The organism is Paraburkholderia acidipaludis NBRC 101816, assembly GCF_000684975.1.
GTDB lineage: Bacteria > Pseudomonadota > Gammaproteobacteria > Burkholderiales > Burkholderiaceae > Paraburkholderia > Paraburkholderia acidipaludis.
Genome location: NZ_BAXZ01000004.1, coordinates 340299 through 397969 on the forward strand (window position 1 = coordinate 340299; position 57671 = coordinate 397969).

General features: G+C 66.3%; 48 protein-coding genes and 1 pseudogene (1 of these 49 only partly in view). 31 read left to right on the forward strand and 18 right to left on the reverse strand.

What is annotated here, in order from left to right:
* From BAC01S_RS06725 to BAC01S_RS06745, 5 genes are all read right to left on the reverse strand, one after another.
* Nucleotides 1-31, reverse strand: the 5' end (the start) of a protein-coding gene (locus BAC01S_RS06725) for a DUF1800 domain-containing protein (protein ID WP_027794063.1). 1460 nt of this gene lie to the left of the window's left edge; the window shows 31 of its 1491 coding nt (coding positions 1-31); its start codon is at nt 29-31; the stop codon falls past the left edge of the window.
* 116 nt (nt 32-147) lie between these two features.
* On the reverse strand, nt 148-651 hold the full coding sequence (locus BAC01S_RS06730) for a periplasmic heavy metal sensor (RefSeq protein ID WP_027794064.1): 504 nt from the start codon (nt 649-651) through the stop codon (nt 148-150).
* Nucleotides 648-1094 carry a hypothetical protein gene (locus tag BAC01S_RS06735; protein ID WP_027794065.1) on the reverse strand — a complete coding sequence of 149 codons (447 nt, stop codon included), beginning with the start codon at nt 1092-1094 and terminating at the stop codon, nt 648-650. Before BAC01S_RS06735 ends, BAC01S_RS06730 begins: the two co-directional genes overlap by 4 nt.
* Nucleotides 1091-1816, reverse strand: coding sequence for an RNA polymerase sigma factor (locus BAC01S_RS06740; protein WP_407667911.1), 726 nt, complete (start codon nt 1814-1816; stop codon nt 1091-1093). Before BAC01S_RS06740 ends, BAC01S_RS06735 begins: the two co-directional genes overlap by 4 nt.
* A 231-nt stretch (nt 1817-2047) precedes the next feature.
* Nucleotides 2048-2338, reverse strand: coding sequence for a YXWGXW repeat-containing protein (locus BAC01S_RS06745; protein ID WP_027794067.1), 291 nt, complete (start codon nt 2336-2338; stop codon nt 2048-2050).
* 152 nt (nt 2339-2490) lie between these two features.
* Here BAC01S_RS06745 and BAC01S_RS06750 point away from each other — a divergent pair, with 152 nt between their 5' ends.
* From BAC01S_RS06750 to BAC01S_RS06765, 4 genes are all read left to right on the forward strand, one after another.
* A complete protein-coding gene (locus BAC01S_RS06750; protein ID WP_027794068.1) occupies nt 2491-3270 on the forward strand; it encodes a DeoR/GlpR family DNA-binding transcription regulator in 780 nt (259 codons plus the stop codon).
* A gap of 364 nt (nt 3271-3634) precedes the next feature.
* Nucleotides 3635-5215 carry a glycerol-3-phosphate dehydrogenase gene (gene glpD, locus BAC01S_RS06755; protein WP_027794069.1) on the forward strand — a complete coding sequence of 527 codons (1581 nt, stop codon included), beginning with the start codon at nt 3635-3637 and terminating at the stop codon, nt 5213-5215.
* Between the two features lie 119 nt (nt 5216-5334).
* Nucleotides 5335-6837, forward strand: coding sequence for a glycerol kinase GlpK (glpK, locus tag BAC01S_RS06760; protein WP_027794070.1), 1503 nt, complete (start codon nt 5335-5337; stop codon nt 6835-6837).
* Nucleotides 6838-6936: 99 nt separating this feature from the next.
* Entirely contained in the window at nt 6937-7656 is a 720-nt protein-coding gene (locus BAC01S_RS06765; protein WP_027794071.1) for an MIP/aquaporin family protein, read from the forward strand.
* 299 nt (nt 7657-7955) lie between these two features.
* On the opposite strand, the pseudogene BAC01S_RS30565 reads toward BAC01S_RS06765, so the two are convergent.
* Together BAC01S_RS30565 and BAC01S_RS06780 are read right to left on the reverse strand one after the other, a co-directional pair.
* A pseudogene (locus tag BAC01S_RS30565) lies at nt 7956-9122 on the reverse strand (cysteine desulfurase family protein); the annotation flags it as partial.
* A gap of 152 nt (nt 9123-9274) precedes the next feature.
* Nucleotides 9275-10495 (reverse strand): NnrS family protein, encoded by a 1221-nt coding sequence (locus BAC01S_RS06780; RefSeq protein ID WP_043201390.1) that lies wholly within the window; start codon nt 10493-10495, stop codon nt 9275-9277.
* 605 nt (nt 10496-11100) lie between these two features.
* On the opposite strand from BAC01S_RS06780, the gene BAC01S_RS30570 reads away from it, so the two are divergent.
* The 7 genes from BAC01S_RS30570 to BAC01S_RS30575 all read left to right on the forward strand — a co-directional run bounded on the left by BAC01S_RS30570 (nt 11101) and on the right by BAC01S_RS30575 (nt 21882).
* Nucleotides 11101-14880, forward strand: coding sequence for a nitrate reductase subunit alpha (locus BAC01S_RS30570; RefSeq protein WP_043201484.1), 3780 nt, complete (start codon nt 11101-11103; stop codon nt 14878-14880).
* Nucleotides 14877-16403: a nitrate reductase subunit beta gene (gene narH / locus BAC01S_RS06790; protein WP_027794073.1), complete on the forward strand. Its 1527-nt coding sequence runs from the start codon at nt 14877-14879 to the stop codon at nt 16401-16403. Before BAC01S_RS30570 ends, narH begins: the two co-directional genes overlap by 4 nt.
* A 1-nt stretch (nt 16404) precedes the next feature.
* On the forward strand, nt 16405-17109 hold the full coding sequence (narJ, locus tag BAC01S_RS06795) for a nitrate reductase molybdenum cofactor assembly chaperone (protein ID WP_043201392.1): 705 nt from the start codon (nt 16405-16407) through the stop codon (nt 17107-17109).
* A gap of 58 nt (nt 17110-17167) precedes the next feature.
* The gene (narI, locus tag BAC01S_RS06800) at nt 17168-17851 is read left to right on the forward strand and encodes a respiratory nitrate reductase subunit gamma (RefSeq protein WP_027794075.1); all 684 of its coding nucleotides are present in this window, start codon (nt 17168-17170) and stop codon (nt 17849-17851) included.
* Between the two features lie 11 nt (nt 17852-17862).
* Nucleotides 17863-18660, forward strand: coding sequence for a peptidylprolyl isomerase (locus tag BAC01S_RS06805; RefSeq protein WP_027794076.1), 798 nt, complete (start codon nt 17863-17865; stop codon nt 18658-18660).
* Nucleotides 18661-18673: 13 nt separating this feature from the next.
* Complete coding sequence (locus BAC01S_RS06810) at nt 18674-19942, forward strand: MFS transporter (RefSeq protein WP_043201395.1); 1269 nt, start codon at nt 18674-18676, stop codon at nt 19940-19942.
* A 500-nt stretch (nt 19943-20442) separates the two neighbouring features.
* Nucleotides 20443-21882, forward strand: coding sequence for an MFS transporter (locus BAC01S_RS30575; RefSeq protein ID WP_043201398.1), 1440 nt, complete (start codon nt 20443-20445; stop codon nt 21880-21882).
* On the opposite strand, the gene BAC01S_RS06820 is transcribed toward BAC01S_RS30575, so the two are convergent.
* Complete coding sequence (locus BAC01S_RS06820) at nt 21848-22606, reverse strand: SDR family NAD(P)-dependent oxidoreductase (RefSeq protein WP_027794078.1); 759 nt, start codon at nt 22604-22606, stop codon at nt 21848-21850. The genes BAC01S_RS30575 and BAC01S_RS06820 overlap by 35 nt on opposite strands.
* A gap of 64 nt (nt 22607-22670) precedes the next feature.
* Nucleotides 22671-23420, reverse strand: coding sequence for an SDR family oxidoreductase (locus tag BAC01S_RS06825; protein WP_027794079.1), 750 nt, complete (start codon nt 23418-23420; stop codon nt 22671-22673).
* A gap of 102 nt (nt 23421-23522) precedes the next feature.
* On the opposite strand from BAC01S_RS06825, the gene BAC01S_RS06830 reads away from it, so the two are divergent.
* Complete coding sequence (locus tag BAC01S_RS06830; RefSeq protein WP_027794080.1) at nt 23523-24440, forward strand: AraC family transcriptional regulator; 918 nt, start codon at nt 23523-23525, stop codon at nt 24438-24440.
* Nucleotides 24441-24460: 20 nt separating this feature from the next.
* On the opposite strand, the gene BAC01S_RS06835 is transcribed toward BAC01S_RS06830, so the two are convergent.
* The 3 genes from BAC01S_RS06835 to BAC01S_RS06845 form a co-directional block, all read right to left on the reverse strand.
* Entirely contained in the window at nt 24461-25675 is a 1215-nt protein-coding gene (locus tag BAC01S_RS06835) for a mechanosensitive ion channel family protein (RefSeq protein WP_027794081.1), read from the reverse strand.
* A 137-nt stretch (nt 25676-25812) separates the two neighbouring features.
* On the reverse strand, nt 25813-27003 hold the full coding sequence (locus tag BAC01S_RS06840) for an MFS transporter (protein ID WP_027794082.1): 1191 nt from the start codon (nt 27001-27003) through the stop codon (nt 25813-25815).
* On the reverse strand, nt 27000-27533 hold the full coding sequence (locus BAC01S_RS06845) for a MarR family winged helix-turn-helix transcriptional regulator (protein WP_027794083.1): 534 nt from the start codon (nt 27531-27533) through the stop codon (nt 27000-27002). Before BAC01S_RS06845 ends, BAC01S_RS06840 begins: the two co-directional genes overlap by 4 nt.
* A gap of 155 nt (nt 27534-27688) precedes the next feature.
* On the opposite strand from BAC01S_RS06845, the gene BAC01S_RS06850 reads away from it, so the two are divergent.
* The 3 genes from BAC01S_RS06850 to BAC01S_RS06870 all read left to right on the forward strand — a co-directional run bounded on the left by BAC01S_RS06850 (nt 27689) and on the right by BAC01S_RS06870 (nt 31457).
* Nucleotides 27689-29566, forward strand: coding sequence for a 5'-nucleotidase C-terminal domain-containing protein (locus BAC01S_RS06850; RefSeq protein ID WP_169740104.1), 1878 nt, complete (start codon nt 27689-27691; stop codon nt 29564-29566).
* Between the two features lie 456 nt (nt 29567-30022).
* The gene (locus tag BAC01S_RS35915; protein ID WP_174442437.1) at nt 30023-30946 is read left to right on the forward strand and encodes a hypothetical protein; all 924 of its coding nucleotides are present in this window, start codon (nt 30023-30025) and stop codon (nt 30944-30946) included.
* Nucleotides 30947-31055: 109 nt separating this feature from the next.
* Nucleotides 31056-31457, forward strand: a complete 402-nt coding sequence (locus BAC01S_RS06870; RefSeq protein WP_027794086.1) for a hypothetical protein — start codon at nt 31056-31058, stop codon at nt 31455-31457.
* A 69-nt stretch (nt 31458-31526) separates the two neighbouring features.
* Here the strand turns inward: BAC01S_RS06870 and mqo are convergent, their stop codons facing one another.
* The 3 genes from mqo to BAC01S_RS06885 all read right to left on the reverse strand — a co-directional run bounded on the left by mqo (nt 31527) and on the right by BAC01S_RS06885 (nt 34136).
* The gene (gene mqo / locus BAC01S_RS30585; protein ID WP_084168289.1) at nt 31527-33098 is read right to left on the reverse strand and encodes a malate dehydrogenase (quinone); all 1572 of its coding nucleotides are present in this window, start codon (nt 33096-33098) and stop codon (nt 31527-31529) included.
* Nucleotides 33099-33177: 79 nt separating this feature from the next.
* The gene (locus tag BAC01S_RS06880; RefSeq protein WP_084168291.1) at nt 33178-33465 is read right to left on the reverse strand and encodes a BBE domain-containing protein; all 288 of its coding nucleotides are present in this window, start codon (nt 33463-33465) and stop codon (nt 33178-33180) included.
* A 149-nt stretch (nt 33466-33614) separates the two neighbouring features.
* Nucleotides 33615-34136 carry a hypothetical protein gene (locus BAC01S_RS06885; protein ID WP_027794088.1) on the reverse strand — a complete coding sequence of 174 codons (522 nt, stop codon included), beginning with the start codon at nt 34134-34136 and terminating at the stop codon, nt 33615-33617.
* A gap of 119 nt (nt 34137-34255) precedes the next feature.
* On the opposite strand from BAC01S_RS06885, the gene BAC01S_RS06890 reads away from it, so the two are divergent.
* Nucleotides 34256-35200, forward strand: coding sequence for a LysR family transcriptional regulator (locus BAC01S_RS06890; protein ID WP_027794089.1), 945 nt, complete (start codon nt 34256-34258; stop codon nt 35198-35200).
* An 8-nt stretch (nt 35201-35208) separates the two neighbouring features.
* Here BAC01S_RS06890 and BAC01S_RS33675 read toward each other — a convergent pair whose 3' ends face one another.
* The gene (locus BAC01S_RS33675; RefSeq protein WP_169740105.1) at nt 35209-35556 is read right to left on the reverse strand and encodes a BON domain-containing protein; all 348 of its coding nucleotides are present in this window, start codon (nt 35554-35556) and stop codon (nt 35209-35211) included.
* 63 nt (nt 35557-35619) lie between these two features.
* Here BAC01S_RS33675 and BAC01S_RS06900 point away from each other — a divergent pair, with 63 nt between their 5' ends.
* From BAC01S_RS06900 to BAC01S_RS06920, 5 genes are all read left to right on the forward strand, one after another.
* The gene (locus BAC01S_RS06900; protein ID WP_245616521.1) at nt 35620-36762 is read left to right on the forward strand and encodes a questin oxidase family protein; all 1143 of its coding nucleotides are present in this window, start codon (nt 35620-35622) and stop codon (nt 36760-36762) included.
* 420 nt (nt 36763-37182) lie between these two features.
* On the forward strand, nt 37183-39747 hold the full coding sequence (gene nirB / locus BAC01S_RS06905) for a nitrite reductase large subunit NirB (RefSeq protein ID WP_027794091.1): 2565 nt from the start codon (nt 37183-37185) through the stop codon (nt 39745-39747).
* A 28-nt stretch (nt 39748-39775) separates the two neighbouring features.
* Nucleotides 39776-40123 (forward strand): nitrite reductase small subunit NirD, encoded by a 348-nt coding sequence (gene nirD / locus BAC01S_RS06910; RefSeq protein WP_027794092.1) that lies wholly within the window; start codon nt 39776-39778, stop codon nt 40121-40123.
* Between the two features lie 44 nt (nt 40124-40167).
* Nucleotides 40168-44307 carry a bifunctional nitrate reductase/sulfite reductase flavoprotein subunit alpha gene (locus BAC01S_RS06915; RefSeq protein ID WP_027794093.1) on the forward strand — a complete coding sequence of 1380 codons (4140 nt, stop codon included), beginning with the start codon at nt 40168-40170 and terminating at the stop codon, nt 44305-44307.
* Between the two features lie 164 nt (nt 44308-44471).
* Nucleotides 44472-44939, forward strand: coding sequence for a universal stress protein (locus BAC01S_RS06920; RefSeq protein ID WP_027794094.1), 468 nt, complete (start codon nt 44472-44474; stop codon nt 44937-44939).
* A gap of 51 nt (nt 44940-44990) precedes the next feature.
* On the opposite strand, the gene BAC01S_RS30595 is transcribed toward BAC01S_RS06920, so the two are convergent.
* The gene (locus BAC01S_RS30595) at nt 44991-46172 is read right to left on the reverse strand and encodes an MFS transporter (RefSeq protein WP_052408707.1); all 1182 of its coding nucleotides are present in this window, start codon (nt 46170-46172) and stop codon (nt 44991-44993) included.
* The gene (locus BAC01S_RS06930; protein WP_027794095.1) at nt 46169-46963 is read right to left on the reverse strand and encodes a DeoR/GlpR family DNA-binding transcription regulator; all 795 of its coding nucleotides are present in this window, start codon (nt 46961-46963) and stop codon (nt 46169-46171) included. The genes BAC01S_RS30595 and BAC01S_RS06930 overlap by 4 nt, the downstream gene beginning before the upstream one ends.
* Before the next feature lie 401 nt (nt 46964-47364).
* Here BAC01S_RS06930 and BAC01S_RS06935 point away from each other — a divergent pair, with 401 nt between their 5' ends.
* The 10 genes from BAC01S_RS06935 to BAC01S_RS06980 all read left to right on the forward strand — a co-directional run bounded on the left by BAC01S_RS06935 (nt 47365) and on the right by BAC01S_RS06980 (nt 57564).
* Nucleotides 47365-48492 (forward strand): malate/lactate/ureidoglycolate dehydrogenase, encoded by a 1128-nt coding sequence (locus BAC01S_RS06935; protein WP_027794096.1) that lies wholly within the window; start codon nt 47365-47367, stop codon nt 48490-48492.
* 305 nt (nt 48493-48797) lie between these two features.
* Complete coding sequence (locus BAC01S_RS06940; RefSeq protein ID WP_027794097.1) at nt 48798-50063, forward strand: MFS transporter; 1266 nt, start codon at nt 48798-48800, stop codon at nt 50061-50063.
* 121 nt (nt 50064-50184) lie between these two features.
* A complete protein-coding gene (locus tag BAC01S_RS06945) occupies nt 50185-51114 on the forward strand; it encodes a LysR family transcriptional regulator (protein WP_027794098.1) in 930 nt (309 codons plus the stop codon).
* Nucleotides 51115-51234: 120 nt separating this feature from the next.
* Complete coding sequence (locus tag BAC01S_RS06950; RefSeq protein WP_027794099.1) at nt 51235-51729, forward strand: cupin domain-containing protein; 495 nt, start codon at nt 51235-51237, stop codon at nt 51727-51729.
* Between the two features lie 45 nt (nt 51730-51774).
* Complete coding sequence (locus BAC01S_RS06955) at nt 51775-52794, forward strand: hydroxyquinol 1,2-dioxygenase (RefSeq protein WP_027794100.1); 1020 nt, start codon at nt 51775-51777, stop codon at nt 52792-52794.
* A 37-nt stretch (nt 52795-52831) separates the two neighbouring features.
* Nucleotides 52832-54298: an aldehyde dehydrogenase family protein gene (locus BAC01S_RS06960; RefSeq protein ID WP_027794101.1), complete on the forward strand. Its 1467-nt coding sequence runs from the start codon at nt 52832-52834 to the stop codon at nt 54296-54298.
* Between the two features lie 7 nt (nt 54299-54305).
* Nucleotides 54306-55382 carry a maleylacetate reductase gene (locus BAC01S_RS06965; RefSeq protein ID WP_027794102.1) on the forward strand — a complete coding sequence of 359 codons (1077 nt, stop codon included), beginning with the start codon at nt 54306-54308 and terminating at the stop codon, nt 55380-55382.
* A 58-nt stretch (nt 55383-55440) separates the two neighbouring features.
* Complete coding sequence (locus BAC01S_RS06970; protein ID WP_027794103.1) at nt 55441-55752, forward strand: YciI family protein; 312 nt, start codon at nt 55441-55443, stop codon at nt 55750-55752.
* 3 nt (nt 55753-55755) lie between these two features.
* Nucleotides 55756-56088 (forward strand): Rieske (2Fe-2S) protein, encoded by a 333-nt coding sequence (locus BAC01S_RS06975; protein WP_027794104.1) that lies wholly within the window; start codon nt 55756-55758, stop codon nt 56086-56088.
* Between the two features lie 216 nt (nt 56089-56304).
* On the forward strand, nt 56305-57564 hold the full coding sequence (locus BAC01S_RS06980; RefSeq protein WP_043201406.1) for an MFS transporter: 1260 nt from the start codon (nt 56305-56307) through the stop codon (nt 57562-57564).
* Nucleotides 57565-57671 lie beyond the last annotated feature (107 nt).

The following is a 57671-nucleotide window of genomic DNA, read 5'->3' on the forward strand; positions in this document are numbered from 1 at the left end:
CCGCGGTGCTGATGATCGGCTGGGTTTCCATACGGAGTCCTTCAGAGTGCGTCAGCGTTCTTTGTGCAGTGCGTACCGTCGTTAAACGGACGCACTGCGCAAATCCGTCGCTCGTCCCCGAAGTTTTTTAGAAGCGCGGCCCCGGCATCATGGCGTGCCGCTCGCCGCCTTCGGCGCTTTCGCCATCTTCGCGGCAGGCAGCCGCCACTGGCCGCGCTGCCTCAGGCCCTCGGCGAACTTCACGCGCTCTTCGGGCGTGAGCGTGGCGGCGAAGTCGGCAATGCCGCTTTCCACCTGCGCGCGCAGCGCGGAGTCGGCGGTGCGCGTGCGCGCGAGGGCGTCGTCCAGCGCGGCGCGATCCAGCTGCGGCGCGGCGAGCAGATCGAGCACCACGCGGCGATCGTCGCGGCCTTCGCGCGCATAGGGCCGGCCCTCGCGGCGCGCGTTCTTCAGCGCCGCCACGAACTGGGCCTGCCGCTCGGGCGAAAGATCGTCGGCGGCGAAGCGCAGGGCCGTGCGCTGCGCGGGCTGCACCTCGCGCGCGCCTTGCGTGGCGAACCAGCGCCACGCGCCGCCCGCGATCGCGCCGAGCAGAAAGACGTTGAGCAGTACCGATCCTGCGATCAGCACCTTCCAGCCGCGGCCGTTCATTCGTCGCTCCAGTCGGCGCTGGACCCGCCGAAGCCCGTGCCCAGATAGCTGCTGTCGTGCGCATCGTACGCGTCGTACGATGCGTGCGGCGCACTGCCGAGCACGAAGAAGGACATCACGAGCGCGCCGGCCAGTGCGCCCGCGAGGCCGGCGCCCGCGAACGCCGCGCCGGACCACCAGAGCCGCCGCTTCGGCACCGCGGCGCGCGCGGGGGCGAGCCCGGGCGCCGTGGCGGCGATCTGCTCGACGAACGCGCGCGTGGGCGGCGCGATCGTGTCGCGCGCGAGCCAGGCATCCAGTTCGAGGGCCTCTTCCAGCGCCGCCTGGGCCTCGGCCCGGTGCGAGCGCGCCCACGCGAGCGCATCCTCGCGTTCGTGCGGCGGCCAGCGGCGCGGATCGGCGCCATAGGCGCCTACGAGTGTGTGGAAGCGTTCGGGTGTCATGCTGTGTCCTTGCTTGCGCCGTCGCCGGCCAGTTGCGCGCGCAACGAGCGCCTCGCTCGCGCGAGCAGGCTCTCCAGTGCGTCGACGGATATATCCATCAGTGCCGCGGCCTCGATGTTCGACAACTCCTGATAGTAGGTGAGCACCAGCGCTTCGCGCTGGCGCACGGGCAGCGTGGCAAGCGCCTCGCGCACGCGTTCGTCGCGCACGCGGGCGGCAAGCCGCGTTTCGGGCGCGGCATCCGGATCCGGCTCGTCCGGCAGGTCGTCCACGGGCTCTTCGCGCCGGCCGCGCAGGCGGTCGTAACAGAGGTTCAGCGCCACGCGGTGCAGCCAGGTGTCGAACTTCGCTTCGCCGGAGCGCCACTGCGGCGCCTGCTTCCAGATGCGCATGAAGGCCTCCTGGGCGACGTCTTCGGCTTCCATGCGGTCGCCCAGCATGCGCGTGGCAAGCGCGAGCAGCCGCGGCAGCTTGTGCGTGACTAGCGTGCGGACGGCGCCCGGATCGCGCGCGCCCACCCGGGCGACGAGTTCCGCGTCGGGATCGCGCTCGCTCAAGGCACACCGGGGCGGTTCGGGCGTGGCGCGCCGGGCGTGAGCCGGGTGCGCCATCTCGTTCGGACAGGTCGTCGGGCCTGCCGCGCGTATTTCATCGTTGTCCACTCCCAGACTGAGCAGCGGCCCGGCGGCTTCGGCCCAGGCGCCTGGGCCGCGCGCGGCCATGACCCGGCCGGGCCACCGGCTCTGCTTGTGTAGGTGCCACGCGAGCCCGCCAGGCGGATCGCCACGCGTGGCGGGATCGACGGGGTCGCGAGCGTTCAGGTTCAATATACGACGACCGCCGGATGGTAGTAGGCGGGCCTTGCAGGGACCACGATGCAGCCGGACAGCAGGGCAGCGGTCAAGACGAGCAGCAGGAATGTTTTCATGTTCGTAGTCAGCAGCACCGCGGGCTTACGCCCAGTGACCCTCTACCCAGCGCCAGTTCGGGCCGCGCTGGTCCCAGTGGCCCGGTACCCAGTGGTAGCCCGGGCGCACGCGCCGCCAGTGCCCGCCGATCCAGATGTAACGCCCGTGGTCCCAGCGCCAGTGGCCCGGATCCCAGGCAAAGCCCGCGCGCGGCGGCGGCACGACTTCGGCGCGCGGCGGCGGCGGGGCGGTGACGATGACCTGGGCGACCGCGGCCGAGGTGGCGAGCGCTGCGATGGCGGCGACCGCGAGGCGCTTGAGACGGATGGTTTGCATGACTTTTTCTCCGGGTGGGGACGGGGGACAGTGTTCCGTTTTTGCTTTAACGGCCCGGCGCGCGGAATCCGTCGCGCGCCACGCAAAATTTTTTAGTCACGCGACTCCCCTTACAATAGGGACAGCTTTTTCACGGCCGGCCAGCCCAGATCATGACCCGAGACCTACGCCTCACCCTCAATGCGCGCCAGCAGGAGTTGCTCGACTGGGTGCAGCGCGACGGCTTCGTCACGGTGGACGATCTCGCGGCGCACTTCAGCGTGACGCCGCAGACGATCCGCCGCGACGTGAACTGGCTCGCCGACATGAACCTCCTGCGCCGCTACCACGGCGGCGCGAGTCTGCCGACGAGTTCGGAGAACCTCTCGTACAGCGCGCGCCAGGGCATGTTCCATGACGAGAAGCGGCGTATCGCGGCGCTCGCGGCGAAGCACATTCCCGATCAGGCCTCGCTCTTCATCAACCTCGGCACGACCACGGAGGAAGTGGCGCGCGCGCTGAATCACCATCGCGGCTTGCACGTCATCACGAACAATCTGAACGTGGCGAGCATGATGAGCGGCTACCCCGAATGCGAGGTGCTGATCACGGGCGGCATCGTGCGGCCGTGGGACAAGGGCATCGTGGGCGAGCTGACCATCGACTTCATCCGCCAGTTCAAGGTGGACTACGCGATCATCGGCACCTCGGCCATCGAAACGGACGGCACGCTGCGCGACTTCGACACGCGCGAGGTGCGCGTGGCGGAGGCCATCATGCAGCACGCGCGGACCGTTTATCTGGTGACGGATCATTCGAAAATCGGCCGGCCGGCGCTCGTGCGCCAGGGGCACCTGAGCCAGGTTCACGCGCTTTTCACCGACAAACCGCTGCCGCCCGACATGAACGAGACCATCGCAGCGGCGGGCACGCAGGTGTTCGTGGCCGAGTAGAGGCTCATTAAGGGGCTGGAACGCGCCGGATGCGCGTTTCGTGTTCATTCGAACATCGAGGCGTCGCCATTCGAACATCGACGCCGCCTGGGCCCCACGCCAACGCGGCACGCGGCATGCTCTTTTCCAGACTCGAACGGCGTTCCGCTGGGTCGGGTCAGAGCTTGATTCCTGCAGTCTTTTCCCGCTCAAAGACCCGCCGGCATGGGCTTGTCGCCGTTGCGCCAGGGCGGGCTTGCTGCTACCGCCGTGGGCCGAATACCTCAGGCAAACCCTAAGCAAGAACGAACTTTACTTTTTCGAATTTGTTCGTTAGATTTCGTATTCGAACATTTCGGGTTCGTCTTATTTTCAGGGACAGCAGGTGAGTCAACAGAATCGGTACGATCTGCTCGTGGTTGGCGGAGGGATCAACGGCGCGGGCATCGCGCGCGACGCGGCCGGGCGCGGCCTGTCCGTGCTTCTTTGCGAGCAGGACGATCTCGCTTCGCATACCTCTTCGGCCAGCACGAAGCTGATTCACGGCGGCCTGCGCTATCTCGAGTACAAGGAGTTCGGTCTCGTGCGCAAGGCGCTGCAGGAGCGCGAAACGCTGCTGCGGGCGGCGCCGCACATCATGTGGCCGCTGCGCTTCGTGATGCCGCACGTGCCGAACCTGCGCCCCGCCTGGCTGATCCGCGTCGGCCTCTTTCTCTACGACCACCTCGCGAAGCGCGAACTGCTGCCGGGCTCGCGCGGCATCGACATGCGCCGGCATCCGGCCGGGGCGCCGCTCGTCGATTCGATCCGCCGCGGCTTCGTCTATTCGGACGGCTGGGTGAACGACGCGCGCCTCGTCGTGCTCAACGCGATGGATGCGAAAGAGCGCGGCGCCGAGATTCTTACGCGCACGAAGCTCGTTTCGGCACGTCGCACGCATGGAGCGAATGGTGCCGGCGGCGCAGAATGGCAGGCACGCCTGCAGCGCGCGGACGGCTCGATCCTGGACGTGCGCGCCCGCGCGATCGCCAACGCGGCGGGGCCGTGGGTGGGCGAGGTGCTGCACGGCGCGCTCGGCCGCGGCGCGCAGCACAGCGTGCGGCTCGTGAAGGGCAGCCATATCGTGACGAAGCGTCTGTTCGAGCACGATCATGCGTACATCTTCCAGAACCCGGACAAGCGCATTATCTTTGCGATTCCTTACGAACACGACTTCACGCTGATCGGCACGACCGACGTGGAGTATCACAACGATCCCGCGCAGGTCGCCATCGACGGCGACGAAACGCGCTATCTGTGCGACTCGATCAACCGCTACTTCAAACGCAAGATCTCGCCCGCCGACGTTTACTGGACCTATTCGGGCGTGCGTCCGCTGCTCGAGGATGAGGGGGCCGACAACCCGGCCGCCGTCACGCGCGACTACAAGCTGGAGCTGGACGAAAGCGAAGGCGCGCCGCTCCTCTCCGTGTTCGGCGGCAAGATCACGACGTTCCGCAAGCTTGCCGAAGAGGCGTCCGACCTGTTGTGCCGCGCGCTCGGCTCGCATGCCGGCGCCTGGACGGCGGGTGCGCCGCTGCCGGGCGGCGACATGGCCAATGCGCGCTTCGAACCGTTCGAGCAGGCCTTCGCGAAACGTCACGCGTGGCTGCCCGCGCCGCTCGTGCACCGCTATGCGCGCGCCTACGGCACGCGCGCGAGCCGCGTGGTGGGCGACGCGGTCTCGCTGGCAGGGCTCGGCGAGGAGATCGCACCGGGGATCTACGAAGCGGAATTGCGTTACCTGCGCGACGCCGAATGGGCGACCTGCGCGCAGGACGTCCTGTGGCGCCGTTCGAAGCTCGGCCTGCACGTTGCGCCCGAGACGCTCGGCGACGTGACGGCCGCCATCGACGCCTGGTTCGGCGCCGCGTGCGCGGCGTCGGCTCCGGCAGCCCGGAGCGCGGCGCATCAGGCGATGCACTAAAGCCCGGCATCGAAGATCGGCAATTAGTCGGGCAAAAAGTCGGGCAAACAGCCGGGCAATCAAAACGTGCCGCCTCGCGCGGCGCGAATCACAACTACCAACGGAAGGAGATAAGAGACATGCAGGATCAATACATTCTCGCGCTCGACCAGGGCACGACGAGTTCGCGCGCGATGCTGTTCGACCGGCAAGGCAACATCGTTTCGATGGCGCAGAAGGAGTTCGAACAGATCTACCCGCAGCCGGGCTGGGTCGAGCACGACCCGCAGGAGATCTGGTCCACCCAGGCCGGCGTGGCCGCCGAGGCCGTTACGCGCGCAGGCATGAACGGCACCAATATCGCCGCCATCGGCATCACGAACCAGCGCGAGACGACCATCGTATGGGACCGCGAGACGGGCCAGCCGATCTATAACGCGATCGTCTGGCAGGACCGCCGCACGGCCGACTTCTGCGACAAGCTCAAGGCCCAGGGCCTCGAAGCGAAGGTGCGCGCGAAGACCGGCCTGCCGATCGACTCGTACTTCTCGGGCACGAAGATCCGCTGGATTCTCGACAACGTGGAAGGCGCGCGCGAAAAGGCGCGCCAGGGGAAGCTCGCGTTCGGCACGGTCGACAGCTGGCTCATCTGGAACTTCACGAAGCACGAACTGCACGTGACCGACGTGACGAACGCGTCGCGCACGATGCTCTTCAACATCCATACGCGCGAGTGGGACAACGACCTGCTCGAGGCGCTCGACATTCCGCGCAGCATGCTGCCCGAAGTCCGTTCGTCATCCGAAGTTTATGGGCCGACGAAGACCACGGTGTTCGCCTCGAAGATTCCGATTGCCGGCATCGCGGGCGACCAGCAGGCGGCACTCTTCGGCCAGATGTGCACGACCTCGGGCATGGTGAAGAACACCTACGGCACGGGCTGCTTCCTGATGATGAACACGGGCACGAAGCCGATCGAGTCGAAGAACAATCTCGTCACGACGATTGCCTGGCAGATCGGCAAGGAAGTGCACTACGCGCTCGAAGGCAGCATCTTCATTGCGGGCGCCGTGGTGCAGTGGCTGCGTGACGGCATGGGCGTCATCAAGAGCGCGGCCGAGATCGAGGCGCTCGCCGGCAGTGTTGCGCATACGGACGGCGTGTATCTCGTGCCCGCGTTCGCCGGTCTCGGCGCGCCGCACTGGAACGCGCATGCGCGCGGCTCGCTCTTCGGCGTGACGCGCGGCACGACCTCGGCGCACCTTGCGCGCGCGGCGCTCGATTCGATCGCTTATCAGTCGCTCGACGTGCTTTCGGCCATGGAAGCCGACTCGGGCATCAGCATCGGCGAGCTGCGCGTGGACGGCGGCGCGAGCGCGAACAATCTGCTCATGCAGTTCCAGGCCGACATGCTGGGCGTGGACGTGGTGCGCCCGCAGATCACCGAGACCACGGCGCTGGGCGCCGCGTACCTCGCGGGCCTCGCGACGGGCTACTGGAAGAGCATTGACGAAGTGCAGAGCCAGTGGCAGCTCGACCGCCGCTTCGGTCCCACGATGGCGGCCGATCAGGTGGACAAGTGCCGCGCCGGCTGGCAGCGTGCGGTACGCGCGGCCAAGGCATGGGCGGACGACACGCACTGAGCCGCTTTCCGGATCAATCAGGCATACGAACAAAAAACATTTTTCATGCAGCAGGGCGCGCATGAGCGCGTGCCTGCCGCATGGCTAGAGAGACACATCATGTCACCATACATTGCAGAATTCATCGGCACAGCGATTCTCGTGCTGCTCGGCAACGGCGCGGTCGCCAACGTGCTGCTCGCCAAGACGAAAGGCAACGGCGCCGATCTCATCGTCATCGTGTTCGGCTGGGCCATGGCCGTGTTCGTCGCGGTCTATGTCACGGCGTCGTTCAGCGGCGCGCACCTGAATCCCATCGTCACGATCAGCCTCGCGCTGGCGGGCAAGTTCGCGTGGTCGAAGGTGGGCGGCTACGTGGCCGCGCAGATGCTGGGCGGCATGGCCGGCGCGCTGATCGTGTGGCTCGCGTATCGCCAGCACTTCGCGCGCGAAGCGGACGCCGACCTCAAGCTCGCCGTGTTCTGCACGGCGCCCGCGATCCGCAGCGTGAAGCACAACGTGCTGACCGAGGCCATCTGTACGTTCATCCTGATTCTGGGCGTGTTGTATCTCGCGTCGCCGCAGGTGGGGCTCGGCGCGCTCGATGCGCTGCCGGTGGGCCTGCTCGTGCTCGGCATCGGCATTTCGCTGGGGGGGCCCACGGGCTATGCGATGAGCCCGGCGCGCGATCTGTCGCCGCGCATCATGCACGCGCTGCTGCCGATTCCGGGCAAGCGCGACAGCGACTGGCGCTATGCGTGGATTCCGGTGATCGGGCCGCTCGTGGGCGGGGCCGCGGCAGCCGGACTCTATAACTACCTGCACCTGCACACGGTCTGACCGGCCGCCGCTGGTCGGACACTTCCTGTGTCATCGTTCACGCCCCGGGCTTTCGCGGCCTCGGGGCGTTGTCGCTTGTACGGCGTCAGGCGGGGCGCTCAGGGTAAGCGTGGATACGCTTTCTGACAATTGCTAACATCCTCATGGCTCACGAGGCGGTAACGTACCGGCCTGAACAAGGATCGAGCATGAAACTCCCGAACAACACTGCCATCGCCGTTGCGCTCGCCGCGATTGCGCTCTCTGTCTCGGCGCTCATCATCGCGGTCGCACAGCACGTTTGAACGGGCGCATCAAGCGCCCTGGACCGCCGCCGGGCTCACCGACTCGATCACTTCGCGCAAGCGGCCAATCGCGAAGTCGACATCTTCCTGCTTCGTAAACCGGCCGAGGCTCAGCCGGATCGTGCGCGACGCCGCTTCGGCGGCAAGACCGATTCCCATCAGCACATGCGAAGGCGTGCCGGCCGCCGAGCTGCAGGCCGACGTCGAAGACACCGCGAAGTCCGACCCGAGCAGAAACGGGAAAAAGCCCGCGTGATCCACGAGCAAGCTCATCGTGTGCGCAATGCGCCGCGCCTCGCGCGCGTTGAGCGAGACCCCTGCGAGACCGGCGATGCCGTCCAGCAACCGTGCGCCCAGTTGCGCGATGCGGGCGTTGTCGGCTTCGCCATCGGCGGCGGCGATGGCGCACGCCGTGCCCATGCCCACGATCTGATGCGTGGCCAGCGTGCCCGAGCGCAGGCCGCGCTCGTGGCCGCCGCCGTGCATCTGCGGAGCGAGGCGCGCGGCAATGCCTTCGCGCACATACAGCGCGCCGATGCCCTTGGGCCCGTAGACCTTGTGCGCGGACATCGACATGAGGTCGATGCCGAGCGCCTTCACGTCGATAGGCGTCTTGCCGAGGGCCTGTGCCGCATCGACGTGCAGCAGCGCGCCGGCCGCGTGCACGATCGGTGCGATCGCGGCGATGTCGGTGAGCGTGCCGATTTCGTTGTTCACCAGCATCAGCGAGACGAGGCCGGTGTCCTCGCGCAGCGCGGCGGCAACGGCCGCGGGCGAAATCGAGCCGTCGGGCGCGGGGCGCAGCCACGTAACGGGCGTGCCGCGCTTTTCCAGGCTGGCGGCCGTATCGAGAATGGCTTTGTGCTCGAGGATGCTCGTGACGAGGTGCGGCCGCGCCGTGGCGGCTTCGGCATAGCCCTTGAGCGCGAGATTGTTCGATTCGGTCGCGCCCGAGGTCCACACGATCTCGGCGGCTTCGGCGCCGATCAGCGCCGCGACCTGTTGCCGGGCGCGCTCCACGAGCGCGCGGGCGCGGGTGCCCGCGTCGTGCGAGCTCGACGCGGGGTTGCCGAAAACGCCGTCCATGCCGAGGCAATCGCTCATGGCCGCGATGACGCGCGGGTCGGCCGGCGTGGTCGCCGCGTAGTCGAAGTAATGCAGGTGTCCAGGGTTCGTCGTCATAAGGCCTCCGCCAATCGAAGGAGAAAATCCTACCGACCTGGAGCGAGAAAATGCTTCCAAATTGGCGGCGCGTGACGGGGGCGACGTAGATAAAAATTCTATCGTGCGACATGCCGGCGATGAAGCCGCGAGGGTCGCCGGGCGGCCTTGCGCTAACCCTCCTTGCCGTCCAGCCGCGGACGGCAAAGCCATCCCGCGTAACGCACGCAATACGCGGCGAACGCCGCGATCCAGCAGACCGCCGATACGTCGATGGCCGCAAGCGTCCACGCCGGCACCAGCGCGGGCACGACCACGCGCATCACGGCGGCCAGCATCAGCAGTCCATAGCAGGCGATCTCGATGCGCCCCGCGACGAGCGGCCGGCCCGTATGCCCCCGCGCCGTGCGCGTGATCATGGCGATGATCGCGCAGCCGATCGCGCCCACCGTGAACGCGTGCATCGCGAGCGAATGGGCGACGTAGCCGCACGATGCGAGCGCAAGCATCGCGAAGCCGAGCGGAATCCACGCATAGGCAACATGCAGGATCGCGAGGATGGGGCGATTGCCGACGCGCCATGAGCGCCAGCCGAACCACCGCCAACCCTGCACGAGAGCGGCGGCGAGGCTCGCGGCGGCTACCGCGGGGCGGGGCGCGCCGAATCCGTCCATGACAAAGGCGAGTGCGGTGAGCGGCATCACCGCGGCTTCGACAAAACGCCAGCGCAGGAATGCATAGCCCGGAACCGCATTGGCGGTGAAGGACGGAATGATGCGTCCGCCGATGACGGTCACGAACAGCACAAGCAGGCCGACCGCGAGCCAGGCGCTACGCAGCGCCCAGTCCGCGTGTCCGCTGCCGGCCGCCAGATGGAACGCGAGGTTGGCGGCCGCGAGCAGCCCGAGCGCAACGGGCAGGAAAACGTTGTGGCGGTTCTGCGCGCGGACGAGCACGCGCAGCAACACGAATGCACAGACAGGCAGGAACGCGACATCGACCGTGGCGGCGAGCGCGGCGGGAGCCCAGGCCACGGCCGCGCGCCCGGCCAGCCAGAGCAGCCACAGCGCGGCGAGCGAGCGGCCCTGTGCGGGCGTCACGGAGGTCCACGCGCGTACGGCGGTAAGCAGGAAGCCCACCACGATGGCCGCGGCAAAGCCGAAGATCATTTCGTGGACATGCCAGAGGACGCCGGGCAGGGAGGACTGAAGACCCGGCAGGGGATGACCGTCTATCGCGGCCAGCCACGCGAGCATCGCGGCGCTGCCGAACAGCGCGCCGCCCAGGTAGAACGGGCGAAAGCCGAGCGCCCAGAGTGCGAAGCGGCGGCGCGGCGCGGCGCGGCCGGCGGTTCGGCGATGCTGTGGAGATTCATGCTTTGCGCTCCCGCTAATAGATGTATTTGATATACATCATATATGCCGCGGATCGGATCCGTAGAATCCGCAGATGTGGCATTTGCTCGCAGCCCGAACCGAAGGGCGGGGCATAAGATCGTGCCGGCTTTACAACTCGTTTTGCTGCGAGGCAAATCTGAATCGACGTTCGCACTGGTCGTTAGTGAACGTCGTGCAGCTCGATGCTCCGGCCTTCTATTCAGCTTGACCGTCGTTCGAGTCTGAGTAAAGATGCACAACGCGTGCCTGATTAGCGGGCACGCATCGCCGATGCATCAATAAAGCTGAGTAGTGCTGTCGTTCGTGTCATTTGAATGACGGCTTCGCAGTGTGTTGAAAGAACCGTCTCTACCCGGATTTCGACCGCTTTATGACATGCCGGTAACACTCACACAACCACGTTGTCTCCCCCCAAAGGCCGTGCGGTCACAGCGGCCGTGCGACAGCGGCTACAGCCATGCGAAACGCATGGTCGCACCGTGTCTACTATGGGTAATGCGGACTCCGATGTATTCCGTCATGCCTATCCGTATCTCCCCGCGTGACGCATCACCCGCGTGGCGCTCCGGCCACGCTTCGATTTCCACTTTCTCGAGATCGCCATGAGTCATTTTCTCGACAGGCTGCGCTATTTCACGACCACCCGCCCGACCTTCTCCGACGGTCACGGCGCTGTCACGGACGAGGACCGCAAGTGGGAGGACGCCTACCGCCAGCGCTGGCAGCACGACAAGATCGTGCGCTCGACGCATGGCGTGAACTGCACCGGCTCGTGCTCGTGGAAGATCTACGTGAAGGGCGGCATCGTCACATGGGAGACGCAGCAGACCGACTATCCGCGCACGCGGCCCGACATGCCGAACCACGAGCCGCGCGGCTGCTCGCGCGGTGCGTCTTACTCGTGGTACCTCTATAGCGCGAACCGCCTCAAGTATCCGATGGTGCGCAGCGCGCTGCTCACGCTCTGGCGCGAGCGGCGCCGCACGCTCGAGCCCGTCGAGGCGTGGCGCTCGATCGTCGCCGACGAAGCGGCGCGCCGCAGCTATCAGCAGCGCCGCGGGCTGGGCGGCTTCGTGCGGTCGAGCTGGGATGAAGTCAACGAAATCGTTGCGGCCGCCAACATCCACACGATACGCGAGCACGGGCCCGACCGCGTGGTGGGCTTCTCGCCGATTCCGGCGATGTCGATGGTCTCGTATGCGGCGGGCTCGCGCTATCTGTCGCTGATCGGCGGCGTGTGCCTGAGCTTCTACGACTGGTACTGCGATCTGCCGCCGGCCTCGCCGCAAACCTGGGGCGAACAGACGGACGTGCCCGAATCCGCGGACTGGTACAACTCCACGTTCATCATGCTGTGGGGTTCTAACGTTCCGCAGACGCGCACGCCGGACGCGCATTTCATGGCCGAGGTGCGCTACAAGGGCACGAAGATCGTCTCGGTGTTTCCCGACTACGCGGAGGGCGCGAAGTTCGGCGACATCTGGCTGCATCCGAAGCAGGGCACCGACGCGGCGCTCGCGCTCGCAATGGGGCACGTGATCCTCAAGGAGTTTCATCTGGCGGGCAAGAGCGATTACTTCGCCGACTACTGCCGCCGCTATACCGACATGCCCTGCCTCGTGCGTCTCGTGCCGCACGGCGACGGCTACGTGCCCGAGCGGCTCGTGCGCGCCTCCGACTTCGACGGGGCGCTTGGCGAAACGAATCACGCGGAGTGGAAGACCGTGGCGATCGACGAGGCGAGCAACGACTTCGTCGTGCCGCTGGGGTCGGTGGGCTTTCGCTGGAACCAGAAGGAGGGCGGCGACAAGGGCAAGTGGAATCTGCGCGCCGAGGCCTCGAACGGTGCCGCGCTCAAGCCGAGGCTATCGCTCGTGGGCGCGCACGACGATGTCGTGGACGTGAAGTTTCCTTACTTCGGCAATCAGCCGCATGCGCATTTCGCATCGACCTCGCATGCGTCCACGCTCACGCGCCGCATTGGCGTGCGCCGCGTGAGCACGCAGAACGGCACGATGCTCGTCGCGTCCGTCTACGATCTTTTCGTCGCGAACTACGGGCTCGATCAGGGCCTGGGCGGCGCGGACATTGCCGCCGGCTACGACGACGACGTGCCTTATACGCCGGCCTGGCAGGAGGCGATCACCGGCGTGAAGCGCGCCGACGTGATCGCGGTGGCGCGGCAGTTCGCGGAGAACGCCCACAAGACCGAGGGCAAGTCGATGGTGATCATCGGCGCCGGGATCAACCACTGGTTCCATATGGACATGGCGTACCGCGCGATCATCAACATGCTGATCATGTGCGGCTGCATCGGCAAGTCCGGCGGGGGCTGGTCGCACTATGTGGGCCAGGAGAAGCTGCGTCCTCAAACGGGCTGGACCGCGCTCGCGTTCGCGCTCGACTGGCACCGCCCGCCGCGCCAGATGAACGCAACGTCGTTTTTCTACGCGCACACCGACCAGTGGCGCTACGATCCGATGAATCCCACGGCGCTGCTGTCGCCGCTGGCCGATACGACCCACTTTCACGGCGCGCCGATTGACTACAACGTGCGCGCCGAGCGCATGGGCTGGCTGCCCAGCGCGCCGCAATTCAAGCGCAATCCGCTCAACCTCGGGCGCGAGCTGGCCGGGCACGAGGCCGTGCCGGCCGAGGTCGCGGCGCGTTTGAAGGCCGGCAGCCTGAAGCTCGCCTGCGAGGATCCCGACGATCCCGACAACTTCCCGCGCAACCTGTTCGTATGGCGCTCGAACCTGCTCGGTTCCTCGGGCAAGGGGCACGAATATTTCCTCAAGCATTTGCTTGGCACGACGAACGGCGTGCAGGGCGAGGAAATAGGCAAGGACGGCGGCGTGCGGCCCGAGGAGGTCGCATGGCGCGAGGAGGCGCCGCGCGGCAAGCTCGATCTGCTCGTGACGCTGGACTTCCGCATGTCCACCACCTGCATGTATTCGGACATCGTGCTGCCCACCGCGACGTGGTACGAGAAGGACGACATGAACACGTCCGACATGCATCCGTTCATCCATCCGCTTTCGGCCGCGGTCGATCCCGCCTGGCAATCGAAGAGCGACTGGGAAATCTTCAAGGGGATCGCCAGGCGTTTTTCGGAGTTGAGCGTAGGTCATCTCGGCGTGGAGTGCGACGTCGTGCTCGCGCCGATCGCGCACGACAGCCCGGCCGAACTCGCCCAGCCTTTCGACGTGCTCGACTGGAAGCGCGGCGAATGTGAACCGGTGCCCGGCAAGACCATGCCGTCGGTGATAACCGTTCAGCGCGATTATCCCGCCACGTATCGTCAGTTCACTTCGTTAGGCCCACTGATGGATACGCTGGGCAACGGCGGCAAGGGTATCAACTGGGATACGCGCGAGGAGGTGGCATTGCTCGGCGAACTCAACTATCGGGTGGGCGGCGAGAGTTCAGCCGAGGGCCGGCCGCGCATCGAGTCTGCCATCGACGCCGCCGAGACGATTCTCTCGCTCGCGCCCGAGACCAACGGCGCGGTGGCGGTCAAGGCGTGGGATGCGCTTTCTTCGATCACCGGCATCGAGCACGCGCATCTGGCCGAGGCCCGCGCCGACGAGAAAATCCGCTTTCGCGACATCCAGGCCCAGCCGCGCAAGATCATTTCGTCGCCCACCTGGAGCGGCATCGAATCGGAGCATGTCTCGTACAACGCGGGCTACACCAACGTCCACGAGCTGATTCCATGGCGCACGCTCACGGGCCGCCAGCAGCTCTATCAGGACCATGCGTGGATGCGCGCTTTCGGCGAGTCGCTCTGCGTCTACAAGCCGCCCATCGACACCGGCAGCTATGCGCACATGGTCGGCAAGCACTCGAACGGCAACCCGGAAATGGTGCTCAACTTCATCACGCCGCACCAGAAGTGGGGCATTCACAGCACCTATACCGACAATCTGCTGATGCTCACGCTCTCGCGCGGCGGCCCGATCGTGTGGATCTCGGAGCGCGACGCGGCGCAGATCGGCGTGGCCGACAACGACTGGATCGAGTGCTACAACTCGAACGGCGCGCTGTGCGCGCGCGCCGTGGTGAGCCAGCGCATTCCGCGCGGCATGGTGATGATGTACCACGCGCAGGAGAAGATCGTGAACACGCCGGGCTCGCAAGTCACGGGCACGCGCGGCGGCATTCACAACTCGGTCACGCGCATCGCGCTCAAGCCCACCCACATGATAGGCGGCTATGCGCAGCTCTCCTACGGGTTCAATTACTACGGCACCGTGGGCTCGAACCGCGACGAGTTTCTCGTCGTGCGCAAGATGAGTACCGTCGACTGGCTCGACGACACGCCGCCTCAGCAGATGGCTCCAGCAGTCGAACGCAAGGTCCGTGAAGGAGAAACCTCATGAAAGTGCGTGCCCAGATTGCAATGGTGCTCAACCTCGACAAGTGCATTGGCTGCCATACCTGTTCGGTGACCTGCAAGAACGTCTGGACGAGCCGCGAAGGCATGGAGTATGCCTGGTTCAACAACGTCGAAACGAAGCCCGGCATCGGCTATCCGAAGGAGTGGGAGAACCAGGACCGCTGGCACGGCGGCTGGACGCGCAAGGCCGACGGCAAGATCGAGCCGCGCCTTGGCGGCAAGTGGCGCCTGCTTGCGCAGATCTTCGCGAATCCGCGGCTGCCGCAGATCGACGACTACTACGAGCCCTTTACGTTCGACTACGCGCACCTGCAGGAGGCGGGCAACACGCGCGCGATGCCGGTGGCGCGGCCGCGCTCGCTCATCAGCGGCGAGCGGCTCGAGAAAATCGAGTGGGGCCCGAACTGGGAGGAGATACTGGGCGGCGAGTTCGAGAAGCGCGCGAAGGACTATAACTTCGAGAACGTGCAGAAGGACATCTACGGGCAGTTCGAGAACACCTTCATGATGTATCTGCCGCGCTTGTGCGAGCACTGCCTCAATCCGGCCTGCGTCGCGGCCTGTCCCTCGGGGTCGATCTACAAGCGCGAGGAGGACGGCATCGTGCTGATCGACCAGGACAAGTGCCGCGGCTGGCGCATGTGCGTTTCCGGTTGCCCGTACAAGAAGATCTATTACAACTGGCACAGCGGCAAGGCCGAGAAGTGCATCTTCTGCTATCCGCGCATCGAGGTGGGGCAGCCTACCGTGTGCTCGGAAACTTGCGTCGGGCGCATTCGCTATCTCGGCGTGCTGCTTTACGACGCCGATCGCATCGGCGAAGCCGCGAGCGTCGAGCGCGAGACCGATCTGTACGAAGCGCAGCTTTCGGTATTCCTCGACCCGCACGACCCGGCCGTGATCGCGCAGGCCGAACGCGACGGCGTACCCCACGCCTGGATCGAGAGCGCGCAACGCTCGCCCACCTGGAAGATGGCGATCGACTGGAAGATCGCGTTTCCGCTGCATCCCGAATACCGCACACTGCCGATGGTCTGGTACGTGCCGCCGCTTTCGCCGATCAACTCCGCGGCCAATAGCGGCGATCTCGGCATGAACGGCTATTTGCCCGACGTCGAATCGCTGCGCATCCCGCTGCGCTACCTCGCCAACCTGCTCACGGCCGGCGACGAGGCGCCCGTGAAGCGCGCGCTGGAGCGCATGCTGGCCATGCGCGCGTTCATGCGCGCGCGGCATGTGGACGGCGTGGACGTGCCGGGCGTGCTCGCGCAGGCGGGCTTGTCGGTCGCGCAGGTGGAGGACATGTACCGCTATCTCGCGATCGCCAACTACGAGGATCGCTTCGTGATCCCGACCACCCACCGCGAGTATGCGGAAGATGCCTTCGATCTGCGCTCGTCCTGCGGTTTCTCGTTCGGCAACGGCTGTTCGGACGGCCGCTCGGAGGCGAGTTTGTTCAGCACGCGCAAGGGCGGACGCACGATTCCGATCCGCGAGGAGTCCTGACATGATTCAAGCGCTTCAACGCGAGCAGCAGGGCATGGTGTACACCGTGCTCGCGGCGCTGCTCGACTACCCCGACGCCGCCCTGGTGCAGGCCTTGCCGGAAGCGCGCGAACTGCTGATGGCGGAGCGTGCGCTGCCGCGCGAGGCGCGCGCGGGCCTCGCGCGCTTCTTCGACTACTGCGCCGAACGCGAACTCGTCACGCTGCAGGAGAACTACGTCGCCTTGTTCGATCGCGGGCGCGCGACGTCGCTCTATCTGTTCGAGCACGTGCACGGCGAATCGCGCGATCGCGGGCAGGCCATGATCGATCTGCTGCAGACCTATGCGCGCCACGGGCTCTACCTGGCCGCCAATGAGCTGCCCGATTATCTGCCGGTGTTCCTCGAATACCTTTCGCGTCTGCCGGCGAAGGAGGCGCGGGCGCTGCTCGCCGAGACCGTCGAGATCCTGCAGTCGCTGGCGGATGCGCTGGGCCAGCGGGCGAGCCACTACGGCTTCGTGATCGGCGCGCTGCTGGCGCTGGCGGGCGGCGCGGCGATGCCCGCCGACGCCGAAGCCGAGGACGACGCACATCGGCCGCCATCCGCTGCCGACTATCGCGCGCTCGACGCCGCCTACACCGACGAGCCCGTGCGTTTCGTCGGCGCGGCGGCACCGGCCGCGGAGCCCGTGCGCTTCTACGACCAGCGGCCGGCGCGCAGGTGACGGCCCGCACACCGCGCCCAGACAACGGGCGCGGCCACCCAGCTCGAGGAGAATCGCCATGAGCGGCTACTTCCATCAGTTTGTGTTCGGCATCTATCCGTATATCTGCCTGGCGGTACTGTTGCTGGGCAGTCTCATCCGCTTCGACCGTGAGCAGTACACATGGAAAAGCGACTCGTCTCAACTGCTGCGGCACGGCGCGCTGCGTCTTGGCAGCAACCTGTTCCATTGGGGCGTGCTCGTGGTCGTACTCGGACATTTCGCGGGCTTTCTCGCGCCGCACTGGCTCGTTTCGCCGTTTCTCTCGGCCTCGGGGCACCAGCTCGTCGCGATGATCGCGGGTGGGGCGTCGGGCGCCGTGGCGATCATCGGCCTGACGATCCTGATCTGGCGGCGCCTGTCCGACGCGCGCATCCGCCATAACAGCCGCGTCTGGGACATCGTGATCGTGCTGATGCTATGGGCGCAGCTCGCGCTCGGCCTTGGCACCGTATGGCTCTCGCTGCATCACATGGACGGCGTTCTGTTCGAACAGCTTACCGATTACGTGAAGGGCGTCGTCACGTTCCGGCCCGGCATCGCGGGGCTTCTCGACGGCGTGCCGCTCACGTACCAGCTTCATATCGCGCTCGGCTTCACGATTTTCCTCGTTTCGCCGTTCACGCGGATGGTGCATATCTGGAGCGGCCTGGCTTCGGTCGCATATCTGATCCGGCCGTATCAGCTCGTGCGTCGGCGTTGAGAGGAGGCGACATGGACAACAGCGAAGCCTGCGTGACGGAACCGCAAGCGGCGGCGATACTGCGCGTGAACGACGTCGTGATCGACATGGCCGAGATTGCGGCCGAGCAGCGCCATCACGAAGACGAACCCGACCCGGACGGCGCGGCGCGATGCGCGCTGGCGATTCGCGAGCTGCTGCGCCAGCGCGCCGTCGCGCTCGGCTTGCTGGGCCAGGATGGCGCGCTCGACGACGAAGCGCTCGACGCCTTGCTCGCGCGCGAGCTTCGCGTCCCGCAGCCCACGCGCGCCGAGTGCGAACACTATTACGCCGGCCATACGGCAAGGTTCAGGCGCAACGACATCGTCTACGCGAGCCATATCCTCTTCGCCGTGACCGAGCGCTCGCCGCTGGCACGCGTGCGAGCCACGGCCGAAGAGACATTGCATGAGGTGCGCGAGGCACCGCAGAACTTCGAGGCGGCGGCGCGCGAGCGCTCGAATTGTCCGTCCGGCGCGGTGGGCGGCAGCCTGGGACAGCTGTTGCGCGGCGACAGCGTGCCCGAATTCGAGCGCGCGCTGTTCGGGACGGAAGCGCTCGGCATCCTGCCGCATCTTATCAATACGCGCTTCGGCTTTCACGTCGTGCGCATCGACCGCCGCGTCGAGGGCGAGGCCCTGCCGTTCGCGGCAGTCGAGGCCGATATCGCCGCCTTCCTCGAAACGCGTGTGCGCCACAAGGCCATGCAGCAGTACGTGTCCGTGCTGGCCGGCGAGGCGCGGGTCGAAGGCGCGGTGCTGGCCGGCGCCGCCGGGCCGCTCGTCCAATAATGAGGAATCCAACATGAGTTCATCTGATATTCCCGCGCGGCCCGTACCCGACGCGTCCGTTTCTCGCCGGGCGTGGTCGGTCCTGTTCGCGAGCACCTTCGCGTTCATGATCTGTTTTGTCGTGTGGATGATGTTCGGCGTGCTGGGCGTTCAGCTGCGCGAGGACCTGCACCTGAACAGCACGGAGTTCGGCCTGCTGACCTCCACGCCCGTGCTGACCGGCGCGCTCATGCGTCTGCCGCTCGGCGCCTGGACCGACCGCTTCGGCGGGCGCATCGTGATGACGATCCTGCTCGTGGTGTGCGCCGTGCCGGTGTTCGTGGTGAGCTATGCGACCGCGCTTTGGCAGTTCCTGCTGATCGGGCTCTTTCTCGGTTGCGTGGGCGCATCGTTCGCCGTGGGAACCCCTTACGTCGCGCGTTTCTTTCCGCCGGCCCGCCGCGGCTTCGCGATGGGCTTCTTCGGCGCGGGCACCGTAGGCGCCGCCGTCAACCTGTTCGTCACGCCCGCGCTGGAGGCCGCGTATGGCTGGCGCTTCGTGCCGCGCGTCTACGCGGTGGCGCTGCTCGTGACCGCGGCGATCTTCTGGCTCGCGTCGGCGCCGGATCCGGGCGCGGGCAAGGGCGGCGGGTCGTGGCTCGATTCGTTCCGGGTGCTGCGCAATCCGAACGTCTGGCGGCTTTGCCAGTACTATTCGATCACCTTCGGCGGCTTCACGGCGCTTTCGTTGTGGATTCCGCAGTATCTGAAGGCGGAGTACGGCATGTCGCTCGTCGCCGCTTCCGCATTCGCCGCCGGCTTTTCGCTGCCGGGTTCGGTGCTGCGCGCGGTGGGCGGCGCGCTCGCCGACCGCCTCGGAGCCCACTCCGTCACCTGGTGGGGCCTGTGGGTCGCCTGGATCTGCCTGTTCCTGCTCTCGTATCCGCCAACCGACTTCGTGATCCATACGCTCGACGGCGACGTGACGCTGCAACTGCATACGCCCATTGCGGTATTCGTCGCCCTGACGTTCGTGCTGGGCGCCGTCCTGGCGTTCGGCATGGCCTCGACGTTCAAGTACGTGGCCGACGACTTTCCCGAAAGCATGGGGGTCGTGAGCGGCGTCGTGGGCCTCGCGGGCGGGCTGGGCGGCTTCCTGCTGCCGATCATCTTCGGCTCGCTGCTCGACGTGTTCCGGGTGCGCTCGACGTGTTTCATGTTTCTCTACGGCGTGGTCTGGGTTTCGCTGATCCTCATCTACCTTGCCGAAGTGCGTCGGACGCCCGTCCTGAGAACGCGGTGAGGGTTCCCGCAGCGTGCCCGCGCGCGGTGCGCGGGCACGCTGCGGTGCACCAACAGCAGTCGCATCCGGCACATGAATGGTGGCCGCGCCCCGCGGTCTATGCGTGTGTGGCCCGTTCCTGCGCCTCCGGCCAGCTTGCCTCGCAGCGGCCGGATTCCCGCCTGACAAGCATTTCACGACCCTCCAGGCTCTCGCGTAGCGTCGTAGGCACGCGTATTGCTTGGTAAGCCTCGGACCAACGACGGTCTGGAGAATGGCAAATCCCGCATGCTGCGGGGACAGCGGATAAAGCGGGGCAACGGCGTCCCGAAGCGACACCTCGAGCATGCATGGCATGCCCGGTGCGCTTCGGGACGTTTTTTTTCGGGTCAGCCCGAAGGCGGCGCATTGCCGGCCGCCGTGCGTGGCGGATCATTCGCGGAATCATGTGTACTGCTTACGATGAGCAAGCCAAAGCCCGCCGTCGCGCGGGTTGAAGTTCATTTAGCCTGGAGAGTTTCGTGAAAGAACTGATGCACTCGCTGAAGAGCGGCAACTGGCGCGCGCTCGTCGCGTGCTTCCTTTACTTCGACACCGGATTCACGGTCTGGGTGATGTTCGGCCCGCTCGCGCCGTTCATCCAGAAAGACGTGCCGATGTCGCCCGCGGAACTCGGCCTGCTCGTGGCCGTGCCGGTGCTGGGCGCGGCGATCCTGCGCGTCACGCTGGGCAATCTGTACCAGGCCTGCGACGGGCGGCGTATCGCGCTGCTCGGCATGGCGCTCTCGGCCATCCCCTCCATCGTTCTCCTGACGATGCCGGGCACGCCGTCCTATACGCTGCTGCTCGTGCTCGGCGTGCTGCTGGGGGTGGGCGGGGCGAGCTTTGCCGTCGCGCTGCCGATGGCGGGCAGCAACTATCCGCCCAGGGTGCAGGGGCTCGTGCTCGGCCTCGCCGCGGCCGGCAACATCGGCGCGGTGCTCGACGGCTTCCTCTTTCCCGGCGTGGCGGCGCACTTCGGCTGGGCGCGCGCGACGGGCGCGGCGCTGCCGCTGCTCGCGCTGGCGGCGACCGCGGTCTGCTTCTGGGCGCGCGATCTCGGCCAGAAGTCGGGCAGTGCCTATAAAGCGCTGCGCGCGTTCTGCATGACGCTGGCGGGGCTGATCGCGCTCGTTCTTGCCGTGCATGCGGGCGTGTTCGGCGCGGGCAGGACCGGCGTGCTGCTGCTGCCCGTGTTCGGCGCGCTGCTGGCGATCGCGGTGCTGCCGGCGCATTACCGCCGCGTGCTGGCCGAGGGCGACACGTGGGTCGTCATGCTTGTCTACAGCATCACGTTTGGCGGGTTCGTCGGCATGTCTTCGTATGTCTCGACGCTGCTTATTTCGCTCTACCAGGTTCCCAAGCTGGAGGCGGGCATGATCATGTCGCTGCTCGCGCTGACCGGCGCGATGGTGCGGCCGGTGGGCGGTCTGATCGCCGACCGCATCTCCGGCGTGCGTGCGCTCGTGCTCCTGCTCGCGGCCATCTCGCTTGCCGATTTCGTTTTTGCCGCGCTCATGCCCACGTTCGCGGCGGGCATCGTATTGCTCGCGTTTACCTACGTGTGCTTCGGCCTCGGCAACGGCGCCACGTTCCAGCTCGTGCCGCGCCGCTGGCCCGGCCGCACGGGGCTGATGTCGGGCATCGTCGGCGCGGCAGGGGGCATTGGCGGGTTCTATCTGCCCGTTGTCATGGGCATGGCGAAGGAAAGCACCGGCAGCTATCAGATGGGCTTTGCGACCTTCGGTGTGATCGCGGCACTGGCCTTCGCGCTCGTGGTCGCGTTGCGCACGCGCTGGCTCGAATGGGCGCTGCCGCGCGAAGCGGCGCTCGCAACGGTCGCGAAGGCCGCGGCGTCGGCGGGCGAGCTGGCCGCGAGCCGCTTCGTCACCACGGGATCGTCTGGTTCTCCCAGCGCGTGAACGTGGCCGTCGGGCTGTCCGGGCCCAGCAACGCGACCCGTACCGCCTCGCGGGCGCCGTCCTCGACGGTGTCCGTGCCCGTATAGCCATTGAGGTTGGTTTTTGTGTAGCCCGGCGAAACGGCATGGACCTTGATCCCCTCCGGCTCCAGCTCGATCGCCATGGCGACGGTCAGCGCGTTGAGCGCGGTCTTGGAGGCCGGGTAGACGGGGCCGAAGATCGCGCGCCAGGGGAAGGCCGGGTCCGCGTTCGACGTCAGCGACCCGACGCCGCTCGACACATTCACGATGCGGGCCGCCGGCGCCTTGCGCAGAAGCGGAAGCATGGCCTGGTACACGGCGAGAACGCCGAAGACGTTGGTGTTCCACACCGCGCGCATTTCATCGAGCGACACGTTGCTCGGGCGGGTCGTCTTTGCGTATGCCTCGACGGACTGGCCGGGCTGCCGGCTCGTGTTCGAGATGGCCGCGTTCTGGATCAGCACGTCGATGCGGCCGAACTCGCTGCCAACCCGCCGTGCCGCGGCGGCGATCGAGGCCTGATCCGTCACGTCGATCTGAAGCGCGTGGGCGTTTGGCCCGATCTCGCGAGCCGCCGCCTCGCCGCGCCCGGCATCGCGCGATCCGACCAGCACGATGAAGCCGTGGGCCACGAGATCCCTGGCGATCTGAAGGCCGATTCCCTGGTTGGCGCCGGTGACGAGGGCAACAGGTTTGTCCTGCATAACAATCTCCTTCCTGTATTGCTGAGTGTTTAGAGGTACTGCGCAAAGCGATGGCGCCGCTTTTTCAGCGCGCCTCGGCCGCCCAGGCTTCGGCGTCCGCGCCGGCCGGAAGGCGCATCGGGCAAGACGGATCGGTGGCCGCGCGCCACACGGCTGCGGCGACGTCTTGTGACTCAGTGATCGGCGCGGACTGATCGCCCAGCCGCGCGAGCATCTGGCTGACGAGCTCGGCATAGGCTTCGTGTTCGAAGCCGTGAATATGGGCGCGCGCGTTCTCGCCGAAGCGGGTTCCCGGCGCACGGCCCGGCAGCACGAGGCGCACGCGCACGCCGAACGGCTCGAGCTCGATGGCCATCGACTCGGTGAAGGCGTTTACGGCCGCCTTGCTTGCGCGATAGGCCGCGATGAGCGGCAGCGCCTTCAGTGTCACGCTCGACGTGACGTTCACGATCACGCCGGCCTTGCGCTGCCGGAACTGGGGCAGTACCGCTTGCGTCACGGCAATCGTGCCGATGGTGTTGGTCTCGAACACCGAACGCACCGATTCGAGCGGGACCAGTTCGGCGGGCGAAGCGGCGCCGAAGCCCGCGTTGTTGACGAGGACGTCGATCGGGCCCGCGGCCTCGATGGCGAGGCGAATGCTTTCGGGGCGGGTGACGTCGAGCGCGAGCACGCGCAGACGGTCCGAGGGCGGCAGCACATCGGCCCGCGGCGTGCGCATCGTGGCGACGACGCGCCAGTCGCGCTCAAGAAAGTAACGCGCGATTTCGAGGCCGAAGCCAGAAGAGCAGCCGGTGATCAGCACGGTTTTCACGAAAACTCCTGCGAGAGCGGTTGAGGTAGGCTCCTACGATAGATCGCCGAGGCCGTACTTGCTACAATCGATCATCCGAATTTCATTTGCAGGAGTCCGGTCATGATCGACCCATTGGCTGAAGTGGTGATGCTGCTGCAGCCCAGCGCCCGGTTCTCCAAGCTGGTTCACGGCGCGAGCCCCTGGCGCATCAGCCGGTCGGATGCCGGCGAGCCGTTCTACTGCGTCATCCTGGAGGGCGGGTGCCGCATCGCGATCGACGGGCACGAGCCGATCGAATTGCTCTCGGGCGACTTCGTGCTCATTCCCGCGGCCTACGGCGTCGCCATGTCCAGCCTCGAAGCGCCGCCGCCGGGTGTCGAGACCCTGGCGCCGGTCGCGCTGGGCAACGGGGAATACCGGCTGGGCGCCGGGAATAGCCCGATCGACACGCGCATGATGGCCGGCCACTGCAGTTTCGGTTCGCCGGATGCGCTCCTGCTGGTCTCGCTGCTGCCGCAGATCGTGCATGTGCGCGGCGAGCAGCGGCTGGCCACGCTCGTGCAACTCGTGCGCGAGGAGTCACGCGATCAGCGGCCCGCGCGCGAAGTGGTGCTCTCGCGGCTGCTGGAGGTGCTGCTCATCGAAGCGCTGCGATCGGCCGCCGGCACTGGCGCGTCGCCAGGCCTCGTGCGCGGGCTCGCCGACGGCCGCCTTGCTGCCGCGATTCGCGGGATGCACGAGCATCCCGCGCACGCGTGGACGGTTGCCGAACTCGCGAAAGAGACCGCGCTCTCCCGCTCGACCTTTTTCGAGCGTTTCAACCGCTCAGTGGGTGTGGCGCCCATGGAATATCTGCTGACCTGGCGCATGGCGCTTGCCAAGGACTGGCTGCGCCGTCGTGAAGGCCGTATCGCCGAGATCGCGGAGCGCGTGGGCTATAGCTCGGCCAGCACCTTCAGCGTGGCCTTTACGCGGCACGTCGGCAGACCGCCTGCGCAGTACGCGCGCGAGGAGAGGGCGGCGACGAACGGCGCTTGAGTGCCCGTTTTCGCCCGCGGCTAGGGCTGCCGTGCCGACGGGCAACGCTCTTGCCAGCAGCGCAAGCCGAACAGCGGTGCGAGCCCATAAGCATGGTCGAGCATGTCCGACTGCAGGCGTTCGTACGGCTCCCAGTGCGTTTCGTCGAGGTAGAGAAAAATCTCCAGCGCGATGCCAGGCTGGTTCGACTGCAGCACGCGAATCACGAGCGGCCGGTCGCGGCGAACCGCCGGATGATCGCGAAGATGCGCGCCCAGATAGAGACGATACAGGCCGAGGTTCGTGCGGCGCTGGCCGTCCTCGGGCGCAAACGCCGCGAGGGGCCGGTCGATGTCGTTGCGTAGCCGCTGGAGCAGCGCCTCGTCGGGAAAGCAGACCGTGTCGGTGTCGAAATGAATCGCATGCCTGACGCGCCGGTTGCCCGCCTCGACCATGCCGCGCCAGTTCTTCATGCTGTTCGTTAGCAGGACATAGCTTGGCAGCATGACGATCGAGTTGTCGAAGTTCTGCACCTTGATGGTGTTCAGCGCAATGTCGATCACGGTGCCGTCCGCCACGAAACCTGGCACTTCTATCCAGTCGCCCACCCGCACCATGTCGTAGACGGTGAGCTGAATGCTGGCCACGAAGCCGAGCAGCGAGTCGCGGAAGATGATGATCAGCAGCGCCGTCATCGCGCTCACGCCGGTAAGGAAGTAGGCGGGCGAGCGTTCGAGCAGCACGGAGACCGCGGCGATCAGCGCGATCACGTAAAGCACGATGGTGGCGATCTGCAGGAAGCTCTTGATCGGCCGCTCGCTCGCGGAAGGAAAGTGGCTGTAACGTTCGCCGACACTGTCGAGGAGCGCGAGCGCGGCGCGCAGGAGCGTGTACACCATGTAGCAGGCCGCGAGCAGGGCCAGGGGATGCCCGAGCGCCGCGATCAGCGGGAACGTGAGGCCCGAAAGCATGGGTGCCGCCGCGTAGACGATCATGGCGGGCACGAGCGGCGCGAGCCGATGGAACACCTTGTAGCGCTCGGCGGCGCGCAGCCACTTGCGCCTGGGCTGGCGCGCGAGACGGCCGACGATCATCAGCATGATCGCGCGCGTGGCGTAGTAGCAGATCGCGCTCGCCAGCAGAATCGCGAGCAGGAGCGCCGCGACGAGCAGAACCGCAACCCACGTGCTGTCGGTATAAACGTGGAAGTGATGCCAGTCCGGCCCGCCCTCGATGCGTAGCGACCTGTCGAACATAGATCCTCCCCATGCCAGCGAACCCGCGAACCCATTTTGCCGGGCATGTCCGGTTCGGCCATTATGCTAACCCCCAGGCGACTCGACAAGTCGAGCGTCGTTTATATTCGGGAGGGCTTATGGTTGTCCGGATGAGATCAGTTCGCGGGCGAAGGGCGGCGGCTTTGACGCTTTCCTTCGCAGATGCCGAGTGTAAAGACGGCCAGCGCGCCGCTCGCGATTGCGAGCGGCCACATCAGGGTGTCGTTTCCGAATGCCTTCATCGCCGCGCCCGCGACGAGCGGCCCGACGATCGAACTGGACGTGAACGCCAGCGACACGAGGCGCATGTTCCGGATGAGCGCTGCTTTCTCGCTGCACGCCGCGGCGTACATGCCAAGTGTGATGAATGCGCTATTCATGCCTCCGACTACGAGGCCGCTCGCGGGAACCCACCACGTCATGGGCGTGGCGAGCGTGAAAGCGAGCAGCGCCAGCGTGCTCGCCGTCGCGCACACGATCACCGTCGATCCCAAACCCGCACGGTCGGCAAGCCAGCCCACCGGAAATTGCAGCGCCATCCCGCCCAGGCCGAGGCACGACAGCAGCAGGGCCGTTTGCGCGGCGCTCATTCCGCGCGCACCGGCATAGAGCGGGAAGAGGCCATATAACGCGCCGTCGCTGATGCCGCCCACGGCTACCACGATCATGCCGAGGCACACCAGCGAGCTGACCGGCGTGTTCCGGGCGCTTTCGTGAGCGTGCGCCTCACGGGCAACGGGACCTGGCGGATGCGCCGATGCGCTCAACCAGAGCGGGATTGCTGCGACGCAGGTAAACGACAGGCCGGCGGCCATCGTGACGGGCCCGTCCGGACCGCACCATGCGGCGAGTGCCGGCGCAATGACGCCGGCACTCGCGATCAGCGTTTCATGCACGCCGACCACGCGGCCGCTCCATGCTTCGGGAACCAGACTATACAGCCACGATTCGTTGGCGATCCAGCGCAGGCCAATGCCCAGCCCGGTCAGAATGCCGGGCACGATCCAGAGCGGCCACGACAGCCAGCTGATGGCCGAAAACGCGACGACACTGGCCGCGAGCCCGAGCGATACCGTTCTCCGCGCGCCGATTCGCGCCACGAGAGCCGGGGCTGCCACGAGGCCCGCGAGCATGCCAGTCCATTGCGAGGCGGCGAAGAGGCCGGCTCGCGGCGCGTCGAGGCCTTGATGCGCGAGCCAGACCGGCAGCACGATGAAGCCGATGCCGAACTGGCCGATTTGCGCGAGCGTCGACACGGCGGTCAGTGCGGCGATGACCGGCCAGCGCACCGGCGCCGGCGATTTCACGACCCGCCCCGGGCCGGCATGGGTAAGCCCGCTTCACGGCATTCGATCGGGCAGCCCGCCTCGAGGCACGGCCCTTCGTCGCAAAAGCGGCAGAGCTGCATCGCATGCGCAGGGTCGCGCGTTTCGTGCCAGAGCATCTTGATCAGCAAGTTTTCGAGCGCCTTACGCTCAGCACTGTCGAGATGGCCCACGATGCGTGTGAGCAGGTTTTCGCGCGCGCTCTGCAGGCGCTTCACTTCGCGTCGGCCGGCGCCGGTCAGCGCGAGCGCAACGGAACGTTTGTCGAGACCGGTGCGTTTCTCGACGAGACCGGCGCCGGCCAGGCCGGCTACGGCGCGCACGGCCGCCGGATGCGACAGCGCGACGGCATCGCGCAGCAGTTCGATCGACGCGTCCGGATACTGGCCGATTGCGTTGAGCAGCGCCCGCGCGGTGGGTCCGGCGAGGGCGGGAAGGGTGTTCAGCGCATCCATCTCGTCCGTGACCAGCAGGGCAAGCGCACCGAGCAGATTTTCCGGACGCAGCGTCATTGGAGCCCCCAAATATATGCATCGCACACATATGCAGTTTGCACATATTTGGCGGGAAGCGCAAGAACGCCGTATGGCACTCGCCCGGTGAGGATGGACTAGACTGATCCGGATTGAGCCGTGCGGTTGCCCGCCCTGCCGCGATGGAGGAAGACGTGAACAACAGTATCCGCTACGCCCGCCGGATGGCGATCTTCCCGCAGATCAACGACTTCTATCATATCGACTCGTGCGCGGACCCAACCGACCCCGCGTCGATGCTTTTGCCGCGCGTTGCCGAAGTCGTGCGCCGCCTGCGTGTGCACTACGACGACGCACGGGTCATCTTCTGCCTGCCAGGCGATTTTCTCCATCCCTCGTGGCTGAGCCGGATTCATCACGGGGCGCAGATGGTCGACGTGCTGATGGAGGCGGGCGTCGACGTGGTGACGTTAGGAAACCATGAGTTCGATTTCGATCCGCACTTTACGCCGGCTCACCTGATAGAGGCGATCACCCGCAGCGGGCGCATGACTTCAAACCGGTTCGCGCCGGGCGGAAGGAAGATCACGTGGATGGCTTCGAACCGGCTGCCGTGGGAGTCGTCGCGGGTGCAACCGCCGCCGGAAACGAGAGAGGCGATCGACCGGCTGGTCCTGCCCGACGCGCTTTATATCAGAGTTGCGAACGATCACGTTATCGCGTTGTTCGGGCTGATGAAAGACGGCTGCTATGAAGGCTTTTTCGAAGCGGGCGACTCGCTTTATCGTTGCGCGGATTTGATCAGGCTTGCGAAGAACGAACATATCGACGGACATGGATGGGTCCGCCCAAGCGACTTTTCATTCGTCGCGATGACACATCAGGATCTGGATGTCGATCGGCAAATGGTGGACCGGTGCCCGCAAGTGCGGCTCGTCATAGGCGGGCACGATCACGAGGTCGAGGAGCCCGAAAACCGCCCGACCCTCTGGAACGGCGAGCCGTCGAGGTCGTTGATCGTCAAAGCGAAGTCCAATGCAAGAACGATGTGTGTCAGCTTCGTCAACTGGTTTCCGGCATCTGAAGCGTCGGAACTGTTCGAGCGCTACGGCGGCATGGAAGGCGCCGTGAAAATGGTGGGCAAGTTCAATCTGGACCAGATGCTGCGAACGATGTTGCTCAACAGTCCAGACCGGCTGAAACAAGGCGGCGCGGTCTTTCGCGATCTCCAGGACGATGTGCTGCGGGACGTGCGAAAGACGCTGAATGCCCATGTGTTCGACAACAAGAGCGGCGGGCTTGCCGGCTTCACGCTGGACGGCTCCTGGACGCTCGACATGCAGGATGCTCGCCTGCAAAAACTCGTTGTGGCGCACGCGCCGACGAAGCGGCGCATCGAACACTGGCTCGCGCTGACGAAGCCTTATGTGACCGATCTCGTCGAAGCGCCATGCACGCTGGTCATTGAAGACTCGGTCGTCAGGCGCCGCAGCAGCAACTTTGGGAATTTCGTCGCGGACGTGGTCAGCGGGCGCCAGCTGGCGCGCGGGGGAAATCGGCAGATCGTGGATATCGGACTCGTCAATGCGGGGAGTTTCCGCATCCAGCGGAATATCGCCAAAGGAGAAATGATGACCACCCGAACGCTGGGTGACATCTTTCTTCACGACAACCGTATCGTCGTTTTTCCGCAGGTTCCCGGGGAGACGGTACGCAAGATGATCGAATTGACGCTGACGCGTCTGGGCGCCAGGCGCGAGGAGGGGGATGGGCATTTCCTGCAGATCTCCGGCCTGGCGGTACGCAATCGCGCGGGCGGATCGCCGGAGATCTTTGTCCAGGACGGGAGCGGTGCGCGCGTCGCTCTGCAGAACGAACAAACATACCGGGTAGCGACCACCGCCTACCTGGCGACCAACGCCGCGAGTCCCTTCAAGATGTATTTCGATGACCTTATGGGTGCCGACGCGGAGCCTTGCATTCGCACGGCTGTCGAGCGGGAACTGCTTGCGTTGGGGCGTGACTTGCGGCTGGCGGATGAGGATCGCTGGCTGGAACCGGATCGCCCGTGACGACGGGGGCGAGGGTAGCGGCGAGGCCGGCCGCAAGCCCGGTATGGCGTTCGAAAAGCGCCTTGAGTTCAGGACGCAGTCCATCGCCGCGTTGTGCGGCAAGCGCATGGAGCGAGAGAAAAGGCAGCATGATTGGACTCCAGGCAATGAAGGCCAGGTCAGCGCTACGCCAATGGCCCGATCTATCGTGCGATCGCATGGAGAAGATAGGGCTGAGGGTTGGCGCAGGCACTCCGATTCTTGCTGTCTGATTACTACGGACACCAGCTTAAGCGGGTGACTGTTATCGGTCTGCCCAGCCGGTCTCGTCGAAGGAGAGCGCCGTTTCGCCCTGGGACGGCAGGCCGCCGACGGCGCGCAGCATGTCTGCATGTCGCCTCCTCGCCAGCAAGCCAATGTCCGGGCACGCATTGTGCTGTGGCTCTGCAAAGTTACGCGTGCATGGAGCCCGGCGACATGATGTTGTGGAAAAATTGCCTTGCCGCCGTCCTGTGCGCCGCTGCTGCCGCGTTCGTGCCCGCGGGCGCGCAGACGCAGGTGCAGGGGGTGGTGCGGCCCGCGGTTTCGGCCTCGCAACCGGTGGTGCACGCCGTTCCTTTGAACCCGCCCGCGTCCGCGCCATCGCCCGTGCCACGGCCGGCGCCATCGCCAGCACCGCAGCCTGCTCAGCAGCCTGCTGCGAAGCCGGTTGAAAAGCAGGCTGAAAAGCCGGCTCATAAGCCCGCACATAAGCATGTGCACGAGCCGACTCGTAAGCCTGCTCCGCAGCCCGCCGTGCAGTCGGCACCTCCTATTCTTCCTGAGCCCGCGCCGCAGCCGGTGGAACGAGCAGCACCGCAGCCCTACGCGCAACCAGTGCCGGCGCCGCAGCCAGTACCGCAGCCTTACCCACAGCCCGCGCCGGCACCGCAACCCTACACGTCACCAGCGCCAGCACCGCAATCCGCTTCACAACCCGTCGTCAACTGGACGCTGCAGGTCATCCGTGACGGCCGGCAGATCGACTCGTTCGACGGCTCGGCGGCGGTCGGTCAGGCGCGGACCAACACGCATCACAAGCTCGTCACGCACGACGTCGGCTGCAGGAACCAGCCCGCGGGCAGTATCGACCTGCAGCGCACCATCACGGTCACGCCGCAGCGGGCGGACCCGAGCGCGGCGGTTCTCGCCATCGAGGCGCAGGAGACGGTCGAAAGCGATACCACGCCCCGAACCCGGGAGGGCTGCAAGCTGCCGCCGCAGCCGAGCGAGGTGCGCGCCAGCCATCCGGGGCTGATCGTGCCGGCGGGTCAATGGGTCGAGTGGCAAATCGTCAGCCAGGATCCTTCGCTGCTGTACCGGGTGCGTGCGAGCATTGCACCGCCGCCCGCGCAGCCTTGATGGAAAGCGCCACGCTGGAATGCCCCAATCGCGGTGTAGTATTCCGCCGTAGCTTCGCTATGGTTCGAGTTCGCCGACAATCAAACGCATCCGGACGGGGAAACACATCATGTCAGGCGAGTGGAAGCGCCGCCTCCAGCTTTTTGCCCAGCGTTTCTGGCAGCCCACCAGTGCGTGCATGACCTGCATGCCGGGAAGCTGGGGCAATGTCATGAGTCTTGCCCACTGGGCGATCGCTCTCCAGACGGGCCTGTTCACCGGCATTCTGGCCGTACTTCTGACGTTTACGCCCGCGCGAAAACTCTATGCGCATCGATACGGCAATGCGCTGATCGTCGGCTGTCTGACGACGATAGGCGACGCCTACTCGCACAAGAGCCACTACCGCATCCCCGTTGTCGAGCACATCGCAACAGGGGTCATGTCCGGACTGCTCGCGCTGGCCGCCTCCTGGCTCCTTGAAGATCGCGCGCGGCGCATCCGGGCGGCCTGGTCGCGGGTTTTCGGATAGCTCGTCCTTTGGCCCGGAGACATGGCCGCCGGGCCAAAGGATGGGGCAGGCGCAGACCGGAAGCGCGGCTCAGGCCGGCAGGGACGCCGGAGCCAGTTGCAGCGCTTCGCCGGTACTCGCCCATTCGGCGCGCAGCGCGCGGACGTTATCGCCAAGCTTGCTGCCGTAATGCGGTACGAGCTCGCGAAGCTTGTCGCGCCACCGGCTCGTCTCGCATTGCGTGCGGAACACGCGGTGCAGCAGGTCGAGCATGATCGGCGCCGCCGTCGAGGCGCCCGGAGACGCGCCCAGCAGGCCCGCGATACTGCCGTCCCCGGCGCTGACGATCTCGGTGCCCATCTTCAGGACGCCGCCCTTGACGCCGTCGCGCTTGATGACCTGGACGCGCTGGCCTGCCTGAAACAGCCGCCAGTTTTCGCCCTGCGCGCGCGGAAAATATTCGCGGAGCGCGTTCAGCCGGTCCTCTTCGGACAGACTCAGTTGCTCGGCCAGATACTCGACGAGCGGAAACTGGTCGAAGCCGACGTGCAGCATGGGGGCGATGTTGTCGAGGCCGATGCTGTGCAGCAGGTCGAGATACGACCCGTGTTTCAGGAACTTCGTGGAGAACGTTGCGAACGGGCCGAACAGCACGACCCGCTTGCCGTCGAGCACGCGCGTGTCGAGGTGCGGGACGGACATCGGCGGCGCGCCGACCGACGCGCGGCCGTACACCTTGGCCAGATGCCGGCGCGCGATGTCCTCGTCCTCGGTCACGAGAAAAGCGCCGCCGACGGGAAAAGCCCCGTAATCGCGCGCCTCGGGAATGCCCGACGCCTGCAGCAGCGGCAGTGCGGCCCCGCCGGCGCCCACGAACACGAACTTCGCGTCCACCGCATGGTCGGTCCCGTCGCGCATGTTGTGCCACGACACCCGCCAGGTTCCATCGGCATTGCGCTTCAGATGGCGCGCTTCGCAAGAGAGCTGGAGGTCGAAGTCCGAACGGCGCTGGAGATGATTCACGTACTGGCGCGTGACTTCCCCGAAGTTCACGTCGGTGCCCATTTGCGACCACGTTGCCGCGACCTTCTGGGCCGGATTGCGCCCCTCCATCATCAGCGGCACCCATTGATGGAGTTGCGCCTCGTCTTCCGAATAGCGCATGTCCTCGAACAGCGGCGAGGCTCGAAGGGCTTCATGGCGCTGCCGAAGGAAGCGGACGTCCTCGTCGCCGAAGACGAAGCTCATGTGCGGCGCCGCGTTGATGAAACGGCGCGGCTCGCTCAGCACGCCGCGCTCGACCATCGACGTCCAGAACCGGCGCGATACCTGGAACGCTTCGTTGATCGCAACGGCGCTCCCGATCTGAACGGTTCCGTCGGGCTGCTCGGGCGTGTAGTTCAGCTCCGCGAGCGCGCAATGCCCCGTGCCGGCATTGTTCCAGCCGTTCGTGCTCTCGTTCGCGACCGCGTCGAGCCGCTCCAGCATCAGCATCGACCACTGCGGCTCGAGCTCGTGCAGGAGGACGCCGAGCGTCGAGCTCATGACGCCGCCGCCGATCAGCATGACGTCCACCTTTCCGATGTTTGCCGCTTGCGCGGAATGCGCCGGATCAGACGAGGCGTGATGCGGCGACAGGGCCGATTTGAGGGAGTCGAACATTGTAATGAACCTTTCTGCGAGGGATGTGGAGCGAGGGAGGAGGTTGGGAAAATCCGGTCCGGAAAATTCAGGAGCCGTCTCAGGTCCGGCTACCGACGCCATGATGGACCACAAAGAGCCCATCCGGGTCGTAGCGCTGCTTGATGCGAATGAGACGCCCGTAGTTCGCGCCACAGAACGCGCCTTGCCAATTTTCCTGGAAGTAGTCGCATTCGTTGACATACGTGCCCGTGCCCGGTGCGATGGTACACAACACCGTTATCGTTTTCATGACACGGTCACGCAGCGCGGCGGTCGCCGCCAGCGCGAGACCGGCGCCGAGCACGCGGCGCCGACGATACCCCCTGGGTGATTCCGCACGGGTCATATGCTCTCCTCGCCGGTTTGCCGGCCGGATACTCTACCGCGCCGCGCCCAATCGAGGACGCTCCCCGCGACCTGCAGTTCGTGACGCAGTCGAGCATGCCGCCGCTTGGGGCATCGGTGCGAAATCGCTGGGCGGCGTGCCGCGCGATGTCATGACTTGCGGAGAGACCCATAGCCCGGCGCGGCCTTGAGCTGAGGGCGCAGCATCAGACAGAAAGCGGCAACGTGCGTAATCATCAACAAGGGCACGTAGATGACCGGAATCGCATACGTGGCGCCAAATTGCCCCGCATGCGCGGGAAGATCGGCATGGATGGCGTGGTAATAGTCGACGATGAGGTCGACCATGCCCGCAACGTTGAAGGCGACGACGAAGGTCCAGAAGATCTGGCGGACCCGTACCGTCAGGAGTGCCAACATGGCCAGCACGCCCGTTGCGAGGTCGCCATACGCGGCGAACACGGCGAAGCTCGCGGGAAGCTGGGGACTGACGATACCCGGGAGCAGAAACACCAGCCCGAAAAACCGGAAGCTGTGCAAGGTGGCGATGGCGCGCTGCGCGTCGAACGGGGCCATCGACTTGAGCCTGGGCCAGACGTAGGCGCCGAAGCAAAGCAGCCAGGCGACATACCCCAGGACGAGATGCAGCTGAAAGAGAAGTTTCGGTGACATGGCGGCTGGCTATCCTCTGTTGTTGCGGAGGTTGATGGGCTGGGATGCGGCCTGATCCCCACGTGCCAGGTGTACCATGGCCCTCGTTGAGCGACTATTCATCACAATGTTGACGGGCTATGAAGCAGAACTTCACAGTCAGACAGGGCGCCCTCGACGGGGTGGAGGTGTTCCTGAGCGTGGCGCAGCACCGCAGCTTTCGCAAGGCAGCGGCGGAACTCGGCGTGACGCCGTCGGCAGTCAGCCAGACGGTGCGCGTGCTCGAGGCACGCATCGGCGCCGCGCTCTTCACGCGCACCACGCGCAGTGTCGGTCTGACCGAAGCCGGTGAACGGTTTCTTTCGCGCGCCAAGCCGGCTTTCGAAGAGCTCGTCGCCGCGGGCGAGGCCGCGCGCGGCCTCGGTCAGCGGCCGGCCGGCTTGCTGAGGCTTTCCGTACCGCGCGCGGTGGTTCCGCTGCTGCTGGAGCCGCTGATCGCATCGTTCTGCAAGGCCTATCCCGAGATCGAAGTGGAGCTGGCCACCAGCAAGGACCTGGTCGATCTGGCGGCGGAAGGATTCGACGCCGGCATCCGGCTGGGCCAGCTCGTTGCCGCCGATATGGTGGCGGTGCCGCTGACGCCGCCGTTTCGCCTCGCCATCGTTGGGAGTCCTGCCTACTTCGCCGCGCGTGGCAGGCCCGCGAGCACGGACGACCTGCGGCAGCACGCCTGCCTGAGATGGCGGCGATCGAGCGGCGCGCTCGCGCCGTGGTCATTCAGCGACAACGGTCAGGCCATCGAGATCGCCGTATCCGGTCCGCTGATCGCCAGCGACTTTCCGACCATGCTGGGCGCGGCGATAGAAGGCATGGGCCTCGCGCAGCTACCCGGGCCCATGGTTGCCGAAGCGGTAAGGGCAGGGAAGCTGGTGCACGTACTGGAGGCGTATGCACCGATGCTCCCTGGCGTGTTCCTCTGTTATCCCAGCCGCCGGCAGATCTTGCCGAAGCTGCGCGCGTTCATCGATTACGTGAAGAGCCGGCCGGCGGGCGTGGGGGAATCGCGTAGTCGATCGGGTAGTTAAGCCGGTAATTAATCGGACTCGCGGCCCGGCGAGCGGATGGTCAACTTGTTCGAAAGTGCCGTGACGCCCGTTACGCCGCGTGTTGCCGCGCCGGCGAGCTCGAGCTGATGCTCGCTCACGGCCGTGCCGGTCAAGGTGACGCTGCCGCTGCGCGCCTTGACGTAAATATGCGTCGGATCGAGGCCATCGGTACGAGACAGCGCCAACTGGACGTGCCGCACCAGTGTCCTGTCGGGAACTGCGCTTGTGCTCGTTGCCGCCGTCAAGCCGCCGGATTGCGCAAAGGCTTGCTGTCCCGGTGTCATCAGGGGCAATAACAGGCCAAACGACACCGCTAAAGGATAGAGACGCTTCATTTTCATCCTCCGTTCACGCCGAATCGGTCGTAATTTCGGTCATAGCGGTTTCCACGGTAGACCATGCCGATTAAGGGACCATTAGACTCGGGTGAAACTTTCTTCACGTCCGGTGCCAATCGCCACAACGATGATTTGTGGGAACATGGCGAGCGCCTTGCTCAATGCAACTTCGCTTTCTGTCCCGGAGACCCAAACATGCAAGTGGACTGCATGGACGCCACCCTGAGCGAACTGCTGGATGCGAATGCCGGCTTCGATCTGGCCGCCAGGGGGACGACCAACCATTGTCCGATGGCGCTCGTTGCGCTGTCCCGAATGGGGGCGTCCCCTGCGCGGCTACACGAATTCTTTGCGATGTGGGAGCGCAAGTATGCGCTGCCCGCGCCACGCGTCGACGTGACGATCGATCGTCGCGACTGGTCGCGCGAACTCGGTAATCCCGCTGCGTTCGGCGCGTTGCGTATGGGCTTTCTGGACTGGATGGCGGACGACGGCCCCATTCCGGTGATCACGCAAGTCCTGAGCGCAGTGCCGTTCGCTCCCGCCACGGGCGCGTTTCATGCGCTCATACGGCTGGCTTACGGCATCGAGGCCGCGCATGCCGGCGAGATGGCTGCGGGCCTTGCCGCGCTGGTCGCGTCGCATTTGCCGATTGCGGTGCCTGTCGACGGGCGCCGTCGCGCGGAAAGCGTCGACGCGGCGTTTTATGAGGCTGCGCGGGCCATGGCCAACGATCCTGTCCCCGGCAACTCGATAACGGCGCGCCTTCGCGCCGTGGCAAACGATGCCCGGTTCCAGCAGGCGGTTCTCGCGCCTCCGGCGACCTCGTCGCTGCTCGACGACGTAGCACGAGCGGCTATCGCCGCGTACTGGCGGACGGGAGATTTCACCGTACTCCATACCGTTACCGGCACGCACGCCGCCCGCATTCTGTTTGCACAACTGCCCGATTCGCTGGTCGAGCAACTGCTGCCCGCCCTATGGATTGCGCTGTGCACCGCTTACGCGACCGTGCGCAAGCCTTCCGACGTCGAGCCGGATGTGCCCGGAGTCGAAGGCGACTGGAGCGAAGCTTGCCGGCTGGCGGTGCTCTCCGATGATGATCACGTCGTCAAGATGACCTACACGTGCCTTTGCGAGCACCGCCGCAATGCGTCGGCGCTTTATCTGGCTTCGGCGGCACGGCTAGTCGGAATGGCATAGATACGCTCCATTCGGGCCCGCTGCAACGGCGGCGGCACGACGCTCCGCGCAGGCGCGGGCGTTTCGCACAGCGAATGTGCTGCACAGCACCAATCTTGTGCTTTCCCGTATCGCGATGCGTCACGCCTACGCCTCGGCCGACGCACCGACCTTGGCCGCAAAAGCCCGTCAACCGTACCCTGAAGCCTGCAAGCCGTCATATGGCACGGTGTTTGCATAGTCTGCCGCGACACAGGTCGGCAGGGATCAACGGCGATCCCTCTGCGTCGCGACAAAGCAGTGCTCGACCTGCCACAGCAAAACAGGGCAATGGCGTCCCCCGAATCCGGCTTCTCGCAAGCCGGTATCGCGGGACGCCTTTTTATTTTCAGGGTGCTCAGCATGGTGCAATCCCCGTTAGCAGTCGGTGGCTCCTCCGTCATGGAAGTCGTCGTAGTCGGCCATGGCATGGTGGGCCACAAATTTCTCGAATGCCTGCTTGCCGAAGGCGCGCCGCCGGTACGGGTGACCGTGCTATGCGAGGAACCGCGCCCGGCGTATGACCGCGTGCACCTCTCCGCGTTCTTTTCGGGCACCTCGGCCGCGGATCTCTCGCTCGTCGAGGCCGGTTTCTTCGATCGCGACAACGTGCGTCTCGTGCTGGGCGCGAAGGCGGTCGCCGTGGATCGTGCGGCGCGCACCGTCACGGTTTCCAACGGCGAAACGCTGCACTACGACAAGCTCGTGCTTGCCACGGGTTCGTCGCCGTTCGTGCCGCCCATCTCGGGCAACGACCGTCCAGACTGTTTCGTGTACCGAACCATCGAAGACCTCGAAGCCATGCAGGACCGCGGCGCGCGCGCCCGCACGGGCGTAGTGGTGGGCGGCGGGCTGCTCGGCCTCGAATGCGCAAAGGCGCTGCGCGACATGGGGCTGGAAACCCATGTGGTCGAATTCGCGCCGCGCCTCATGGCCGTGCAGGTGGACGACGACGGCGGCCGCGTGCTGCGCGGCAAGATCGAGGAACTGGGCGTGGCCGTGCATACGCAGAAGCAGACCACGGCGATCGTCGACGGCGAAACGGCGGCGAACCGCATGGTATTCGCCGACGGTTCGCACCTCGAAGCGGACATGATCGTGTTCTCGGCCGGCATTCGCCCGCGCGACGAGATCGCCCGCGCCTGCGGGCTCGAACTCGGCGCGCGCGGCGGCGTGGCGATCGACGACCGGTGCCGCACGAGCGATCAGGATATCTATGCAATCGGCGAATGTGCGTCGTGGCGCGGCCAGATCTTCGGCCTCGTCGCGCCGGGCTACGACATGGCCCGCGTCGCGGCGAAGGCGCTGGCGGGCGAGGAGGCAGGCTTCGCCGGTGCCGACATGAGCACGAAGCTCAAGCTGATGGGCGTGGACGTGGCGAGCATGGGCGACGCGCACGGGAAAACGCCGGGCAGCCGCGCGTACCGCTATGCCGACGAGCGCCGCCAGGTCTACAAGAAGATCGTCGTGTCCGACTGCGGCAAGCAACTGCTCGGCGCGGTGATGGTAGGCGACGCCGGCGATTACGGCACGCTGCAGCAGATGATGCTCAACCGCATCGAGCTTCCCGAGGCGCCCGAATTCCTGATTCTTCCCGAGTCCGGCGGCAAGGCCAGGCCGGCTCTCGGCGTGGAGGCGCTGCCCGACGGCGCGCAGATCTGCTCGTGCAACAACGTTTCGAAGGCGCAGATCTGCGCTGCGGTGCGCGAGGGCTCGACGACCATCGCGGCCGTGAAGAGCGCCACCTGTGCGGGGACCTCGTGCGGCGGCTGCGTGCCGCTCGTGACCCAGGTGATGAAGTCGGAGATGCGGCGCCAGGGGCTCGCCGTCAACAACCATGTATGCGAGCACTTCCGCTATTCGCGCCAGGCGCTCTATCACATCGTGCGCGTGGAAGGCATCAAAACCTTCCCCGAATTGCTCGCGAAACATGGCCAGGGCCTGGGCTGCGACGTCTGCAAGCCCGCCGTGGCCGGCATTCTCGCGTCGTGCTGGAACGAATTCGTGCTCAAGAAGGAACACGCCAGTCTTCAGGACTCCAACGATTACTACCTCGCCAACATCCAGCGCGACGGCACCTATTCGGTCGTGCCGCGCATGGCCGGCGGCGAGGTGACGCCGGAAGGGCTGATCGCGGTGGGGCAGGTGGCGAAGAAGTACGGGCTCTATACGAAGATCACGGGCGGCCAGCGCGTGGATCTGTTCGGGGCGCGCGTCGAGCAGTTGCCCTCGATCTGGGAAGAGCTGATCGCGGCGGGCTTCGAATCGGGACATGCCTACGGCAAGGCGGTGCGCACCGTGAAGTCGTGCGTGGGCTCCACGTGGTGCCGCTACGGCGTGGGCGATTCGGTGGGCCTCGCCATCGAGCTGGAGAACCGCTACAAGGGCTTGCGCGCGCCGCACAAGATCAAGTTCGGCGTCTCGGGCTGCACGCGCGAGTGCGCCGAGGCGCAGGGCAAGGATATCGGCGTGATCGCGACGGAGAAGGGCTGGAATCTCTATGTCTGCGGCAACGGCGGCATGAAACCGCGTCATGCGGAACTGCTTGCCGCGGACCTCGACAAGACCACGCTGATCCGCTACATCGACCGCTTCCTGATGTTCTACGTGCGCACGGCCGATCGCCTGCAGCGCACGAGCGTGTGGCGCGACAACCTCGAAGGCGGCCTCGAGTATCTGATCGACGTGGTGGTGCACGACAGGCTGGGCCTCGCAGCCGAGCTCGAAAGCGAAATGCAGCACGTGGTAGAGACCTACGAGTGCGAATGGAAGAAGGCCGTGACCGACCCGGATACGCGGCGGCGCTTTCGTCACTTCGTCAATAGCGATGCGGGCGACCAGCACGTGCGCTTCGTCGAAGAGCGCGGCCAGATCCGTCCGGCCACGCCCGCCGAGCGTGCGGCCGAACCTGAGGGCACAGCGCGTGCCGCCCTGGAAGAGATTCCGGTTGCCGTCGAAGCGGTCTGAACTGTGTCCTTTTAAACAGGAGAGCGAAATGAGCGATCTAACCCATTCCACGCACTGGACTTCGGTGTGCCGGCTCGACGATATCGTGCCGAACACAGGCGTGTGCGCGCTCGTGAACGGCGAGCAGGTGGCCGTCTTTCATGTGGACGACGGCGCCGCGCGCGTCTTCGCCATCGGCAACTACGATCCCAACTCGCAGGCCGCCGTGCTCTCGCGCGGTCTCGTTGGGAGCCTCGGCGAGCGTATCGTCGTGGCCTCGCCGATCTACAAGCATCACTTCGATCTGGCGACCGGCGAGTGCCTCGAAGCGCCGCAGCAGTCGGTCAGCCCGTATGCCGCGCGCGTGGTGAACGGCGAGGTGTATGTGGCGGCATGAGCCGCGCGTCCCGTTCCTTTCAACGCTGATATCGAGCGCACGGCATGACGAGCAAGAGCGTAAAGAGCGTGTGTCCCTACTGTGGCGTGGGCTGCGGCATGATCCTGCAGGTCGCGGACGGCCAGGTCACGAAGATCGCGGGCGACCCCGATCATCCGACCAATTTCGGCCGGCTGTGCACGAAGGGATCGTCGGCGCACGTGGCGCTGCGCAAATCGGGCCGGCTCGAACGCGCGTTCGTGCGTCATGCGCGCGGCGAAGACCCGGTGCCGCTCGCACTCGACGAGGCAATTGCCGATACCGCGCGGCGCCTGCGCTCGATGCTCGAAGCGCATGGCCCCGATGCGCTGTCGTTCTACGTCTCCGGGCAGATGTCGATCGAGGCGCAGTATCTCGTCAACAAGCTCGCGAAGGGCTTCGTGCGCACGAACAACATCGAGTCGAACTCGCGCCTGTGCATGGCGAGCGCGGGCAGCGGCTACAAGCTCTCATTGGGCGCGGACGGCCCGCCGGGTTCCTATCAGGACTTCGATCGCGCCGATCTCTTCTTCGTGATCGGCGCGAACATGGCCGACTGCCACCCCATCCTGTTCCTGCGCATGATGGACCGCGTGAAGGCTGGCGCGAAGCTGATCGTGGTGGACCCGCGCCGCACCGCGACGGCGGAGAAGGCCTCGTTTTTCCTGCAGATCCGGCCGGGCACCGATCTCGCGCTGCTCAACGGCCTCCTGCATCTGCTCCACGCGAACGGTCACACCGACGCGGCCTTCATCGACGAGCACACCGAGGGCTGGGACGCCATGCCCGCGTTTCTGGCCGACTACACGCCGGAAAAAGTAGCGGCCCTCACGGGCCTCGCGGAGGACGACATCCGCCGCGCCGCGCAGTGGATAGGCGAGGCGCCGGAGTGGATGAGCTGCTGGACGATGGGCCTGAACCAGAGCACCCACGGCACGTGGAGCACCAACGCCATCTGCAATCTGCACCTCGCCACCGGCAAGATCTGCCGCCCCGGCAGCGGGCCGTTTTCCCTCACAGGCCAGCCGAATGCGATGGGCGGGCGCGAGATGGGTTACATGGGGCCGGGCCTGCCCGGTCAGCGTTCGGTGCTCGTGGAGGACGACCGCGCGTTCGTGGAAGCGGCCTGGGGCCTCGCGCCCGGCACGTTGCCCACGAAGGTGGGCGGCGGCACCGTGGACATGTTCTCGCGCATGGCCGCCGGCGAAATCAAGGCCTGCTGGATCATCTGCACGAATCCGGTGGCGACGGTGGCCAACCGGCAGACGGTCGTGGCGGGGCTGAAGGCGGCGGAGCTCGTCATCGCGCAGGACGCCTTTCTCGATACCGAAACGAACCTGTACGCCGATGTGCTGCTGCCTGGCGCGCTATGGGCCGAAGCCGACGGCGTGCTGATCAATTCCGAGCGCAACATGACGCTCGCGCAGCAGGCCATCGAGCCGCCCGGCGAGGCGCTGGCCGACTGGCAGATCGTCGCGCGCGTGGCCTGCGAAATGGGCTACGCGCACGCGTTCAGCTACGCGAGTGCCGCCGAGGTCTTCGACGAGATCGCGTGCTTCTCGAACCCGAAAACGGGCTACGATCTGCGCGGCGCGAATTACGCGCGGCTGCGCGAAACGCCGCTGCAATGGCCGTGTGCGCCGGGCACTCGGTACGATCGCAACCCGTTGCGCTACCTGAACGACGGCGTGAGCCAAACTTCGCGCTCGCGCGCCGACGGCACCCGGCCGCGCCTTGCCTTTGCGACACCCAGCGGCAAGGCGGTGTTCTTCGCCCGACCCCATGCCGCGCCCGCCGAATTGCCCGACGAGATTTACCCTGTAGTCCTCAACACAGGGCGCCTCCAGCATCAATGGCACACCATGACGAAGACCGGCAAGGTGGCCATGCTGAACCGGCTCAACCCGGGGCCGTTCGTCGAGATTCACCCCGAAGACGCCAGTGCGCTCGGCATCGCGGAGAAAGACCGCGTGGAAGTTCGCTCGCGCCGCGGCCGCGTGGTGCTGCCCGCGGTGGTCAGCGCGCGCGTGCTGCCCGGCAATTGCTTTGCGCCCATGCACTGGAACGACGTATTCGGAGAAGACCTCTGCGTGAACGCGGTCACGAACGACGCCATCGATCCCGTTTCCCAGCAGCCCGAACTGAAATTCTGCGCCGTCGCGCTGTCGCGCGTCGAGCCCGGGCGCAAGCCGGCCGGCGCGAATGCCGCCGATGCCGCAAAACAGCCGCAGGAACACGACATGTCCCGTATCGACGCTTTTTCAACGTTCCTCGGTCTCGATCGGGTTGCCGCGCCCGCCTTGAGCGAGACGCAGCGGCAGTACCTGGCCGGCTTCGTGAGCGGCTTGCGAACGCCCGACGCTGGGCAGTCCGCGGGCGTGCCGGTTCTGCCGGCCCATGCACCGTTTCCCGAAGACGCGCACGCATGGCTCGACGGATTGCTTGCGGGGCTCTTCAGCAGGACGAACGAGGCGCGCGCCGCGATTCCGGGCGTGCTCGCGGGGCCGGAAGAGAGCGAAGGCAGCGTGCGCATCGTGCACTCCCGCCCGAAGGTCGTGCTGCTGTGGGCCTCGCAGACGGGCAACGTCGAATCGCTGGTCGAGCGCTATGCGACGCAACTGATGGAGTCGGGCTTCGAGATCCGCACGGCGTGCATGGCGGACTATCCGCCCGCTCAGTTCGCAAAGGCACAGTATGCACTCCTGATGACGAGTACGTTCGGCGACGGCGACGCGCCGGACAACGGCGAGGCATTCTGGCGTGCGCTCAAGGCAGATAACGCGCCGCGGCTCGACGCGCTGCGCTACGCGGTGCTGGCGTTCGGCGACCGCAACTACGACCAGTTCTGCGGCCATGGCCGCAACCTCGACGCCCGCCTCGAGGCGCTGGGCGCCGTGCGCCTCCTGGCGCGCACCGACTGCGACGCCGAATACCAGCCCACGGCAGACGCCTGGTTCGAGCAGATCGTCGCGCGCATCAAGGCCGAGGATGCGGCGCTGCATGCCGTGCCGGCCGACGGGGCGATTCCCGAGGTGCTGCCCGGCTGCGCGCCGACGAAGGCGCGCCCGGCGGCGTCGCGCCTCGTGAAGAACGTGCGCCTGAACAGCAAGGGCGCGGCGAAGGATACGCGCTACTTCGCCCTTGCGGCGGGCGAGGCGGGGCTCGAATACGAAGCCGGCGACGCGCTGGGCGTATGGCCCACCAACTGCCCGGCGCTCGTGGACGAGTTGCTCGCGCTCACGCGCCTCCCCGCCGAGGCGCCGGTGAACGTGAGCGGTGTGGGCGAGATGCGTCTTGCCGACGCATTGGGCCGGCACTACGAAATCGCGCGACCCGGCCCGGACGCGCTGCACTTCATCGCCTCGCGCACGCGCTCAGGCGGCCTCGTCGACCTGCTGGCCGAGGAGCGCAAGATCGATCTGCGCGACTGGCTGTGGGGGCAGCAGCTTGCCGACGTGCTGCACGAGTTTCCCGTCGAACTTTCGGCCGCCGAACTGCTGGGCATGCTCAAGCGCCTGCAGCCGCGCCTGTATTCGATCTCGTCGAGCCCGAAGGCGCATGCGGGAGAAGTGCATCTCACCGTCTCCACGGTGCGCTACAGCAACGGCCGGCGCGAACGCAAAGGCGTGGCCTCGACCTTCCTCGCCGACCGCGCCGAGGCGGGCAGCGTGCCGGTGTTCGTGCAGAAGAGCACGCACTTTCGTCCGCCGCGCCACGGCGATACGCCCATGATCATGGTGGGTCCCGGCACCGGCGTTGCGCCGTTCCGCGCCTTCCTGCACGAACGGCGCGCGCGCGGCGACCGTGGCCGCAACTGGCTGTTCTTCGGCGAGCAGCGCGCGGCAACGGACTTCTACTATCGTGAGGAATTCGAAGCAATGCAGGGGGACGGCCATCTCGAACGGCTCGACCTCGCGTTCTCGCGCGACCAGCACGAAAAGATCTACGTGCAGGACCGGATGCGCGAGCAGGGCGCGCAGCTTTGGGCGTGGCTGCAGGAGGGCGCGCACCTGTATGTATGCGGCGACGCGAGCCGCATGGCAAAAGACGTGGACGCCGCGCTCAGGGATATCGTCATGGCGCATGGCGGCATGGATGCCGACAGGGCGCACGAATTCGTCAGTATTTTGACCCGGGAAAAGCGTTACGTGCGCGACGTTTACTGATCCGGCCGGCTCATTATATATCACAACATGATCTATAATGAAGGCAACCCCCGCGGCTACGAGGCTGGCATGCTCGCGAAACGCCGGTGTCGAAGCGGCACGGCGTGGGAAGCGCGGGGGCAGTCCCGCCCGCATGGCGGCCTCCATCCAGCCGGAGGAATCGAATGTTCAGGCGCATTCTGCTTTGCTACGACGCAACGCGGGAAGGGCGCCGCGCCTTGCGCGAAGGCGCCGATCTGGCACGTCATTACGCGGCGCAGGCCCATCTGCTCGCCGTGCTTGAACGGGAGCCGGGGCAGTGGGGGGCGGACGTCGGCTTTGCGATGCCCGTCGATCTGGCCGAGCAGACGGCGCAGGACGTGCTGCGCGAAGGCGTGGAATGCCTGAGCGGGAGCGGGCTCGTGGCGACGGGCCACTTCGCCGTGGGCAATCCTGTCGACGTGATCGCGAGGTTCGCGGCGGAGTTGAACGCCGACCTCGTCGTGCTGGGGCATCACCGCAGGGGCGCGTTCGCACGCTGGTGGGACGGGCGCGACGACCGGCTGCTGCTCGACCGGGTGAGCTGCAATGTGCTGGTCGTGCCCGGGCCCGAGGTCTCGGCGGCCGAGGCGCCGCTTCACAAGGCTGCGTGAGCGGCGCAACGGTATTTTCCGTTCGGCCAGATTATTCGTTATGCTAACCGATCAAGGGCATTCGTCGAGCGCGCGGCGTTCCGGCAGCGTATCGGCGACCGGAGCCTGGTTGCGCACGGCCCGCGCACCCGCGAGACCCACCGTCACGGCGGCGAGCAGCAGCACGCACAGCGCAGTCCTCAGACCGAACAAACCGGCGCCGAAGCCGATCACGGGCGGCCCGACGAGAAAACCGGCATAGCCGAGCGTCGCGGCCATCGAAACGCCGGTTGCCGGCGTTTCGGTCGAGCGTCCCGCGGCGCTGAAAATAACCGGCACGACGTTCGCGAGACCCATGCCGATCAGCGCGAAACCGGCCACCGCCGTGACGAGGTTCGGCAGCTCGAGTACGAGCGCGAGCCCCGACGCCGCAAGCAGGCCGCCCAGCGCGACGACCCGGCCCGGCCCGAGGCGCCGCACCGAAACGTCGCCCACCACGCGGCACGCCGCCATCGAAAGCGCAAACGCGGAATAACCAAGCCCCGCGCTTGCCGCATCGTGTGTCAGTACCGAGCGCAAGAACACGGCGCTCCAGTCGGCCACCGCGCCCTCCATCATCATGCAGAGAAAGGCGAGCGCCGCGAGCTTCATCACGGCGCGAGTGGGCAGCGCGAAGCCGCTGGCCTTCGCGAGGCGCGGTCCGATATCGCGCAGCGCGGCAGTCATCGCAGCGACGATCAGCAGGCCGACGAGCACGTCGGGCAGCGCGAGGCCGCCCGATACGCTCACGCCTAGCTTCTGCAGCGTCGTGCCGGTGGCCGCGCCGACCAGACCGCCCGCGCTCCAGGCCGCATGAAACGACGACATGATCGGTGCGCGCCACGCGGTTTCGATCGCGCTTGCATGACCGTTCATCGATACGTCGAGCGCGCCGTTGGTTGCACCGAAGAAGAGCAGTGCCAGGCATAGCAGTACGAAATGCGGTACTAGCGCGGGCAGCGGGAAGGCAACGATGAAGAGCGCGCCAAGCAGCGCGGTTGTGCGGCCGCTGCCGAGTTTCGCCGCGAACCGGCCGGCGAGCGGCATTGCGACGATCGCGCCCAGCGCGAACGCGAAGAGCGCGATGCCGAGCGCCGTGTCGGACAGCGCGAGCTTTTCCTTCACGCGCGGCACTTCGACCGCCCACGCGCCAATCGCGAAGCCGTTCGCGGAGAACACGGCAACCGTGGCGAAGCGTTCCTTGACGAGATTCACGAGCGGGCCACCAGAACGTTGTCGCACACCTTGCGCAATTGCGCGAGGTGCGTGCGCCGGACTTCGGGCTCGACGATCAGATAGTCGAGCCCGGCCACGGGCGCGACCGTAAACGGCGCGGAGCGCATCAGCTTCGCGCACGTGACGGCGGCGGCGGCGAGACCGCTCGCCCGGATCATGGCGCGTTTCATCTCCGCATCGTCGGCATCGAATGCGGCGAGGCCTTCGGCCGGATCGAGCGCGCAGACGCCGACGAAGCAGAGATCGGCGCGTATTTGCTGGAGCTGGGCCAGCGCCGTTGCCCCGACGGTGCCGCCCACGCGTGGCCCGATGGAGCCGCCGATCAGAACCACCTTGAAACCCGGGCGATGCACGAGGCGCACGCACGCTTCGGGCGAGGTGGTGATCACGGTGAGATCGGCATGATCGGGCAGTGCGGCCGCGATTTCCGCATTGGTCGAGCCGACGTCGAGCAGAATGACCTGGCCGCGCTGCACGATCGACGCGGCCACGCTCGCAAGACGCGCTTTCGCCTGCCGGTCTTCCTGCATGCGTGCCGCGAGCGGCTGGTCGGCCGGCGAGGCGAGCAGCGCGCCGCCATAGACGCGCTTGCAGTGTCCGGCGTCCGCCAGGTCGCGCAGGTGGCGACGGACAGTGTGCTCGGAGGTGTTGAATTCCGTGGCGAGCTGGGCGGCCAGCACGCGGCCGTCGCTACGCAGGCGCTCCAGTATCAGCCGCTCGCGTTCGTCGGGCATGAGCCCTTCCAGGGCTTCCGTTCGGGTTCGTTGCATACGCTCGTCTCGGATTTCGGTGCCGGATCCCGCGTGCGGGATAGATCAAAAACGAGCATAAAATATCGTAAACGAGCAGAAGATGCAAATGGGGCGTCGGGTTCCCGAACGGATCCCATCGGCGGATCCTGCCGCCGGGATGTTATGGTCTACGAAGCGACGCGCCATTGGCGCGAAGCCCATTTCGGCAAGGATTGCATGGGCAGTGGACCGGCACGCCGTATATCGCGCAGATGCTGCGCGACGAGGTGCAGGCACGATAAGCGTGGGGCGGGGCCAGGAGAGGGTTGCCATGCCGGAACACGGAGGAATCTCGACGGCGATCGCTTGATCAAGTACCTTTGTCAGGGTGAGCTGGATTGATGTTTTCTTTCATTACTGTCACCTGAGAGGTTGATCCCATGCCGAACGCCGCCGTCTCCACGGGTTCCGAAGTCGTCATCCCCGCGCAAGCGCTGCACGCATTCGTCGTCGCCATCTGGCGCGCCGCGGGCAGCGAGGCGCGCGAGGCGGCGCTCGTGGCCGATCACCTTGTCGGCGCGAACCTCGCCGGTCACGACTCGCACGGCGTGGGCATGATTCCGCGCTACGTGCTGTCGTGCCGCGAGGGCGAACTGAAGCTCAATGCGCACGTCGAACTGGTGCGCGACGCGGGCGCCGTGTTGACGATGGAGGGCGGGCGCGGTTTCGGTCAGGTGGTCGCGTTCGAGGCCATGGAGCGCGGCATCGAACGTGCGAAGGCCCTCGGCATTTGCGCGGTCGGACTGCGCAACGCCCATCACATCGGCCGCATCGGTCACTGGGCCGAGCAGTGCGCGCGTGCCGGGCTCGTGTCGTTCCACTTTGTGAACGTGGCCGGCGACCCGCTCGTCGCCCCGTTCGGCGGCATCGACCGGCGCTTCGGCACCAATCCGTTCTGCGCCGCGTTCGTGCGCCCGGGGCAAGCGCCCATCGTGCTCGACTTCGCCACGAGCGCGATCGCGGCGGGCAAGGTGCGCGTGGCGTACAACAAGGGCGTGGAGGTGCCGCACGAGACCCTGATCGACCAGGACGGCCGGCCGACCCGCGACCCCGGCGCACTCTTCTCCGAAGCGCAGCACGGCGCGCTGCGGGCGTTTGGGGGTGCTGTGGCCGGCCATAAGGGCTCGGGGCTCGCGGCGATGTGCGAGCTGCTTGCCGGGGCGCTGAGCGGCGGTTTTACCTCGCACACCGAAACCATCGTCACGAGCCATGCGATCGTCAACTGCATGACCTCGGTGATCGTCGATCCCGACGCGTTCGATGCGCCGTCACGCGACAGCGAAGCGCAGGCGTTCGTGGCGTGGCTGAAGGCCACGCGCCGCGAGCCGGGCGTGGATGAAGTGCTGCTGCCCGGCGAACGCGAGGACGCGACGCGGCGCACGCGCGGGGAGCATGGCATTCCTGTCGATGCGACGAGCTGGGCGCAGATCGTCGACGCCGCGCGGATGGTGGGCGTGGCGGAGCGCGACATTGCCGCCTGCGGCGGCGGCCAGGCGGCTGCGCACTAGCACGGGCGAGCGCCCGCAACGGGCGTTTCCGGCGAACGCTCAGGACTACCGCCTTCCCGTTTCCTCCACGTCTACCCGTAGTTATCCTGGGTAGGACGAATCACCCCGGCCGGGACGCATGACGCGTCGCCGGCCGCCTTGCACGGCCGCAATCCGGCGGTGAGCCGCCGTGATTGTTCGCGATCCGCGAATGACGTATTCGGTCGTTATCCCGTTCCTGCCGTGTTGCCCTTGCCCCTATCTTTGCGCCATCGACGCACGAAGCCGGGGCGGTCCCGATGCCGAGTCGATTCAAGGAGACACAGATGAAATCGAACGAATGGGACGTGGCCTACGAATGGAAGGCCGTGGCGCTGCTGGCGCTAGGATTCGGCCTCGTGGGCCTCGACCGGTGGCTGATCGCGCCGCTCTTTCCGTCCATCATGAAAGACCTGCATCTGGATGCGCAGGACGTCGGCAACTGCATCGGCATACTCGGGCTTTCGTGGGGCGTTTTCGCGGCGCTGATGGGCGGCATTTCCGACAAGATCGGGCGGCGCAAGGTGCTGATTCCCGCGATTCTCGCGTTTTCGCTGCTGTCCGGCTTCTCGGGCCTCGCCGGCGGCCTCATGAGCCTGCTGGCCGTGCGCGCGCTGATGGGCGTGGCCGAAGGCTCGTTCTGTCCGACCAGCTTCGCCGCGACCGCGGACGCCTCGCACCCGAAGCGCCGCGGCTTCAACCTCGGGCTCCAGCAAAGCGGCTTCGCGTTGTTCGGCCTCGCGCTCTCGCCGATCATCGCGACGCAATTGCTGAACGTGGTGACCTGGCGCTGGGTGTTCGCGCTCGTGTCGGTTCCGGGGCTGATTCTCGGTCTGCTCATGTTCCGCGTGATTCGCGAACCGAAGGCCGCGCACACGCAGACACCGGTGCGCGCGACGGTGCAGCGCGAGCGCGGCCACTGGCGCGACGTGCTGAAGAGCCGCAACATTCCCGTCGCGATGGCCGCGCTCTTTTGCGCCATGACGGGCGTGTTCGTGCTCGGCGCCATGATGCCGCTCTATCTCACCGAATACCTTTCGATCGATACGCAGCATATGGGCGTGATCGTTTCGGCAATCGGCTTTGGCGGGTTCGTCGGGCAATTCGGCTTGCCCGGCCTCTCCGATCTCACCGGGCGGCGCATTGCGAGCATCGTCGGCTTCGCGGGCACGGCCGTCGTGCTCTACGTGTTCCGCGGGCTCGGCGCCCAGCCGGTCGCCCTGTTCGCGACGCTGTTCGCCGCGGCGTTCTTCACGCTCGGCCTCGTTTCGCTGCTGTCCGGTCCCGTCGCGACGGAAGCGGCGCCGGCGGGCATGGTCTCGACCTCGATCGGTATCGTGGTGGGCGCGGGCGAGATCTTCGGCGGCGGCGTGGCGCCCGCGCTCGCCGGCTTCGTCGCCAAACACTTCGGCATTCAGAACATTCTCTGGCTGCCCATCTGCGCCGTGCTGCTCGGCATCGTCGTGAGCCTGCTGCTGGTGGAGACCGCGCCGGCGCGCCTTGGCAAGCGCGGGCTGGCGGCAGTCGTCCCGGCGGCGGAGCAGCCGGAGTAAGGAGACCGAAGCGGTTGGCTCCTCACGCTCCCTTGCCTCGCTTGCGCTGCTGCTTCCCACGGGATCGGCAGCGCACGACCCGTATACACTGAGGGCCTGAACACGGGGACGAGGGAGCAGAATGGACCGCTTTTTGAGCATCGAAGCCTTCGTGCGGGTGGCGGAGACCAGCAGCTTCGCCGAAGCCGCAAGACAGCTGGGCGTGACGAGTTCGGTGGTGACGAACCGCATCCAGCAGCTGGAGAAGTTCGTCGATGCGCCGCTCTTTCATCGCAGCACACGGCACGTGCGCCTCTCGGAAGTTGGCGAGACGTTCTACCGCGAGTGCGCCGAAGTCGTGGGGCGCGTCAACGAACTGACCGACCAGATGCGCGAGCTGCGCGCCACGCCCACGGGCCGCCTGCGCATTCAGGTGCTGCCCGGCTTCGCGCTCGGCCATTTCGGGCCGGCGCTCGCGGAATTCAATCGCCGCTATCCGGGCATCCAGCTCGACGTGATCGTCAACGATCGCGTGGTCGATCCGATCGAAGAGGGCTTCGACGTCGCGTTCCAGATCTTCCCGCCCATCTCCGAGTCGCTGATCGAGCGGAAGCTCTTCACCGTGCGGCGGCTCTTCTGCGCGACGCCCGCCTATGTGATCGAGCATGGCGCGCCGCAGCATCCGCGCGAATTGCTGCAGCACACCACGGCGCTTTATTCGGGCTATCCCTCGCGCAACCGCTGGGCCATGACGCGCGGCGACGAAGTGGTCGAGATGGAGCTGCCGGGCATGATCCGCTCGAATTCGGTGCACCTGCTGCGCGATTACGCGCTCACGGGCGGCGGCGTGGTATGCCTGCCCACGCTCGTGGCGAGCGCCGCGCTGCTCGACGGCTCGCTCGTGCCCATCCTTACGGATTACGCGCTTTCGCCGCTGAGCTTCGCGGCCGTCTATCCCGCCACGCAACGACAGGCGCTCAAGGTGAAGGCGCTTGTCGAATTCCTCGCCGAATACCTCGGCCCCGAGCCCGTGTGGGACCTGCCGCTGCTCGAGCGCGGCTGGGTGCGCTAGCGGCGGGATTGTTCGCGAAGCGCGAATGCCGTAATCGTTCGCTCGCCGGTTGTTGTGGTTCCGTTGCGCTCCTAAAGTTGTCTCAACGATAACTTCCCTATCGTCGTGAAGGAGACAGCAATGACCACTACGTCGTTTCAAACCTACTTCGGCTCGCTAGAAAAGCATCGCAAGGGCGAGATCGAAATCACCAGCGGCTCCGCGAGCCACTACGTCTTTTCCAACATCTTCGAAGTCGCGTCGAAGTCGGCGCCCTACGAAAAGGTCGTGGCCGGCAAGAACCTCGAATACGTGATCGAGGTGCTGCGCACCGAGGGACCGTCGCCCTGGTTCGCCTGCGCGCACGATGAGTTCGTCATCCTGATGGACGGCGAGGTGCGCATCGACTTCATCAAGCTCGACACGCCGCCCGCCGGCAGCACCGGCACCGTCCTCGCGGGCGAGGCTCCGCGGGGGCGCGCGATGGGCCATGTCGCGCTGCGCCGCGGCCATCAGGCGCTGCTGCCCGCGGGCTGCGCGTACCGCTTCAACGCACCCAGGGCCGGCGTGGCGCTCGTGCAGACGATGATCGGCGAGCTTTCGGTGCAGAAGTGGGCCGACATCTGCTTGCACTGAGCGGCCTGCACCGACACACGACCCCACCAGGATCAGGAGACAAATATGGCAACCCTCGACACCAATCTGCCCGCAGCGGGCTTCGCCGCCGACCTCGTGCAGGCGAGCGAGCCCGACGCCGTGACCGGCTATCGCCGCTACACGCTCGGCCAATTCGAATTCCAGCGCGACGAGTATTTCGTGAAAATCAGCTGGCCCGCGAAAGGTCAGACGCGCACGCATGCGGTCCCGGCCGACGCCTTCCTGCGCGCGATGATGCGCGACGTCGCCTGGGGCTTCTTCTACGGCTGGGTCAACTTCGACCACGTGTTCGGCACGCGCAATCATTACGGCAAGGTCGACATCTATGCGGGCTCCTTCAACGGCATCATGAAGGAGGCCGGCGTGGACTACATGGAAACCTTCGAGACGCCGGCCATCATGGCGACCTTCAAGGCGATCCTGCACGACTGGACCAACGCGGGTTTCGATCCGTTCGCGGCGCCCGAGGAAACCGGCACGGCGTTCGGCCGCAAGCACGGCGACAACGACGCCGCGATCGAGCGCACGCGCATCGCCACGCGCCGCATGCCGGGCCTCGAAGGCGACTCGCCCCTGCGCGACGATTTGCCCGTGAACCGCGCCTTTGCCGACGTGCCGCAGGACGAGCCCGAAGTGCACGTCGAGCCCGGCTTCGAAGGGCAACTGCATGCGTTCAACCTGTTCAAGTACCTCTCGCGCTCGGACGTCACGTGGAATCCGTCCGTCACGTCGGTCTGCGGCCAGAGCCTCTTTTGCCCGACCACCGAGGAATTCATCCTGCCGGTCTTCCACGGCAACGATCGCGTGGAGTGGTTTCTTCAGCTCTCCGATGAAATCGTCTGGGACATCGGCGACAAGAACACCGGCGCGCCGCGTGCGCGTATCACGATGCGCGCGGGCGACATCTGCGCGATGCCGGCCGACATTCGCCACCAGGGTTATTCGACGAAGCGCTCGATGCTGCTCGTGTGGGAAAACGCCACGCCGAATCTGCCCAGGCGCTATGAAAGCGGCGAGCTGAAGCCGTATCCCGTCGACTTCTGAGCCCACGCTGCTCGCCCGCATTCACCGAGGAACACTCATGCAAACGCAACTCTTCATCGACGGCCGCTTCACCGATGCCGTGGAAGGCGGCACGATCGACGTGCTCAATCCGCACGACGGCACGCTGATCACGAAGATCGCCGCCGCCACGGCCGCCGACGTCGATCTCGCCGTCGCCGCCGCCGCGCGCGCCTTTCCGAAGTGGGCCGCGCTGCCCGCCGCGGAGCGCGGCCGGCTGCTGCTGCGCCTTGCCGACGCCATCGAGGCGAACGCCGAGGAACTCGCGCAGCTCGAATCGCTCGACACGGGCCACCCGATCCGCGACTCGCGCGCGCTCGACGTGCCGCGCACGGCCGCGTGCTTCCGCTACTTCGGCGGCATGGCCGACAAACTGCAGGGCTCCGTGATTCCCGTCGAAACGGGTTTTCTGAACTACGTGCAGCGCACGCCCATCGGCGTGGTGGGCCAGATCGTGCCGTGGAATTTCCCGCTCATGTTCACGAGCTGGAAGATGGGCCCGGCGCTGGCCGCAGGCAACACGGTCGCGCTGAAGCCCTCCGAGATCACGCCGCTCTCCACGCTGCGCATCGTCGAGCTGATGGCCGAAGTGGGCTTTCCTCCGGGCGTCGTCAACATCGTCGCGGGCTACGGGCATACCGCCGGGCAGCGGCTGGCTGAGCACGAGGGCGTGGGCAAGATCGCCTTCACCGGATCGACGGCAACGGGGCGGCGCATTGTCGAAGCCTCGCAGGGCAACCTCAAGCGCGTGCAGCTCGAACTGGGCGGCAAGGGCGCCAACATCGTGTTCGACGACGCCGATCTCGACGCCGCCGTCAACGGCGCCGCGTGGGCGATCTTTCACAACCAGGGGCAGGCCTGCATTGCCGGCTCGCGGCTCATCCTGCACGAGCGTATCGCCGATGCTTTTCTCGAGCGCTTCGTCGCGCTGGCGTCGTCGATCCGTGTCGGCCATCCGCTCGATCCCGAAACGGAGATGGGGCCGCTCACGTCGAAGCAGCATCAGGAGCGCGTGCTGGCATTCGTCGACGTAGCGCGCGAAGAGGGCGGCCGCGTGCTGACGGGCGGCAGCGCGCCGCGCGATGCGTCGCTCGCCAACGGCTATTACGTGAGTCCGACCGTCGTGGAAGCGGCGAGCCCGCGCGACCGCGTCGCGCAGGAGGAAGTGTTCGGACCGTTCGTTACCGTGCTGCGTTTTCGCACCGACGAGGAAGCGCTCGCCATCGCGAACGGCACGCAGTATGGGCTCGGCAGCGGCCTCTGGACGCGCGACCTGTCGCGCGCCCATCGCCTGGCCGGGCAGATTCACGCGGGCATGTGCTGGATCAACTGCTACAAGCGCGTGAACCCGGGCAGCCCGTTCGGCGGCGTGGGGCAGTCGGGCTATGGCCGCGAAATGGGCTTCGAGGCGATGCACGACTACACCGAAGCGCGCTCGGTCTGGGTCAACGTGGATGGCAACGTGCCGCCGCACTTCAAGCGCTGAGGCTCACATGGAGCGATTCGTCTGGCAGGGGATGCCCTCGCGCGTGGTGTTCGAGTGGGGCGCGCTTGCCCGCTTGCCCGAGGAGGTCGAGCGGCTGGGGGCACGGCGCGCGCTGATTCTGGCGACGCCCGAGCAGCGCGCGCTGGCCGACGAGGTGGCGCGCGCGCTCGGCTCACGCGCCGCGGGCGTGCATGCCGAAGCGGTCATGCACGTGCCCGTGGAGGTTGCCCGCGCCGCGTGCGTAGCGGCTGACGCGCTCGACGCCGATTGCTGCGTGGCCGTGGGCGGCGGTTCGACCATCGGGCTCGGCAAGGCGATCGCGCTCGAATCGTTGCTGCCGATCCTGGCCGTGCCCACGACCTATGCGGGCTCGGAAATGACGCCGATTTACGGTCTCACCGAAGGCGGCCTCAAGCGCACCGGACGCGATCCGCGCGTGCTGCCGCGCACGGTGATCTACGATCCGTCGCTTACGCTGTCGTTGCCGGCGCCCATTTCGGCGGCCTCGGGCGTCAACGCGATGGCGCACGCGGTGGAAGCGCTCTACGCCGAAGACGCGAATCCCATCATCAGCCTGATGGCGGAGGAATCGATCCGCGCGCTGGGCGAAGCGCTGCCGGTCATCGTACGCACTCCCGACGATGCGGCGATGCGCAGCCGCGCGCTGTATGGCGCGTGGCTTGCCGGCACGTGCCTGGGCGCGGTAGGCATGGCGCTGCATCATAAGCTCTGCCACACATTGGGCGGTACGTTCGATCTGCCGCATGCGGCCCTGCACGCGGCGCTGTTGCCGCACACGGCGCACTACAACCATACGGCGGCGCCCGAAGCGCTTGCGCGCGTGGCGCGCGCGCTTGGCGGCGGCAAGGCTGAAGAGGCAGGGCAGGCCGGTCCGCTGCTGTACGCGCTGAATCGCGCGCTCGGCATTCCGGCGGCGCTGAAGGAGATCGGCATGCCGGAAACGGGACTCGACGAAGCGGCCGATCTTGCCAGCCGGAACCCTTACGCGAACCCGCGCGCCGTGGAGCGCGAGGCGATTCGCGCGCTGCTGCAGCGGGCCTGGGAAGGCGTCGCGCCGGGCTGAGCACCGTGGCTTTGCCCGGCAACGAAAGACTGAACGACATTGGAGGGAGCTGAACGCCATGGCACGTTTCTACGCCGTTTTCGCCACCGACAAACCCGATATGCGCGACGTGCGCGAGCGCGTGCGCCCGGTCCATCGAACCTATCTGCGCAGCGCCATGCAGCACGGCGTATTCGTGCGGCTTGGCGGACCCACGCTCGCGCCCCGTGGCGACGCCATGAACGGAACCTTGCTCGTGATCGAAGCGGAAGGTCTGGACGACGTCATGGCCTTCGTGAGCAACGACCCGTACATGCAGGCGGGCTTGTTCGATCGCGTCGAAATCCGTCCCTGGGACTGGAGCCTCGGCAATCCCGAGCGGAGGGTGTGAGCGATGGACGGGCGCGGAGTGTGCCGGGTGGCCGATATTCCCGACGGCGGCGCAAAGGTTATCGATAACGCCGAAGCGGGCGTGCCGGTCATCATCGTGCGGCGCGGGGAAGCGGTATGGGCCTATGTGAACCGGTGCCCGCATTTTTCCGTGCCGCTCGATTTCGAGCCCGGCGAGATCTCATGCTATCGCGCGCAGGTGTTGATGTGCGCGCATCATAGCGCGCTGTTCCGTTTCGAAGACGGCCGCTGTATCGACGGGCCCTGCACGGGCAGCGCGCTCGACGCGGTCAGCGTGACGGTCGACTCGGGCGGCGCGATCACCCTGAAGCGCTAACAGCTTCGGCATGCGGATCAACCCGCGCATTGGAATGAAAGGATTATGTAATGGCGAATTGTGTGTGAGGAGGGTCGCCCTCGATTGACATCCCCGTTGGAGCTTCCTAGCATCACGTCTCCGGGTTCGTTTAACGAAGTACTGTTCGTATATCGAACTTGAAGTGAACCCTGACGTGAATTCTGAAGTGAATCCAATAGAGACGAGGAGACCGAGGTGACGACACCTTCCGCCGCGCATGATCTGCGCAACGAACGCACAACGCTGATCCTGCTGGCCATCGGCTTCGGTCTGGTCGGGCTCGACCGCTGGATGATCGCGCCGCTCTTTCCGCACATGATGAAGGACCTGGGCCTGAACTATCAGCAGCTCGGTTCGCTGATCGGCATACTCAGTATTGCCTGGGGTCTGTTCTCGATCACCATGGGCCGTCTGTCCGACAGCATCGGCCGCCGCAAGATCATGATCGGCGCGATGGTGATGTTCTCGCTGCTCTCGAGTTTTTCAGGGCTCGCCGGCGGCTTTTTAAGCCTGCTGCTGATCCGCGGGCTGATGGGCGTGGCCGAAGGCGCGTTTTTGCCGGCCAGCGTCGCGGCCGTGGGCGAGGCCTCGCATCCGTCGCGTCGCGGCCTCAACCAGGGGCTGCAGCTCAGCATGTTCGCGCTGATGGGACTCGGTCTCGCGCCGATTATCGCCACGCAACTGCTGCGCGTCGTTCCGTCATGGCATTGGGTGTTCGCGGTCTCGGCGATTCCGGGGCTGATCGTGGCGGTGCTGATTGCCGCTCTGTTGCGCGACGCGCCGCGCAGCGAGCGCATGGGCGGGCTGACCGCGCGCGATGCAAACCGGCCGCGCTGGAGCGCGCTCTTCGGCAGCCGCAATGTCGTGCTGGCCATGCTGGCGACGCTCTGCGCGATGGCCGGCATCTTCGTGATCGGCGCGATGGTGCCGAACTATCTGGTCGACTACCTGCACCTCGACACCTCGCACATGGGCTTTGTCGTTTCGGCCATCGGCTTCGGCGGCTTTCTGGGCGAGTTCGGCCTCGCCAGTCTTTCGGATTTCGCGGGGCGGCGGCCGACCTCGGTCATTGCGTTCGCGGGCGCGGCGATTTCCCTCTATGTCTTCGCCCGCATTGGCGCGAATCCCTGGGCACTCTTCGCTGTCCTCTTTGTCGTGTCGTTCTTCTCGCTCGGCATGCTCGGCGTCCTCACGGGGCCGATCGCAACCGAAGCCGCGCCGGCGGGCCTTGTCGCCTCGGCCATCGGCATCACCTCGGGCGCCGGCGAGATTTTCGGCGGCGGCGTGGCGCCTGCCGTCGCCGGGTATATCGCGCAGCATGCCGGGATCCAGTTCACGTTGCAGTTCGCGCTGGGCGGCCTTATCTGCGGCGTTTTCGTTTCGATGTTCCTGATCGAGACCGCACCGCGCGTGCTGGCACGGCGTATGGATGCCGTTGTGCTGCAGTCTGATTGATCCTGCGGTGTTCGGTTGGGACAATATAAGGAATCCTTGGCGAAATGTGCCGGCGAGCTGAATATTTCTCAGGTGGGGGGAGTTGGGTTGCTGGGGTTTTCTTGTAT

Bases quoted from the DNA above. Each gene is read 5' to 3' on its own strand.
- BAC01S_RS06730 (WP_027794064.1), bottom strand. From the start codon at position 651: ATGAACGGCCGCGGCTGGAAGGTGCTGATCGCAGGATCGGTACTGCTC.
- BAC01S_RS06735 (WP_027794065.1), bottom strand. From the start codon at position 1,094: ATGACACCCGAACGCTTCCACACACTCGTAGGCGCCTATGGCGCCGAT.
- BAC01S_RS06740 (WP_407667911.1), bottom strand. From the start codon at position 1,816: ATGGCCGCGCGCGGCCCAGGCGCCTGGGCCGAAGCCGCCGGGCCGCTG.
- BAC01S_RS06745 (WP_027794067.1), bottom strand. From the start codon at position 2,338: ATGCAAACCATCCGTCTCAAGCGCCTCGCGGTCGCCGCCATCGCAGCG.
- BAC01S_RS06750 (WP_027794068.1), top strand. From the start codon at position 2,491: ATGACCCGAGACCTACGCCTCACCCTCAATGCGCGCCAGCAGGAGTTG.
- glpK (WP_027794070.1), top strand. From the start codon at position 5,335: ATGCAGGATCAATACATTCTCGCGCTCGACCAGGGCACGACGAGTTCG.
- BAC01S_RS06765 (WP_027794071.1), top strand. From the start codon at position 6,937: ATGTCACCATACATTGCAGAATTCATCGGCACAGCGATTCTCGTGCTG.
- BAC01S_RS30570 (WP_043201484.1), top strand. From the start codon at position 11,101: ATGAGTCATTTTCTCGACAGGCTGCGCTATTTCACGACCACCCGCCCG.
- narH (WP_027794073.1), top strand. From the start codon at position 14,877: ATGAAAGTGCGTGCCCAGATTGCAATGGTGCTCAACCTCGACAAGTGC.
- narJ (WP_043201392.1), top strand. From the start codon at position 16,405: ATGATTCAAGCGCTTCAACGCGAGCAGCAGGGCATGGTGTACACCGTG.
- narI (WP_027794075.1), top strand. From the start codon at position 17,168: ATGAGCGGCTACTTCCATCAGTTTGTGTTCGGCATCTATCCGTATATC.
- BAC01S_RS06805 (WP_027794076.1), top strand. From the start codon at position 17,863: ATGGACAACAGCGAAGCCTGCGTGACGGAACCGCAAGCGGCGGCGATA.
- BAC01S_RS06810 (WP_043201395.1), top strand. From the start codon at position 18,674: ATGAGTTCATCTGATATTCCCGCGCGGCCCGTACCCGACGCGTCCGTT.
- BAC01S_RS06820 (WP_027794078.1), bottom strand. From the start codon at position 22,606: ATGCAGGACAAACCTGTTGCCCTCGTCACCGGCGCCAACCAGGGAATC.
- BAC01S_RS06830 (WP_027794080.1), top strand. From the start codon at position 23,523: ATGATCGACCCATTGGCTGAAGTGGTGATGCTGCTGCAGCCCAGCGCC.
- BAC01S_RS06835 (WP_027794081.1), bottom strand. From the start codon at position 25,675: ATGTTCGACAGGTCGCTACGCATCGAGGGCGGGCCGGACTGGCATCAC.
- BAC01S_RS06845 (WP_027794083.1), bottom strand. From the start codon at position 27,533: ATGACGCTGCGTCCGGAAAATCTGCTCGGTGCGCTTGCCCTGCTGGTC.
- BAC01S_RS35915 (WP_174442437.1), top strand. From the start codon at position 30,023: ATGATGTTGTGGAAAAATTGCCTTGCCGCCGTCCTGTGCGCCGCTGCT.
- BAC01S_RS06870 (WP_027794086.1), top strand. From the start codon at position 31,056: ATGTCAGGCGAGTGGAAGCGCCGCCTCCAGCTTTTTGCCCAGCGTTTC.
- mqo (WP_084168289.1), bottom strand. From the start codon at position 33,098: ATGTTCGACTCCCTCAAATCGGCCCTGTCGCCGCATCACGCCTCGTCT.
- BAC01S_RS06880 (WP_084168291.1), bottom strand. From the start codon at position 33,465: ATGACCCGTGCGGAATCACCCAGGGGGTATCGTCGGCGCCGCGTGCTC.
- BAC01S_RS06885 (WP_027794088.1), bottom strand. From the start codon at position 34,136: ATGTCACCGAAACTTCTCTTTCAGCTGCATCTCGTCCTGGGGTATGTC.
- BAC01S_RS06890 (WP_027794089.1), top strand. From the start codon at position 34,256: ATGAAGCAGAACTTCACAGTCAGACAGGGCGCCCTCGACGGGGTGGAG.
- BAC01S_RS33675 (WP_169740105.1), bottom strand. From the start codon at position 35,556: ATGAAGCGTCTCTATCCTTTAGCGGTGTCGTTTGGCCTGTTATTGCCC.
- BAC01S_RS06900 (WP_245616521.1), top strand. From the start codon at position 35,620: ATGCCGATTAAGGGACCATTAGACTCGGGTGAAACTTTCTTCACGTCC.
- nirB (WP_027794091.1), top strand. From the start codon at position 37,183: ATGGAAGTCGTCGTAGTCGGCCATGGCATGGTGGGCCACAAATTTCTC.
- nirD (WP_027794092.1), top strand. From the start codon at position 39,776: ATGAGCGATCTAACCCATTCCACGCACTGGACTTCGGTGTGCCGGCTC.
- BAC01S_RS06915 (WP_027794093.1), top strand. From the start codon at position 40,168: ATGACGAGCAAGAGCGTAAAGAGCGTGTGTCCCTACTGTGGCGTGGGC.
- BAC01S_RS06920 (WP_027794094.1), top strand. From the start codon at position 44,472: ATGTTCAGGCGCATTCTGCTTTGCTACGACGCAACGCGGGAAGGGCGC.
- BAC01S_RS06930 (WP_027794095.1), bottom strand. From the start codon at position 46,963: ATGCAACGAACCCGAACGGAAGCCCTGGAAGGGCTCATGCCCGACGAA.
- BAC01S_RS06935 (WP_027794096.1), top strand. From the start codon at position 47,365: ATGCCGAACGCCGCCGTCTCCACGGGTTCCGAAGTCGTCATCCCCGCG.
- BAC01S_RS06940 (WP_027794097.1), top strand. From the start codon at position 48,798: ATGAAATCGAACGAATGGGACGTGGCCTACGAATGGAAGGCCGTGGCG.
- BAC01S_RS06945 (WP_027794098.1), top strand. From the start codon at position 50,185: ATGGACCGCTTTTTGAGCATCGAAGCCTTCGTGCGGGTGGCGGAGACC.
- BAC01S_RS06950 (WP_027794099.1), top strand. From the start codon at position 51,235: ATGACCACTACGTCGTTTCAAACCTACTTCGGCTCGCTAGAAAAGCAT.
- BAC01S_RS06955 (WP_027794100.1), top strand. From the start codon at position 51,775: ATGGCAACCCTCGACACCAATCTGCCCGCAGCGGGCTTCGCCGCCGAC.
- BAC01S_RS06960 (WP_027794101.1), top strand. From the start codon at position 52,832: ATGCAAACGCAACTCTTCATCGACGGCCGCTTCACCGATGCCGTGGAA.
- BAC01S_RS06965 (WP_027794102.1), top strand. From the start codon at position 54,306: ATGGAGCGATTCGTCTGGCAGGGGATGCCCTCGCGCGTGGTGTTCGAG.
- BAC01S_RS06970 (WP_027794103.1), top strand. From the start codon at position 55,441: ATGGCACGTTTCTACGCCGTTTTCGCCACCGACAAACCCGATATGCGC.
- BAC01S_RS06975 (WP_027794104.1), top strand. From the start codon at position 55,756: ATGGACGGGCGCGGAGTGTGCCGGGTGGCCGATATTCCCGACGGCGGC.